Source organism: Wenjunlia tyrosinilytica, from assembly GCF_014646055.1.
GTDB lineage: Bacteria > Actinomycetota > Actinomycetes > Streptomycetales > Streptomycetaceae > Wenjunlia > Wenjunlia tyrosinilytica.
In genome coordinates, this window is the sequence record NZ_BMMS01000022.1 from 1 (window position 1) to 57,671 (window position 57,671).

Here is a 57,671-nt window from a genome sequence, read left to right on the forward strand (position 1 = left end):
CCGGCGGGGGAGACGGCCGAGATGTGGGTGTCGGAGACGATTGTGAAGGATGTCGCGGTTGTGGTGCCGAAGCGGACGGCGGTCGCGCTGGTGAAGCCGGTGCCGGTGAGGGTGATGGTGGTGCCGCCAGTGGTGGGGCCGGTGGTGGGGGTGATGGTGGTGAGGGTGGGTACTGGGGTGGTGGTGTAGGTGTAGGGCTGGCCGTTGGTGGTGCCGCCGGGGGTGGTGACGGTGACTTGGACGGTGCCGGTTCCGGCGGGGGNGAAGCCGGTGCCGGTGAGGGTCACGCCGGTGCCCCCTGCGGCGGGGCCGGAGGCGGGACTGACGGTGCTCAGGGTGGGCACGGGCGCGCTGACATAGGTGTAGATCGCAAATTGCGAGCTGGTGCCTCCCGGCCCGGTGACGGTGACCTGCACCGTGCCCGTTCCCGCGGGGGAGACGGCCGTGATCTGCGTGTTGGAGTTGACCGTGAACGAGGGCGCCGACGTGGCGCCGAACCGCACATTGGTGGCACCGCTGAATCCGGTGCCGAAGACGGTGACGGCGGTGCCGCCCGCGGCGGACCCCGAGGTGGGCGAGACCGAGGTCACGGTGGGCGCGGCGACGAGCAGTGGCTGCTTCGCGGATTCGGTCGGCGAGTTGGCGGAATGGCTCACGGCCAGATCCCTTCGAAGGGTGTGCTCCCGGACGCCCACGAGGCAGGGGCGGGGGCTCGTCGGAACGTGGGAGAACCCGCCCGGGCGGGAGAGGGGGGGCCGCCCCCGCCCGGGCAGGCCGTCCGCGGCCCGGTCGCGTGACCCTGGTCGGGCTCCGGACCAGGCCGTCAGTGGCCCGGACGGCCGGTCAGATGCCAGATCCGGCCACATAGGTGAAGGCACCGGCGGCGGTGGCGCTGCCGCCGTCGGTGGTGACGGTGACATCCACGGCCCCCGCGGCTCCCGGAGGGGTGACCGCGGAGATACTGGTGTCCGAGATGACGGAGAACGGCGCCGGTGTCCCGTCGAATGTCACCGACTGGGTGGTGGTGAGGCCGGTGCCGGGAATGGTCACCGCGGTACCGCCGGAGGTCGGACCGGACGCGGGCACCGGAGTGCCGACCGTGGGGACGTCGACATATGCGTAGGAAAGGCCGTTGTTCGTGCCGCCGGTCGTGGTCACGCTGACGCCCACGGCGCCGGCGGCGGCACCCGCCGGCACCGTGACCGTCAACTGGCTGTCGCTCACCACGGTCGGCGTCGCGGTGGCCGCGCCGAAGTGCACCGCGGTGGCGGTGGACAGGCCGCTTCCGCTGATGGAGATGGTGTTGCCGCCCGCGAGGGGCCCGGAGGCCTGGCTCAGGCCGGACTTGAACGGCGCGCCGATGTAGAAGAACGGCACGGGGTTGCTCGTGCCGCCGGGGGTCGTCACCGTGACTCCGACCGTGCCGGTGCCGGAAGGCGAGGTCACGGTGACCGACGTCGGGGTGTTGGCGGTAATGGTGGCGAGTTTGGAACCGAAGTGCACGGCGGGGGCCCCGCGAGGTTGGTGCCGGTGATGGTGACGGTGTTCCCACCGCCGGTCGACCCCGAATTCGGGCTGATGGGCATGGCTGTCTCCTTGAGGTGAAGTCTCGTCGAGCAGGTGGTGGGCAAGGGCGACCGCGGCCGGACGGCCGCCGTCGCCGCCGTGGTGCCGAGCAGGGCTCGCGACGGGCGCGAGCCCGGCCCCGGGCGGCCGGGGGTTGTCAGCCGGTGCAGCCGGGCACGCTGCCGGACGGGGCGCGGTGGTCCGGGGAGTTGGCGGTGTCGCCACTGGCCGGCAGCGTCACCGCGCCGGAGTTGTCGGAGATGTCGCCGCCTGCGGCGCCGGTCCTGGGCGTGGCCCGTGGAATCCGGAAGCCGGGGGCCTGCCCCGCGCGGCGGCGGGAACCGCGGACGGCTTCCCGGCCGGTGCCGGGCCCGGTCCCACGGCGAGGGCGCGGGTGCCGATCGTGGACCACTGGATGCGGACGAGTGCCATGGCGCCCCCGGACGAGATCGCGAGAGCCGCCTCACCAGTCGGTGCCGATGAGCGGCACCGGCCGGTCGGAGTCCGCTGCCGCGGGAGTACCCGTCGAGCACCGCGGCCGCAGCGCCGCCTGATGGACCATCGGGCCGGCGATGGGTAGGCCGACTGCCACTCCCCCGGAGAGGATGGGCGGCCTACCGGATTGGTTGAGACCAGTAATCCACTAAAGTGGCATGGTCGGCAATGGGATTGACGGCGTATCACTCGATTGGAAGAGCGCGCGCGAAGAGTGGTTGCGCGGTGCATACCACCGCCCGCACCACCTCGCGAGACCTCGCGCCCGGGGGTGAAGCCCGCCCACCGCCTCCCGACAGCATTGGGTCGCCCCACATACTTGACCTGTACATGCCCTGCCCCGAGAGTTGCTCGCGGTCCCGGGATCCCTGGACCGCGAACCCGCAACCCTGGAGGAAGCGATGGGGCAGAGCATGCGCCGCTCGCGACGGACAGCGCGCCGCCGCGCGGCACTTGGCACTCTCGCCGTCATGGTCTTCGGCATCGCCGGCGCCGCTGCCGGATCGGCGTCCGCCGCCGACAACTGGGCGGAGACCGGCTCCGACCGGGTCAGACCGCTGACGGAAAGTCAGGGGCTGGCGTCGGTCGAGGTGCCCGCCAACAGCCCGAACCGGTACACCGGAGTCGGCACCATCCCCTCCGGTGTCAGCAGCCGGGGCTGGAACCACGTCGGAGACCCGGACGCCTCCTACAACGGCTACTACATCGAGCCGTACCAGCGCGACGACGGCGGCTCCAAGATGTTCCGCGTGCAGGCGCCCGACGGCAGTTGGGCCGAGTACACCCACAGGCTGGAGTCCTGGGAGGACAAGGAGAACTCCTTCGACACCATCACCCCCGACGGGCAGTGGATGGTCTCCGGCGAGTTCGGCACCAAGAGCCGCCTGCTGGTCTACCCGACCCCCGGGGTCAACTCCGCCACCTCGCCCTCCGCCAACCTGCCGTACGCCTCCACGATCAACCTCGACCACCCCGTCCGGGACGTCCAGGGCTGCGACTTCTCCAGCGCGACCACTTTGCTGTGCTCCTCCGACGACCCCGAGGGCAGCCTGTTCGGGATCACCAAGCCCCTCCTGCAGATCGACCTGTCCTCCGCGCTGTCCGGCTCCGACGTCACCGGGCATGTCACCGCGCTTCGGCAACTGCCGCTCAGGAGCGGCTGCTCGGGGTCCTTCGAGGCGGAGGGCATCGACTACGACCGCCGCAGCGGTACATTGCGGGTCATAGTCGTGTCGCCGAGCATCTGCGCGGCGTTCGACAGCAAGACCTGGCGCTTCACCCGACGCTGACCCCCGAGGCGAGGAGGACGAGCGGTGCCCCGTCCGCTGCTGCTCCTCGACGTCGACGGAGTCCTCAACCCGTTCGCGGCCCCGCCCGAGCGGCGCCCGGAAGGGTACGCCACCCACCGGATGCGGCCCAACGGCTGGGACGCGCCGGGGCTGAAGCCGCTGCGTGTGTGGCTCAACCCCGCCCATGGCCCCCTCCTGCTCGCCCTGCCGTACGAGCTGGTGTGGGCCACGACGTGGATGGATGAGGCGAACCGGTGGATCAGCCCGCAGCTCGGCCTGCCCGAGCTGCCGTTCATCGCGTGGCCGGAGATGTTCGCGGTCGACGAGAACGGGGTCCACTGGAAGACCAGGCACCTGGTCGAGTACGCCGCCGGCCGCCCATTCGCCTGGGTGGACGACGAGCTCGGCGACCCGGACCGGGCATGGGTCGCCGGGCACCACGGCGGTGAGGCGCTGCTGCACCGGGTGGATCCCCGCATCGGCCTGACCGATGCGGACTTCGAGGCGCTGGACACCTGGGCGCGGGGACGGGAGCCGGGCGGGGACGGCTCGCGACCGTGACCGCCGGCCCCACGGGCTACGGTGCTGCCATGACAACTGCCCTCATCACCGGCGCCACCGCCGGGATCGGTGCCGCCTTCGCCCGCCGCCTCGCCTCCGACGGCCATGCCCTGGTCCTCGTCGCCCGGCAGTCCCCACGCCTGGACGAGACGGCTCGGCGGCTGCGCGAGGAGTTCGGCGTCGACGTCGAGGCCCTGCCCGCCGACCTGGCCGGCGAGGAGGGCATCGCGGCCGTCGAGGCGCGCCTGGCCGACCGGGAGGCGCCGGTCGACCTGCTGGTCAACAACGCGGGCTTCGGGCAGCGCGGAGGGTTCCTCAAGGTGCCGGTCGAGGACGAGCTGGCGATGCTGCGCGTCCATGTCGAGGCCGTGCTCCGGCTCACCTCGGCCGCCGCGGTGAGCATGCGCGAACGAGGCCGCGGCGGCATCGTCAATGTCGCCTCGGTGGCGGCGTTCTTCGCCCGCGGCACCTACGGCGCGAGCAAGGCCTGGGTGGTGAGCTTCAGCCGGGGTGTCGCCCAGGACCTGGCCGGCTCCGGTGTGCGGATCACCGCTGTGTGCCCCGGCTTCACCCGCACCGAGTTCCACGAGCGCGCGGGCATGGACGTCTCAGGGGTCGGCCGGCCGCTGTGGCTGTCGGCGCAGGAGGTCGTGGACACCGCCCTGCGGGACGTGGCGCGAGGCAGGGTGGTGAGCATCCCCGGCTGGCAGTACCGGACTCTGGTCGGCCTCGGCCGGCTGACCCCGAGCCGCCTGGCGGAGCGCATCTCGAGTCGCAGCGGCCGCAAGTACCGCGACTGAGCGGGAGGGTCGGGCCGCGCCGCGGGAGGGTGAGGCCGCGCGGCCGTCCATGGCGCCGGGTGCCCGGCGCCGGGCACAGGGCTCAGGGCTGGGCAGCCATGTGCGCGTCCCAGTCGCCGCGGGGAACGAGGGGCATCTGCCGGACCCGCGGCTCGACGGCGGCGCTCGCCACGTACACCAGGGCGCGCACATTCATGCCGTCGTCCGTCAGCACCGTGCACATCAGGCGCTCGTAGTCGTTCGCCGGATCCTTCGGGCCGATGTACCCCTCGAGTTCGTCCAGCGCGGCCAGCGCCGTCCGGTGGATGTCCGCCCGCAGATGGACCAGCTCACCGCGGACCGACGCGGCGGCGCCGAGCAGCACATACGGGTACGGGCCCGCGTCGTACATGGCGGCCCCGGGGAGCACCGCGGGCTCCACGGATTCGACGGCGCTCTCCACCAGCGCGTGGTTCCCGTGTCCGTGCATGAGCGTCCCGTAGGCGAACAGCGGGACACGGTCGGCGGCGGGTGCGGCGTGCGGTGTCATCGGTCGTCGGCCCTCTTCCTGCGTGTCCTCGCACACGCGTGGCGGCTGTTTGAAACGATATGAAAACCCTGAGGCTCCCTGACGTCCACCCCGAAAGGACCGACCCACATGAGCTATGCCGTCCTCGGCACCGGCATGGTCGGCCAGACCCTCGCAGGCAAGCTCGACGCCCTCGGGCAGCCGGTCGCCGTGGGCACCCGCGACCCCGGGGCCACGCTCGCCCGCACCGAGCCCGACGCCATGGGCAACCCGCCCTTCGCACGGTGGCACGAACAGCACCCCGAGGTGAGCCTGCTGCCCTTCGCAGAGGCGGCCGCCTTCGGCGAGAGGGTCATCAACGCGACCAGCGGCATCGCCGCGCTCCAGGCGCTGGAGGCGGCCGGGGCGGAGCATCTGGCGGGCAAGGTCCTCCTGGACGTGTCCAATCCGCTCGACTTCTCCCACGGCATGCCGCCCTCGCTGGATCCCGTGAACACGGACAGCCTCGGCGAGCAGATCCAGCGCGCCTTCCCCGCCGCCAAGGTCGTCAAGACCCTCAACACGATGAACTGCCTGGTCATGGTGGATCCGGCCAGAATCCCGGGTGAGCACGACGTCTTCGTCTGCGGGAACGACGCCGGGGCCAGGGAAGCCGCCGTCGAGATGCTGCTGTCGTTCGGCTGGCCGCGGCAGGCGATCATCGACCTGGGGGACATCACCGGCGCGCGTGGCACCGAGATGGTGCTGCCGCTGTGGCTGCGCCTCATGGGTGTCCACGGCCACGCGGACTTCAACTTCCACATCGATCGCGCCCGCTGAGGACCCCCCGTGCGCGTCTTGCCCGGCGCCGCTCGTCACGCGGCTCCGCAGTCGGGGCAGATGCCCCAGAACATCACGGCCGCCTCGTCCACCAGATAGGACGGCGGCAGACTGGCCTGCATACAGGGGGCCTCTCCGACCACGCAGTCGGTGTCGACGATCGTGCCGCACTCACGGCACACGAAGTGGTGGTGGTTGTCGCCCCGCTCGATCTCGAAGCGGGCGGGGTGGCCGGGAAACTGCGTGCAGCGCACGAGACCCGCGTCGGCGAGCACCCGCAGCACGTTGTACGTCGCCTGCAGAGAGAGGCGGCCGGTCACCCGCTGTCCCCACGAGCGGACCGCGTCCGCGTCGCAGTGGCCGGGCAGCGACTCGACGGCCATGAGGACGGCCATGCGCTGCGCGGTGACCCTCAGGCCCGCCTGGCGCAGCGTCGAGGCCGCTCGTGCCATCGGCTCGGTGGCGGTCGGGTGGCCGTACTCGGCGGCGTCCGACAGGCGTCGGTGCGACCGCGGGCCCGTCTGCTTGTCGGTGTTGGCGGCGGTGGTGTTGGTGCCGGTGGTGTCTGTGCGGGTGGTGTCGGCGGTGCTGGCGGTGTCTGTTCCGGTGGTGCTGGTGGCGGCTCGGGTGTCCGCGTCGGTTTCAAGGGCGTCTGTCACCAGGGCTGACCTCCAGTTCGAACCACGTCGTCTTGCCGTGGGTGCTCGGGTAGCTGCCCCAGCGATGGGACAGCTCGTCGACCAGGGCGAGGCCCCGGCCGCACTCGTCCTGCCCACCGGAGGAGCGCATCTTCGGCAGCACGGCGGAGCCGTCCTCCACCGAGCAGCGGATCATCCGCGTTTGCACGACGGACAGGGACAGGGGAGCCGCGGCGTGGCGTACGGCGTTGGCGACCAGCTCGCTGACCAGCAGTTCCGCGGTTCCCATCAGTTCGGCGGGCACCCCGGAGGACGACAGTTCCAGCCGTATCGCCCGCCGGGCCTGGCAGGCGGCCTCGGGGGCCCAGCTCAAGGGCCAGGACTTCGACCGGCGACCGCCGAGATCCACCTCCGCTTCCCGCGGGGAGCGGCTGCCTGAGTTGCCGTAGTGCCGGTCGTCTGGGCCGACGGAGTACATCATGATCCTTACCTCCGCCCCGAAAGGCCACACCATGTGCCCACTTCCAACGTTATGCCCATTTTGGAGTGAGTCAAGAGAATGGATCGATTTCTTCTATTTTAGTGGTTCTCGTCGCCCCTTCCGACGCTCACCGGGGCCACCCGCCCAGGCCCGGCACCTGATCGAGGGAACCCCGAGCCTCACACGCGCCCGCCTCGGACGTGACCGGCGGCACCCCCCGCGCTCTGGTGGGGGGCAAACGCTCCGGACTAGCTTGGTGGCCGCGAGTCGGATCCGCCGCTGCCGGAGGAGGACGATGAAGGCCCACGACGGGATGTACATCGAGGGGGAATGGCGGCCGTCGTCCGGGCAGGACACGACCGCGGTGGTCAACCCGGCGGACGAGGAGGTCATCGCCCATGTCCCGGCCGGGACCGCCGAGGACGTGGACGCCGCCGTACGAGCGGCGCGAAACGCCTTCCGCGGCTGGGCGTCGACACCGTCCGCCGAGCGTGCGGCCAGGGTCGCGGCCCTGCGCGACGCACTCGCCGCCCGCCGCGAGGAGTTCACCGAGACCATCACCTCCGAACTCGGCGCCCCAACGGCCTTCGCCCGCAAGGTGCAGACGGACCTGCCGACGGCGGTGGCGGGCACCTACGCCGCACTGCTGGAGACCTACCCGTTCGAGGAGAAGGTCGGCAACTCCACGGTCGTCCAGGAACCGGTGGGCGTCGTCGGCGCCATCACCCCGTGGAACTACCCGCTGCACCAGATCGTCGCGAAGGCCGCCCCCGCCCTGGCCGCCGGGTGCTCGGTCGTCCTCAAGCCGGCCGAGAACACCCCGCTCACCGCACAGCTGTTCGCCGAGGCCGTGCACGAAGCGGCCTTCCCGGCGGGGGTGTTCAACCTCGTCACCGGCCTGGGACCGGTCGCGGGCCAGGCCCTGGTCGAACACGAGGGAGTGGACCTGCTCTCCTTCACCGGCTCGACCGCCGTCGGCAAGCGGATCGGCGCGATCGCGGGCGGTTCGGTGAAACGGGTCGCGCTGGAACTGGGCGGAAAGTCGGCGAACGTCGTGCTGCCCGGCGCCGACCTGGCCAAGGCGGTCAACGTGGGCGTCGCCAATGTCTTCGCCAACTCCGGCCAGACGTGCAGCGCCTGGACCCGCATGCTCATCGACGCCGACCGCTACGACGAGGCCGTGGACCTCGCGGCCGCCGCGGCCGCCAAGTACGTCCCCGGTGACCCGCGCGATCCGGACACCCGGGTCGGGCCCCTGGTCAGCGAGGCCCAGCGCGACCGCGTACGCGGCTACATCACCAGGGGCGTCGAGGAGGGCGCCCGCGTCGTCGCGGGCGGCCCGCGGGCCCCGGGCGGCCTGGACCGCGGCTACTACGTGAGCCCCACCGTCTTCGCCGATGTCACCCCCGAGATGGTGATCGCCCAGGAGGAGATCTTCGGACCCGTCCTGTCCGTCATCAAGTACGAGGACGAGGACGACGCGCTGCGCATCGCCAACGGGACCGTCTACGGCCTCGCGGGCGCGGTGTGGGCGAGGGAGGAGGGCGAGGCGGTGGCCTTCGCCCGCCGGATGGAGACCGGCCAGGTCGACATCAACGGCGGCCGCTTCAACCCGCTGGCCCCTTTCGGCGGCTACAAGCAGTCGGGCATCGGGAGGGAGTTGGGCTCGCACGGCCTGGCCGAGTACCTCCAGACCAAGTCCCTGCAGTTCTGAACGTACCGGCCTCCCGCCGCAGCTACCCGCCGCAACAACCCGCCGCACAAGGAGAATCCGTGGTCCGCGCCGCCGTCCTGCCCGCCGTCGGAGCCCCGTTGGAGATCGCGGAGATCGACCTCCCGGAGCCCGGCCCCGGGCAGGTGGGAGTCCGCCTCGCCGCAGCAGGCGTGTGCCACTCCGATCTCTCGTTGTCCAATGGCACCCTGCGCCAGCCGGTGCCCGCCGTCCTCGGCCACGAAGGCGCGGGCACGGTGACCTCCGTGGGGGAGGGGGTCACCGGGATCGCCGCCGGCGACGCCGTGGTCCTCAACTGGGCGCCTTCCTGCGGGGACTGCCACTTCTGCGCCCTGGACGAGCCATGGCTGTGCGCCAACGCCCTGGCCGGAGCCGCCGAACCCTATGCCCGCTCCAAGGACGGCCGGGAGCTGTACCCCGGACTCGGCACCGCGGTGTTCGCCGAGGAGACCGTCGTCTCCGCCCACTCGGTACTGCCCCTGCCGGACGGTGTCCCGCTCACCGACGGCGCCCTGCTCGGCTGCGCGGTCCTCACCGGCTACGGCGCCGTCCACCACGCCGCCCGGGTGCTGCCCGGCGAGTCGGTCGTGGTCCTCGGGGTGGGCGGGGTCGGCCTCTCCGTCGTCCAGGCGGCCCGGATCGCGGGTGCGGGCGCCGTGATAGCCGTGGATGTCTCCGACGGCAAGGAGGAACTGGCACGGGCCGCGGGCGCCACCGACTTCGTGACCGCCGGGGAGGACACGGCCAAGCGGATCCGCAAGCTCACCGACGGGCATGGAGCGGACGCCGCCGTGGAGTGCGTCGGCCGCGCCGGGACCATCCGCACCGCCTGGGACTCCACCCGGCGTGGCGGCCGCACCATCGTCGTGGGCATCGGCGGCAAGGACCAGCAGGTGTCGTTCACCGCGCTGGAACTGTTCCACTACGGCCGCACGCTCTCCGGATGCGTCTACGGCAACTGCGATCCGGCGCGCGACCTGCCCGTGCTCGCCGAGCATGTGCGGGCCGGGCGGCTGGACCTGAGCGGCATGGTCACCGAGCGGATCACCCTCGACCGCATCCCCGCCGCCTTCGAGCAGATGCTCGCCGGGCGCGGCGGCCGCTCGCTGGTCGTGTTCTAGACGGCGGTGCCTTCCGGGGTGTCGTTCTTCCGGGGTGTCGTCTGCTGGGCCGCCGTCCCCGGGCCCGCCGCCTTCCGGCTCGTTCTCGAAGGACGGCCGCGACCCGGGGAACCTCCCGGCGCCGGACGAGTGGACGGCGGACCTCGGCCGTATCCCGCTGCCGCACCAGCAGGGTGACGCCTGGCTGCACACCACCTGCTCCGACCTCCAGGGCGTGCTGATCACCCGGCCGAGGTCCCGCCGACGTCTAGCCGGCGACGCCCAGCAGGTGGTCCATCGCCAACTGGTCGAGGCGTTCGAAGGCCATGCCCCGCGCGGCCGCCGCATCGATGTCGAACTCCTCGAACGCGGAGGTGTCGGCGAGCAGTACGGCGGCGGTCTCCCCGGCATGCAGGGTGGGCCGTGCCAGCTGGTCCAGACGGGAGGCCAGCAGCGCCTCCTGGACCCGAGGGTCGGCGCGGAACGCGGCGGCCTTGCGCTTGAGCACCAGGTAGTTGCGCATGCAGCCCGCCGCCGAGGCCCACACGCCGTCGAAGTCCTCGGTGCGCGGCGGCTTGAAGTCGAAGTGGCGCGGACCGGTGTACCCGGCGGACTCCAGCAGGTCCACGAGCCAGAACGCCTGCCGTAGATCACCGGCGCCGAAGCGCAGGTCCTGGTCGTACTTGATGCCCGACTGGCCGTTGAGGTCGATGTGGAAGAGCTTTCCCGACCACAGGGCCTGTGCGATGCCATGGGGGAAGTTCAGCCCGGCCATCTGCTCGTGTCCGACCTCGGGGTTGACGCCGAACAGTTCGGGACGCTCCAGGCGCTCGATGAAGGCCAGGGCATGGCCGACGGTCGGCAGCAGGATGTCGCCTCGGGGCTCGTTGGGCTTCGGTTCGATGGCGAACCGCAGGTCGTAGCCCTGGCCGGTCACATGGTCGGCGAGGAGGTCGAAGGCTTCCTTGAGGCGGTCCAGCGCGTGGCGGACGTCCTTGGCGGCGCCCGACTCGCTGCCTTCGCGGCCACCCCAGGCGACGTAGATCCGGGCGCCCATCTCGGCCGCCAGGTCGATGTTGCGCATGGTCTTGCGCAGGGCGTAGCGGCGGACGTCGCGGTCGTTGGCGGTGAAGGCGCCGTCCTTGAAGACGGGGTGGGTGAAGAGGTTGGTGGTGGCCATCGGGACGGACATGCCCGTCTCGATGAGGGCCCGCCGGAAGCGCTCGATGTGCTTGGCGCGCTCGCTGTCGGTGCTGCCGAACGGGACGAGGTCGTCGTCGTGGAAGGTCACACCGTGGGCGCCCAGCTCGGCCAGGCGGTGGACGGCCTCCACCGGGTCGAGCGCCGGCCTGGTCGCCTCACCGAAGGGGTCGCGCGCCTGCCAGCCGACGGTCCACAGGCCGAAGGTGAAGCGGTCGTCGGGGGTCGGGGTCAGGCCGTCGGCACCTGCGAGGCCGGTGGGGGCGCGGTGGACGGCCGGGCCGAGGGGATCTGTCACGGGGTGACTCCGAGGGGGCTTCGAGGGGGCGGCTTCGAGGGGGCGTCGAAGGGGCTTCGAGCGGCGATCAAGGGGATGGCTTCGAAGGAGGCGCGGTCGAGGGGATGGCGCCGGGGAATGGGACGGGGCTGCCGGGGCTATTCGTAAACGCGAAAAACAAATTAGTATGCGGCGAGTGGGAGGGGAAGCCCACCCGCCGAGCGCAGGAGGCAGGCATGGCCGTTGAACGGGTGGTCATCGGCGTCGACAGCTCCACCCAGGCGACGAAGGCCGTCGCCGTGGGCCTGGAAAGCGGCGAGGTGCTGGGTGAGGGCCGCGCCGCTCACGCCGTGAGCACCGGCGGCGGCAAGGAGAGCGACCCCCGGCGGTGGTGGCGGGCCCTCGGTGAGGCGGTGGCCGCGACCGGCCATGCCGACCGCGCCGAGGCGGTCTCCGTGGCCGGACAGCAGCACGGCCTGGTCGCGCTCGACGCCGACGGCGCTCCGGTGCGTCCCGCGCTGCTGTGGAACGACATCCGTTCCGCGCCCCAGGCCGCCGCCCTGGTCGAGTGGCTGGGGGCGGGGGAGTGGGCGCGGCGCACCGGCAGCGTTCCCACCGCCGCCTTCACCGCCGCCAAATGGTGCTGGCTGCGCGAGCGGGAGCCCGAGGCGGCGGCCCGGGTGGCCGCGATCCGGCTGCCCCACGACTATCTGACCGAGCGGCTGACCGGCGCCGCGGCCACCGATCGGGGAGATGCCTCCGGTACCGGATGGTGGACCCCGCAGGGGTACGACTCCGAGATCCTGCGCCATGTGCAACTCGACCCGGCCTGGCTGCCGCGAGTGGTGGAGCCGGGAACGGCGGCGGGCACCGTGCGCGGTCATGGGCCTCTGCGCGAGGGCATCCCGGTGGCGGCGGGCACCGGCGACAACATGGCGGCCGCCCTGGGCCTCGGTCTGGCGCGGGGTGTGCCGGTCCTGAGCCTGGGCACCTCGGGCACGGTCTACACCGTCGCCAGGAGCCGCCCGCAGGACCCCTCCGGCACCGTGGCCGGTTTCGCGGACGCGCTCGGCGGCTGGCTGCCGCTGGCCTGCACGCTCAATTGCACCGTGGCCGTGGACCGCATCGCCTCGACTCTGGGCCGTGACCGGGAGGCCGTGGAGGCGGGCGGCAGCGCCGTGGTCCTGCCGTACCTCGACGGCGAGCGCACCCCCAACCTCCCCTGTGCCTCGGGGCTGATGCACGGCCTGCGCCACGACACGACCGCGGGCCATCTCCTCCAGGCCGCCTACGACGGGGCGGCGTACTCGCTGCTCGTGGCACTGGACGACGTGCTCACGGCCGGTGGGGAGAGCGCCGACGCCGATACCCCGCTCGTGCTCATCGGCGGCGGCGCCCGGGGCGCCGCGTGGCAGCGGACCGTACGGCGGCTGTCCGGGCGGCCGGTGCGGGTGCCCGCCGCCGGGGAACTGGTGGCGCTCGGAGCCGCGGCGCAGGCCGCCGGGCTGGTCACCGGCGAGCGCGCGGACGAAGTGGCCCGCCGCTGGGGGACCGCGCGGGGGCCGCTGCTCGAAGCACTGCCGAAGGACAGCGAGGCGCTGGAGCGGATCGCCGACGCGCTCGAGCGTGCCGGGGGCCTGCTCCGCACCGCTCCCGGCCTCCCCGGCCGAGACTGAACCATGGCCGACCAGGACGGGCCCGCCCCGGCCGCGAAACCGCGCCGTCCCGCCGAGTACCGGCCCGGTGGCCGGACCGCTCCCGCCTCCCAACGCGGTATGCGGCAGCAGAACCTGTCCCTGGTGCTGCGCACGGTCGCCGACCAAGGACCGCTCTCCCGGGCACGGGTGGCGGCTCACACCGGGCTGACCCGCGCCGCCGTCTCCAGCCTGGTCGAGGAACTCCGGGGTGCGGACCTGCTCGTCGAGTCCGGGCCCGAGCCCGGCGGCCGGGTCGGCCGTCCCGGCAGCGCGCTGGCGGTCAGCGACCGGGGTGCCGCGGGGCTGGGCCTCGAGGTCGGAGTGGAGCATCTGGGCGCGTGCGTGGTCGATCTGCGGGGCGAGGCCAGGGTGTGGTCGCGGACGGCGGCGGCCAACCGGGGGCGGGCCGCCGCCCAAGTCCTGGCCGATCTCGCCGCGGTGGCCGACGAGGTGGTGCGGCAGGCGTCGGGTCAGGGCCTGCGGCCGGTGGCGGCCGTGCTGGCCGTGCCGGGTCTGGTCGGCAGCGCGCCGGGGACGGTCGAGCATGCCCCCAACCTCGGCTGGCGTCACGAAGCCGTCGTCCCCCTGTGGCCGGGGACGCTCCCCGTCGAAGTGGAGAACGAGGCCAATCTGGGGGCGCTGGCCGAACTGTGGAGCCGGTCGGTGGGCCCCGACTTCGTCCATGTCTCGGCGGAGGCCGGAATCGGCGCCGCCCTCGTCATCGACGGCCGCCTCTTCCGGGGGGCGCGTGGCTTCGCGGGGGAGCTGGGGCATGTGCCGGTGCGTCCGGACGGACCCCCTTGCGCCTGCGGTGCCCGGGGCTGCCTGGAGACCTACGCGGGCGAGGCCGCGGTCCTTCGGCGGGCCGGGCTGGAAGGAGTGGCCATGGACCCGGTCGGCGCACTCGGGGAACGGGCCCGGGCCGGGGACGCCCGAGTGGTGGCAGCGCTGGAGCGGGCCGCGACGGCCATGGGCACCGCTCTCGCCGGAGCCGTCAACCTGGTCGACCCGGCAGCCGTGGTGCTCGGCGGCGCTTACGCCGAACTGGGCGAGTGGCTGATGCCCGGGATACGGCGCGAACTGGAGCGGCGGGTCACCGTCCGCCCCTGGCAGGCCGACGCGCTCAGGGTGTCGGCCCACGGGCGGCGCGGTCCGCTGCTCGGAGCCGGGCTGACGACCGTCCGGCGGATCCTCGACAACCCGGGCCGCTTCACGCTGCCGTGAAACGGGTGACATACATGTCCCGCTTCGGGGTAGAGCCCGCAAGATGAATGGCACGGTGATAGGGCAGGAAGCGGGAGCACGATGACGGGTCCGCCGGTCACACGGTCGCGCACAGCCCCCGCTTCCGGGTTGCACATGTACGCGAACTACAGCGGAGAGCCCGGCAGCATCGCCTCCGCCCGCGACCTCGCCAGGGACTTCCTCGCCCGTCTGGAACGACGCGACGGCGCCCCCGTCCCCGAGCGCGTGGCGCACACCCTGCCGCTCGTGGTGAGTGAACTGGTCACCAACGCCGGACGGCATGCCCCCGGCCCCTGCCTGCTGGACCTGCGCGATCTCGGGCACGCCATCGAGATCACCGTCTGGGACACCAGCTGCGTCCTGCCGCACGCGTTCCGCACCGATCCCCACAGGATCGGCGGCCATGGCATGGAGATCGTCGCCCGCCTGTGCTCGGACGTCCGGGTCGAACGAGCGGCCGGAGGCAAGCGGGTGCGGACCCTGCTGGATCTGGCCTAGCGCCCCGCTCACCTCCGGCCCGTCCAGCCGGTGTCAGTGCCTGGCGATGCCCGGTGCGACGTCCTCGTGCACGGTCGCCCCGCGGCTCACCGGCTTCGCCGGCGCGGTGCCGCAGAACGCCGCCTCGAGGCTGTCGGCCAACGTATTGATCACAGCCCCGTTGAGCAGGTCCGCGCTGACCGGCCACGGGAGCAAGCGTGCGGATCGGGCGTGCGTTCCACGCCGGTCCGCACCCCGAACCGGAGTGGAGTTGTCGCCACCGCCGACGGCGGGGCTTCCCCCCGCGGCAGCGCTGCCGCGTACTCCCTCGGTATTCCGCACGTCATTCATTCGTTGAGGCACCTGAATCGAGTGTTAGACACTCCACAGGCGCTCGATTCATGTGTATGGTCGCTGGCATTCGGCTCGCACTGGAGGGTGCCCCATGGACCGTGCCCGGCTGCGGCGACTGCTCGACTCGGAGATCGAGGAGAGCGCTCGACGCAATCCGCGTTCCCGGTCCGCCTACGAGCGCGCCGGGCATCTGTTCGGCAAGGTCCCGATGACCTGGATGAACAAGAACGCGGGCACCTTCCCCCTCTACCTCGACGGCGCTCACGGGGCCCGGGTGTCCGACATCGACGGGCACGAGTACATCGACTTCTGCCTGGGCGACACCGGCGCCATGGCCGGGCACTCCCCGGCTCCCGTCGTCGAGGCCGTCGAGCGCCGGTACCGGGACCGGGGCGGGGCCACCGCGATGCTCCCGACCGAGGACGCCGAGTGGGTGGGGGCGGAGCTCGCCCGACGCTTCGGGCTGCCGCGCTGGTCGTTCTCGCTCACCGCGACGGACGCCAACCGCTGGGCGGTCCGCCTGGCCCGTGCGGTCACCGGACGGCGGAAGATCCTTTTCAACAGCTACTGCTACCACGGCAGCGTGGACGAGTCGCTGATCGTGGTCGGCGAGGACGGGCGCGGGGCCATGCGCCCCGGCAATGTGGGAGCGCCCTGCGATGTGGCGCTGACCAGCAGGGTCGCGGAGTTCAACGACCTCGCGGGCCTGGAGCGTGAGCTGGCCGAGGGGGATGTCGCGGCCGTGCTGATGGAGCCGGCGCTGACCAACATCGGCATCGTGCTGCCCGAGCCGGGCTATCTCGAGGGGGTCCGTGAGCTGACCCGGCGTCACCGTGTGCTCCTGATCAACGACGAGACGCACACCTTCTCCGCCGGGCCCGGGGGCTGTACCGGCGCCTGGGACCTGGAGCCGGACATGCTCACCATCGGCAAGGCCATCGGCGGTGGCATTCCCTCCGGCGGATACGGACTGTCGGCCGAGCTGGCCGACCGCCTCCTCGGGCGCGCCGACCTCGATCTGGTCGACATGGGAGGCGTCGGGGGCACGCTGGCCGGCAACGCGCTGTCCGTGGCCGCGATGCGGGCCACCTTGGAGCACGTGCTCACCGACGAGGCGTTCTTCCATATGTCGGCCCTGTCCCAGCGGTTCGAGGAGGGCGTCCGCAAGGGCATCGAGTCCTCCGGCCTGCCCTGGTCCGTCAGCCGACTCGGCGCCCGCACCGAGTACCGCTTCGCCTCGCCCGCCCCGCGCACCGGCACCGAGTCGGCGGCCGTCGCCGACGCCGAGCTGGAGGACTTCCTGCATCTGTGGATGGCCAACCGCGGTGTGCTGATGACCCCCTTCCACAACATGGCGCTGATGTGCCCGGACACCACCGACGCCGACGTGGACACCCATACCGCCCTGTTCGCCGACGCCCTCGCCGAACTGGCCGGCTGAGGGGCACCCGACGTGGACGACATCGACCGGGCCATCCTGCGGGAACTCCAGACCGACGGCCGTATCCCGTACGCCGACCTCGGACCCAAGGTGGGCCTTTCCCCGTCCGCCGCGCGCCAGCGCCTCCAGCGGCTGATCGACAGCAAGGTGGTGCAGGTCGTCGGCGTCACCGACCCGATGGCCATGGGCGGCCAGGCCATGGCGCTCCTCGGGATCGTGGTCGACGGCGATCCCCGTGCGGTGGCGGACGAGCTCTCCCGCCGTGACGAGGTCGTCTACGCCGTCCTCACCTCGGGCACCTTCGACCTGTTCGCCGAGGTGGTCTGCCACCGCCCGCCCGATTTGCTGGACTTCATCAATGACGTGGTCCGGCCCACCGAGGGCGTGGCCGGGGTGGAGAGTTTCCCGTACTTCGGGATCCACACCCACCGATTCCTGTGGGACGTGGGCTGACGGGGGGCGAGCCGCATCACCGCCGCACCCGCCTTCCTCACAGGGTGGACCAGGTGGCGGCGGACTTCGGTATTTCCGTCCGCGGCCTCCAGCGGCTCTTCGCCGAATACGTGGGCGCCGCGCCCGAGTGGGTACATGCGGCCACAGTCCCTTCATCGATTTGTCGACCGCACGGCGCGGCCCGTGCGGCGCGAGGCCGGCGCCGGATCGTCCACATCGGGACCGGGGTCGTCAGGGAGGGTCGGCCGACCCGACTCGTGGGCGCGCGGCGATGCCGTTGTCCGACCGGCGCGTCGTCCACGGTCCAGGTGATCTCCCACGGCCCCGGTGGTGCGGGCGGCGCCCGTTCGAACGGTTGGCCCGAGACCATGCTGTAGCGCGCTCGTTGCCGTTTGCGAGTGCGTGACCGGCGGTTTCCGGTCATCATGAGGGGTCGGCAGACGTCCGGGGCGTCATGCCCGTGGACCAGGGGCGGGGAGCCGATGGTGGAAGCGTTGGAGGCCGGTGACCCACGGCGGGTGGGGCCGTACCGGATCATGGGTCGCCTCGGCGCGGGCGGTATGGGCCAGGTGTACCTGGGGCGTTCGCCGGGCGGCCGGGCCGTGGCCGTGAAGGTGATACGGCCGGAGCTCGCCGGAGACCCCCTCTTCCGTGAGAGGTTCGCCCGGGAGGCGGCCGCGGCGCAGGCCGTCAGCGGAGCGTTCACCGCGGCGGTGGTCGGGGCCGACCCCCATGGTGACCCGCCGTGGCTGGCCACCGTGTACGTGCCCGGAGTGTCACTGTCGGACGCGATCACCCAGTACGGGCCGCTGCCCGAGTCGTCGGTGCTGGCACTGGGCGCGGGGCTGGCCGAGGCGTTGCAGGCGATCCACAGCGCCGGACTGGTGCACCGGGACCTCAAGCCGTCCAATGTGCTGCTGGCCCCCGACGGGCCCAAGGTGATCGACTTCGGGATCGCGGTGACCGCCGAGTCCAGTGCGCTGACCCACAGCGGCGTGGTCGTGGGTACGCCCGGCTTCATGTCGCCCGAGCAGTTGACGGGGCGGCCGGTGGGCGCCCTCACGGATGTGTTCGCGCTGGGCTCCGTGCTCGCCTTCGCCGCCACCGGACAGGGGCCGTTCGGCGCGGGCTCGGTGCACGCCCTCGGCTACCGCATCGTGCACGAGGAGCCCGATCTGTCGCCCGTACCACCGGGTGTGCGCCCGCTCGTGGCACGGTGCCTGTCCAAGGAGCCCGCGGCGAGGCCTCCGATCTTCGCGGTTCTGGCCGAACTGGCCGAGCGGATCGCCCCGCGCTACCAGGCGGACGACCGGGACACGGTCACCCTGGCGCTCAGGGGCGGAGGCTGGCTGCCCGCCCGCGTCGCCGACGCGGTCGGGGACGCCGCCGCCGACCCCGGCCCGGGGCTCGTCCCCGGCCAGTCGCAGGCGCCGCTCACCGACGCCACCGTCACCGTTTCCCACGGGCCGGACGCAAGCTCGCAGCCGCCCGGAGGGACACCCGGTGGCCCCAACCCGTCGAGGCGCCGCCTTCTGATCGCCCTTGCCGGCACCACCACGGTGGCGGCAGCCGGACTCGCCGGTATGGGGCTGTTCGGGAACGACGGCGGGTCCGGCTCACCCTCGGGCAGCGCTTCCAGCAGCCCGCCTGCCACCCGGCTGCGCTGGAAGTTCGCCACCGGGGGAGCGGTTGCCCCCGCCATGGTCGCGGCGGGCGGTGTGGTGTACGCGGGCAGCAAGGACGGCAGTCTCTACGCGCTCGACGCGGCCTCCGGCGAACAGCGCTGGCAGTTCACCGCGGGCAACGGTGTCTACTCCTCCCCGGCCGTCGCGGCGGACCGGGTGTACATCGGCAGCGCGGACTACAACCTGTACGCCGTGGACACGTCCTCGGGCCGCAAACGGTGGCAGTTCACCACCGGCGACGAGGTCAACTCCTCACCGGCGGTGAACGGGGCCGTGGTGTACTTCGGCAGCGACGACCGTCACCTGTACGCCGTGGACACCCGTACCCACACGAGGAAGTGGCGGTTCGCCACCGGCGGCTGGGTGCGGTCCTCACCGGTCGTCGCCTGGGGCACGGTCTACGTCGGCAGCAAGGACGGCAGCCTGTACGCGGTGGACGCCGCCTCGGGAGCGCAGCGGTGGCGGTTCAGGACCGAAGGGGATGTGAAATCGTCCCCCGCGGTCGCGGACCGGGTGGTCTACGTCGGCAGCTACGACGGCCACCTGTACGCCGTGGACTGCATGACCGGGGCCCGGCGCTGGAAGTTCGCCACGAAGGGCGGAGTCGGCTCGTCCCCCGCCGTCTCCGGCGGCATGGTCTACATCGGCAGCGACGACGGGAACCTCTACGCGGTCGACACCGCCACGGGCGCGCTGAGGTGGAAGTACACCGTCGGCGACATCGTCTACTCCTCCCCGGTGGTGGCCGACGGCGCCGTGTACGTCGGCGCCAAGGACGGGAACCTGTACGCGGTCGACGCCGCGACGGGCAAGCGCCGCTGGCGGTACACCACCGGAAACGACGTACGGTCGTCCCCCGCGGTCGCGGCCGGTGCGGTGTACGTGGGCAACGACGACGGGAATGTCTTCGCCGTACGCCGCTGAAGGGGGCCCGCCGCGCCGGGAACCGTCCGGCGTGTGCCGGGAGTTGCCTGAGCGCCTGCGTGCGGCCGTCGGCGCCGCCCGGGACGGCGTCAAACCCGGCCGGGAGGCGCCCATCCAGCGCCGCCTCCGCCGCACCCCTGACGCCGAGTTCCCGCCGCACCCCTGCGCCGGATCCCTGCCGCTACCGGGTCGTGAACGCACCGCCGTTGTCGATCGCCTCGGGGTTGGCGCAGTGGGAGAGCGGTTCCCCGCGGATGAATCTGCCCACTTCGGCGGCGGTGATGAACGCGGCCTGATGGGCGGTCTGGCGGCTCGCCCCGGCCAGATGCGGGGTCATGACGATGTTGGGAGTGCGCAGGAGCCGGGAGCCCGGGGGAACGGGCTCGGCCGGGAAGACATCGAAGGCCGCGGCGAACAGGTGACCGCGGTCCAGGGCGTCGCACACCGCGTCGTAGTCGAGCAGGGCGCCCCGGGCGCAGTTGACCAGGACCGAGTCCGGCGGCATGGCCGCGATCTGCGCCGCACCGATCATGCCGGTGGTCTCAGGGGTGACCCGGGCGTGCAGGGACACCACCCGGGAGCGGCTCAGGAGCTCCGGAAGGCCGACGTGTTCGGCGACTCCTTCCACCGCGGCCTTGTCCGTGTAGGGGTCGTGAACGAGGACGTGGGCGCCGAAGCCGTTCATGATGCGGGCGACGCGGCTTCCGATGGCGCCGAAGCCGACCAGGCCGACGGTGGTCTCCCGAAGCTCCAGCCCCACCTGGTCGTAGCGGTAGTAGTCGCCGCGCCAGGTCGCCGAGCGCAGTTCGGAGTGGGTCTGGGGGACGCGGCGCATGGCGGCGAGCGTCAAGGCGACGGTGTGCTCGGCCGTCGCGGTCGCGTTGCGGCCCGGCGCGAAGGTGACCGCCACACCGTGCTCGCTCGCCGCGGGGAGGTTGGCGTTGACCGGGCCGCCGCGGCCGACCGCGAACAGCCGCAGGTCCGGGCAGTTCTCCAGGACCCGCCGGGTGAGCGGTGCCATCTGGGTCACACAGATCGCCACGCCCTGGAGCGCCTCGATGAGCTCTTCTTCGCTCCCCGACGCCTCATGGACCTCGGCGACGTCACCGAATGGCACGTCGGGCCAGGGCAGGGTCAGTTCGCTGATCGGCACATGGCTGCCGAGTTCCTCGCGCAGCGCGTCGCGGATGGTTGAGTTGAGGACGAAGTGGTCGCCTGCGGCGAGGATGCACATGATGGGCGTTCGACTCCTTCCGGTGCCGGGGCGGCGGTCAGTCCACCGGGCTGTCGACGGGTGTGTTGAACTCCAGCAGCGACACCGACCGGTCGCCGTCCCACCGGACCTCGGTGATCCCGCAGTTGCGGACGGCGGGGAACAGCTGCCGGTAGCGCGAGAGCGGTACCTCGAGGAAGTGGCAGAGCAGAAGGCGCCCCAGGGTGCTGTGTCCCACGACCAGCACCCGCCCGTCGGGGTGGCTCTCGGTGATCTCCCTCAGACAGGGCAGCGCCCTGGCCACCGCGTCGGCCGGATGCTCCCCACCGGGCAGGTGGTGGGCGACGGGATCACGCAGAAAGGCCGCTCTGGCTTCGGGGAAGCGCTCCCGCATCTGCGCCGCCGTGAGCCCTTCGCCCGCACCGAAGTCGATCTCCCGCAGCCGGTCGTCGACATGCGGCTCGAGACCGGTGGAACGGGCGGCCGGTGCGGCCGTGCTCCGGGCCCTGGACAGCGGCGAGGTCCAGATGGCGGCCAGCCGTGCCCCCTTGGCCCGGTCGCCCAGCCGCTCGGCCTGCGCCAGCCCTTCCCGGGTCAGGGCCACGTCGCTGCGGCCGGTGTAGCGGTTCTCGGCGTGCCAGACCGTTTCACCGTGGCGCACCAGGATCAAGGTGGTCACGGGCGGCTCCTCTCCCTCGAGTGCTGGGCAAGCGCTTTCGGCAGCCAGCCTCGCGCTTCCAGCTCGGTGACCAGCCGCAGATGCGCTTCCAGCAGGCGGGGCGTCAGCTCCGGCCGGGGATCGAGGACCTCGCGCAGCCGCACCATCGACCGGGCCGTGTCGGCGAGGTCCCTGCCCCGGGAGCGGGCCAGGATCGCCATGCCCAGCGCCGCCTCGGCGTTCTCGGGGACGGACACCGGCCGCCCCAGGACATCGGCACGCAGTTGGCACCAGTAGGGGCTGCGGCTGCCGCCCCCGGTCAGGGTGAGCGGCCCGCCGGTCGGCGCTCCGAGCAGATCGAGGTAGTCGAAGCAGAGCCGCTCGGCGAACGCGACGCCCTGGAGGAGGCAAGCATGGCGCTCCGCATCGTCCCGCGGGCGGCCGAGAGTGAAAGCCTCCGCCTGCGGGGCGACGAACGGGAACCGCTCCCCGCGCGAGACCAGTGGGTAGGAGACGGCGTCGGCGGGCTCGTGGGCGCGGGCCCGGGCATCCAGTTCCGCCAGGTCCCGCCCCGTGAACGCCTGGGAGACAGCGCCTGCTCCGACGCTGGAAGCGCCTCCTGGCAGCCAGGTCCCCTCCGGCGCGCGGTGGCAGTAGAGCACCCCGAGCGGGTCGCGCGGACGATGTGCGGTCACTCCTTTGAGCACGAGAGTGGTGCCCAGGACCGAGTTCCAGGCGCCGACCTCCAGCGCGCCCGCGCCGATCTGGGCGGCGCAGCCGTCGGTCATCCCCGCGACCACCGCGGTTCCCGCCGGAACGCCCGTGGCCTCCGCGGCGGCGCCGGACACCGTGCCCAGCACACTGCCGGGAGGCACCACCTCGGGCAGTAGCACAAGCGGTACACCCACGGCCTCCAGCACCTCGGTCGGCCATGTGCCGTGGTCCGGGTCGTAGCCGGTCTTGAGGGCGTGGCTCCAGTCGGCCGCGGTGTCGTGTCCCGTCAGCTGCCGGGTGAGGCAGTCGGCCTGGTGCAGCAGTCGGGCTCCCGGCGGAAGGACGGGGCCGTTGGCCAGGAGCCACATCAGCTTGGGCAGCGCCCAGGACGGCTGGGTGCGGTAGCCCAACCGCTCCCACAGCGCGGCCCCGGCCTCGTTGACCCGCCGCGACTGCTCGGCGGCGCGGGCGTCGTCGTACATCAGGGCAGGGGTGAGGGGCTGCCCGGTCCGGTCCGCGAGCAGGACCGTGCCCGAGGTGGCGCAGACGGCGGCACCCTTCACCGAGGCGGGAGCGATCCCCGACAGGGCGTGCCGGGCCGCCGCCTGGAAGGCGGTCCACCACTGCCGGGGATCCTGTTCGTGGCGCGGCCCGTCACGGTGGCTGGTGAGCGGCTGCGAGCCCTGCCCGGCGACCTGACCCGAGGCGGTGACGGCGAGGACCCTGACGCTCTGGGTGCCCAGGTCGATGCCCAGCCAGACGTCGCCGGGCAGGGACACGCCGTCAGACACGGCCGTCCTCGACGGGTCTCACGGTCTGCGGGAGCGCTTTCCCCGGTGGTTCCGCAGCCGCGGCGAGCCGCTGCCAGCCGGGGCTCGACACCTCCCTGATGTTCAGGAAGTCCTCGTACAGGGCGTCGTAGAACGCGGACAGCTCGCGATCCGGCTCGCTCGCCGAGCGCACCCGCACATACCGCTCGGCCGCCGAGGCGACATCGGGCTCGGCGCCGGTGGCCACCAGCCCGCACAGGAAGGCTCCCTTGGCGCCCACCTCGGCATCGGTGGAACGCGCCGTCGGCACGCCCGTGACATCCGCGATGAGCCCGCTCCAGACGTCGCTGCTCGCGCCGCCGCCGCACAGCCGCAGCTCATCGGTGTCGGCGCCCGAGGCCACGAGGCAGTCCCGGATCACCAGGCTCAGGCCGTCGAGGACGGCGCGGGCGACATCGGCCGCGGAGTGCTCCGACGTCAGCCCCCACAGGGTCCCGCGGGCGTGGGGGTCCAGGAACGGGGCCCTTTCACCGGCGGGGGACAGATACGGCAGGAACATCAGCCCCCGTGCTCCCGCCGGGCTCTGCCGGGCGAGTTCGCCCAGGTGCTCCGGTGCGCTCAGGCCCAGCAGCCTCATCGCCCAGGTGATCACCTCGGTGCCGGCCAGGGTGGGGAAGGCGCGCAGCACATGGTCCCCGGTGTCCAGGGCGATGGTCAGTCCGCACGGCTCCCCCGAGGTGTCGGCGCCGTCGCGTACCACCTCGGTGCACAGCGTGGTGCCCAGGATGGTGCAGGCCTGCCCCGGAGAAGTGGCGCCGACCCCCAGCGCGGTGGCCGCGACGTCGTAGGGAGCGATGACGACGGGCAGCCCGGTGGGCAGACCGAGTTCGGCGGCCGCCTCGGCCGTCAGCTCGCCGAGGCGGCGACCGTCGCCGAGCACCTCGGGCAGGAACCGTTTCGCCCAGTCGAGGCCGAACAGGGAAGGGATCGCGGGAGCGTAGCCGCGGGTGCCCAGGTCGAGGAAGGGTGCGGAGGCGTCCGAGGCGTCGACCGCGACCCGGCCGGTCAGGCGGAGGAACGCCCAGCCGTCGCAGTACAGGGCGGTGGCGGAGCGCTCCAGCCGGTCGGGGTCGTGCTCGGCGAGCCAGGCCAAAATGGCGTTGGGCAGGCCGGGAAAGGTCAGGGAGCCATTGACACGGAAGGCCTCTTCGAGGACGCCGTCGCGGCGCCAGCGTTCCACGATGTCCGCCGCGCGCCCGTCCGACCACAGAACCGCCGGGCCCGTGGGGCGCCCCTGACGGTCGACCAGCCAGCAGCCGTCGCCCTGCCCGGTCAGGGCCAGGAACCGCACCGGACCGCTCACCCGGGTGCGGGCCTCGCGGATGGTCGCGACGATGGCGTTCCAGACCGCGTCCATGTCCTGCTCGGCCCAGCCCGGGTGAGGGCGGCGCACTTCGGTGGCCACGCGGGAGAGGGCGGCCTCCCTCCCGTCGTCGTCGAAGACGACGGTCTTGATCAGCGACGTGCCGATGTCTACTGCCAGGGCGGACATCCGCTGGTCCCTTCTCGAGTGTCGGGCCAGGGGCGACGAGCGCTGACTTCCGAGCTCGGCCACCTGGCCCGATCGTTCGGCATGGGGCGGTACCGGGGGAGGCGCCTCGCCGCTGCCGGGCCGCCGCTCGGTGGACCGGGCCGGTCCTGGGCCCGCTCACGCCGACTCCGGCCGAATCCGGTCGCAGCGAGGACGGCGATCGCCGAGAGGCTTGCGATCGCTGAAGGAGTCTCGCCGATATCCCGGCCGGCGGCCAGAGGCCCGGCTCGGCCAACGGCGGCGGTGGAGGAGTGACGCGAGGGACGTTTCGCCCGGGGCGCCCGTGCCGACGGGCCGGTGGACCCGGGAGCGGGGAGGGGGAAAGGCGGCCGGCCGGTCACCCGGTCAGTCGGTCACCCGGTCAGTCGGCCGAGGCCGCCGTACCAGGACACATCGGCGTGCGGGGGGCGGGCGTGCGGGGGCACGTCGGAGCGCCAGTCGGTGATCACCTGTATCCCTGGATCGACGATCTCCAACCCGGCGAAGAACTTCTCGAACTCCGACCGGCTGCGCAGGGTCAGCGGCACACCCTGGGCCTGGTAGGTCGCCTGGACGCCCAGGGCGGTCTCCGGGGAAATGTCGGCGGTGGCGTGGGAGAGCACGATGTGGCTGTCCGGTGGGACGGACTCGCGCAGGGTGTCGATGATCCCGGAGGGGTTCTCGGCGTCGGGGACGAAGTGCAGCAGGGCGACCGCGAGGACCGCCACCGGCCGGGTGAAGTCGATGAGCTCGTTGGCGCGGCAGTGCTCGATGATGCGGTCGGGCGTGCGGGCGTCGGCCTGGATGACGGTGGTCCGGTCGTTCTCGGCGAGCAGGGCGCGGCCGTGGGCGAGCACGATCGGGTCGTTGTCGACATAGACGACGCGCGCGTCGGGGTCGTCGCGCTGGGCGACCTGGTGGACGTTCTCGGCGGTGGGCAGTCCCGAGCCTATGTCGAGGAACTGGCGGATCGGCGTCTCGCGCACGAGGTGGCGCACCACCCGCCCCAGGAAGTTGCGGTTCTCCCTGGCGGCGGTGCGCAGCGTCGGGAAGGACGCCACGGCCTTCTCCGCGGCCTCGCGGTCGGCCGCGTAGTTGTCCTTGCCGCCGAGCAGGTAGTCGTACATGCGGGCGGCGTGCGGCCGGTCGGTGTGCAGTTCAGTGGGCGGGTGGTACGCGTCCTCGGTCACCGTCCATTTGTCCTCACCCGTGTTCGCCATGTGCTCCGCCTTCGGCCCGCCGATCGAGTGGCCGCGCGGGGCGCGTGGCCCTCACGATCATCACCCGGTGCCGACTCTAGGGCAACCATGCCTCTCATTGGCCCAACTCCCCCTGGCCAGAAGGCATTTAGCCAGGCTGGACGCCGTGCTCACCCCCGACTTCCGCACCGGATCCGCCGACGGGCACCAGTGGCACGGCGCCGAAGGGCTGAGGGAGTTCCTTCGGGCCCGCTCGGAGTCCTTCGACGAGAACCATGAGGTCGGGCGGATCTCCGACGCGCGTCCGAGGGCACCTGGGCACCTGGGCACCTGTCAGCGGCGAAGGGCGGTTCCCGGACCGTGAGGCTCCGCGGTGGGCACAGACACCGCTGTCGGCACGCCGGCGGGGGAGGGCGGTCGCGCGGTGGGACCGCGGCGCACTCGTGCGGTCCGCGCTGCCGGGCCATAGCCTGGGCCCCTTGGTTCCCCCGCCGCGCGGCGGGGGACCGCGGAGCCCCAGCAGCCTGTTGGTTCGGGAGAAGAGAAGACGATGACCGACCGGAAAACCACCGCCTCGGCCCCGGCCGACACCGCGCAGGATTCCTCGGACGCGCAGGATTCCTCGGAGGCGAAGGCCGCCGGTGACGCGCGGGCCGCCGGTGACGCCGTCTTCGACGTCATCGTGGTCGGAGGCGGCCCCACCGGGGAGAACGTCGCCGACCGGGTGGTCAAGGCCGGGCTGAGCGCCGCCCTCGTCGAGGGCGAACTCGTGGGCGGCGAGTGCTCCTACTGGGCCTGCGTCCCCAGCAAGGCGCTTTTGAGGCCGCCCGCCGCACTCGCCGAGGCCAGGGCCGTGGACGGGGCGCGGCAGGCGGTGAACGGTGGCCCCGACGCGGCCGCGGTGCTCGCCCGCCGCGACCACTTCGTCTCCGACTGGACCGACGACGGCCAGGTGGGATGGCTCAAGAGCGCGGGCATCGAGTTCGTCCGCGGCTGGGGACGGCTCGCCGGTGAGCGGAAGGTGGAGGTCCGCGACGGCCACGGAAGTGCGCGCACGCTCACCGCACGCCACGCGGTGGCGCTGTGCACGGGCTCGGCCGCCGCGCTCCCGCCGATCGACGGTCTGGACGGCATCGGCGTGTGGACCAGCCGTGAGGCCACCGCGGCGGCCGGCGTTCCACGCCGGCTCGCCGTCGTGGGCGGCGGCGTGGTCGGATGCGAAATGGCGGCGGCGTGGAACGCGTTGGGCGCCCAGGTCACCATGCTGGTGCGCGGCGACCGGCTCCTCCCGGCGTGGGAGGACTTCGCCGCGCAGGCCGTGGCCGACGGCCTCAGGGCCGACGGCGTCGATCTGCGCACCGGGACGCGGGCCACCGCCGTGTCGCGGGGCGACGACGGTGTGGTGACCGCGACGCTGAACGACGCAACCCTGCTCGAGTGCGACGAGTTCCTGGTGGCGGCGGGCCGCAGGCCGCGCACCGACGGGCTCGGCCTGGAGACCGTGGGCCTCGAGCCAGGCGGGTGGATCGACGTGGACGACACCTGCCGCGTCACCGCGGTCGAGGGCGGCTGGCTCTACGCGGCCGGGGATGTCAACCACCGCGCACTGCTGACGCACATGGGCAAGTACCAGGGCCGGGCCTGCGCCGCCGCCATCGCGGCTCGCGCGGCGGGAGAACCGTCCGTGGACGGTCGCTGGAAGCCCTGGACGGCGACCGCAGACCACGCGGCCGTCCCGCAGATCGTCTTCACCCGTCCCGAGGTCGCCGCCGTCGGTTTGACGGAGCGTCAGGCACAGCGGGCCGGGCTGCGGGTACGCGTGGTGGAGTACCCCATCGGCAATGTCTCGGGCGCCTCGTTGTTCGCCGACGACTACACCGGCCGCGCCCGGATGCTCGTGGACGAGGACCGCTCGGTCGTCGTCGGCTGCACCCTGGCGGGCCCGGGTGTCGGGGAACTGATCCACGCCGCCACCGTCGCGGTGGTCGGCGAGGTGCCCCTGGACCGCCTGTGGCACGCCGTCCCGTCGTTCCCCTCCATCAGCGAGATCTGGCTTCGCCTGCTGGAGGAGTACGGGCTCTAGCCGCGAGAGCGTCGTGCGGCTTGCGCGGCGGCTCCACCGCGTCGCCGGTGGAGCCGCCTTCCTCCCGCCGCCGAGGCGTCAGTGACGGTGCCCCGGACGGCGGCCCGGAGGCTGCTGCGGCTCGGGACGGGCCGCCACGGGAGGTACCTGCCGCGTCACGGGGCCCTTGTCCGTCACGGTGAACGCCTCGCCGTAGTGCCGGATCTCGATCGGCGCCCCCTGGTCCAAGGTGTAGGTGGCGACCGAGTCGGTGATCTCCACACACAGCCGCCGCCGCAGCACCGACACCCTGAACGCGAGGCGGGAGAGCTTCTCCGGCAGCTTGGGGGCGAAGTCCAGCGTGCCGTTGCGGTGGCGCATACCGCCGAACCCCGCGACCAGCGCGACCCACGTCCCCGCCAGCGAGGCCATGTGCAGGCCGTCGCGGGTGTTGTTCTCCAGGTCCTTGAGGTCCATCAGGGCCGCCTCGCCCAAGTAGTCGTAGGCCAGGCGCAGATGGCCGACCTCCGCGGCGATGACCGCCTGGCAGCACGCCGACAGGGACGAGTCCCGGACGGTCAGCGCCTCGTAGTAGGCGAAGTTGCGCGCCTTCTGCTCCTCGTCGAAGGCATCGCTTCGCAGGAACATCGCCAGTACCAGATCGGCCTGCTTGACCACCTGCTTGCGGTACAGGTCGAAGTAGGGGAAATGCAGCATCAGCGGGTACTGGTCGGGGCGGGTGCCCGCGAAGTCCCAGACCTGGTGGCCGGTGAAGCCGGACGACTGCTCGTGCACCCCCAGGGTGTCGTTGAACGGGATGGACATCGCGTCTGCGGCGTCCCGCCAGGCGGCGGTCTCCTCGTCGTCCACGCCCAAAGTGGCGGCCACGTCGGGATGGCGCTCGCTGACGTTGGCGGCGGCTCGCAGGTTCGACTGCGCCATGAGGTTGGTGTAGACGTTGTCGTCCCCGATCGCGCTGTACTCGTCCGGCCCGGTGACCCCGTCGATGTGGAAGCGCCCCCGGTGGTCGTGGTGGCCGAGCGAGCGCCACAGCCTGGCCGTTTCCACCAGCAGCTCCACGGCGGTCTCGCGTTCGAACTCCTCGTCCCCCGTGCAGGAGACGTAGCGCACCGCCGCGTCGGAGACATCCGCGTTGACGTGGAAGGCGGCGGTCCCGGCGGGCCAGTAGGCGGAGCACTCCGAGCCGTCGATGGTCCGCCAGGGGAACGCGGCTCCCTTCTGGCCGAGCTGGCGGGCCCGGTCGCGGGCGGCGGGCAGGGTGGACTGGCGCCACCGCAGGGCCTCGGCGACGGACTCCGGCGAGGTGTAGGTCAGCAGCGGGAGGACAAAGGTCTCGGTGTCCCAGAAGGAGTGGCCGTCGTACCCGGAGCCGGTGAGCCCCTTGGCGGGAATGGCCCGGCGCTCGGCACGGGCACCGGCCTGGAGGACATGGAAGAGGGCGAACCGGACCGCCTGCTGGATCTCCGCGTCGCCGTCCACCTCCACATCGGCCCGGGTCCAGAAGTCGTCCAGGTACTCGCGTTGCTGGTCCACCAGCCCCGACCAGCCGGTGCTCACCGCACCCGCCAGCGCCGCGTCCACCTGGTCGCGCACGGCGGGCAGGGAACGGACCGCCGACCAGCCGTAGGAGACCAGCTTCTCCAGGCGCAGCGCCTGCCCCGGCTCCAGCACCGAGGTGATGGTGAGCCGGCTGACGTCCGGGCTGCTCTCGCTGGAGGTCTGGATCCCCTTGGGCCCGTGCACGGTGTGGTCGGCGGCGGCCGCCACCCGAAGGTCGCTCTCCTTGGTCACGTGGATCAGACGGAGCCGGGTGCCCTCGGCATAGTCCTCCTCGGGCAGCAGCGGGGACTCCAGGGCCGCGGCGACCCGAGGGTCACCGGCCAGATGGGGCAACTGCTCGTTGGTGACGAGCTCGGACTGCACGACCACCCGGATCTTCGCGTCGAGCGGCTCCACCTCATAGGCGATCCCGGCCACGGCGCGCTGGGGGAAGGAGACCAGGCGGGTGGAGCGCACCCGGATGGTCCGTCCCGCCGGGGAGGTCCATTCGCAGGTGCGGTGGAGCACCCCCGCGCGCAGGTCGAGTAGCCGCTCGTGGAACCGCAGCCGCCCGTAGCGCAGGTCGAACGGCTCGTCGTCGACGAGGAGGCGGATGACCTTGCCGTTGGTGACGTTGATGACGGTCTGACCGGACTCGGGGTAGCCGTAGCCCGCCTCGGCGTAGGGCAGGGGGCGCAGCTCGTGCACTCCGTTGAGGTAGGAGCCGGGCAGGCCGTGCGGTTCGCCCTCGTCGAGGTTGCCGCGCCAGCCGACGTGGCCGTTCGACAGCGCGAACATCGATTCGCTCTGCGGCAGGACATCGAGGTTGAGCTCGGTCTCGCGCAGGCACCAGGGCTCGACGGCGTAGGAGGTGTGGGTGATCACGCGGCATCACCCTCCAGCAACTCCGCTAGGTCCCCGACCACGATGTCCGCACCGTGTTTGCGCAAGCCCTCGGCCTGCCCCACCCGGTCGACACCGACGACGTGGCCGAAGCCGCCCGCCCGGCCCGCCTCCATTCCCGCGAGAGCGTCCTCGAAGACGGCCGCCTCACCGGCGCCGACGCGGAGTTCGCGCGCGGCCTCCAGGAAGGTGTCGGGGTGGGGCTTGCCGGGGAGCTCGCGCTCGGCCGCGACGACGCCGTCGATGCGGACCTCGAAAAGGTGCTCGATGCCCGCGGCGATCAGGACGTCGCGGCAGTTGGCGCTCGAGGAGACCACGGCGGTTCTCAGCCCGGCCGCCCGCACCGCCTCGACGAAGCGGACGGATCCGGGGTAGACCGCGACCCCCTGCTCGCGGATCTTCTCCAGGACGAGGGCGTTCTTGCGGTTGCCGAGGCCGTGCACGGTGTCCTTCTCGGGCGGGTCGTCCTCCGCTCCCTCGGGAAGCTCGATGCCGCGCGAGGCGAGGAAGGAGCGCACCCCGTCGGCCCGGGGGAGCCCGTCCACGTACTCGTCGTAGTCGTGCGCGGAGTCGAACGGGCGGAAGCCGTCGCCGTCACGGCGCCGCAGGAATGCGTCGAACGTCTCCTTCCACGCGGCCGCGTGCACGACCGCCGTCCTGGTCAGGACGCCGTCGAGGTCGAACAGGCAGGCCCGAACAACGTCCGGGAGCTTGAGCTTCGTCATGGGTCGCTTGTCCCCGCCGGGCACGGGGTGCATGCCTGCGCGCCGCCGCATCTCGCTCGTGCGGCGGCCGGGTGGCGGTCATGTCCCGCACGAGGAGGCCGGTTCGCGGCCCTCGCCCGGCGCAACGGCGGGCCGCGGGGCGAGCCGGGCCCGCCCGGCGGCGCGGGGAGCGAAACGAGCGGGGCGTTCGCTGGTGTTTCGCGGTACTTCGCGTCCGTGGGTTTGCCCAATGCCCTTGTGCGGAGCAGATCCATCTGGGCTACTTGTGGGGTTGCCCGCCGGAAAGCGTAGGCGGAAGGCCGAGGAACGCAGCGGAAGGATCTGCCCGATGCCCGCGCGAGGACGTCACCGTCGCCCCCAGCAGCCCAGTCAGTTATCACGGATGTCCGTCGCGGTCACCGCGTCGTCGGCGGGCATAGCCGTGCCGTTGCTCGGCGCCACCGGCGCGAGCGCGGCGGCACCCGACGTCTGGGACAAGGTCGCCAAGTGCGAGAGCAGCGGCAACTGGGAGAGCAACACCGGCAATGGCTACTTCGGCGGCCTCCAGTTCACCCCGAGCACCTGGAAGGCGTACGGCGGCACCGTGTACGCCCGGCGGGCGGACCTGGCGACCAAGCGGCAACAGATTGCCGTCGCGGAGAAGGTCCTGGAAGGAAGCGGTCCCTCGGCCTGGCCGGTCTGCTCGCAGCGGGCCGGGCTGACCCGTGCCTCGGGCGCGGCGAGCCATGGTCAGGGCGCGAGCGCGTCCTCGTCCGCGGGAAGCGCTTCCGGACACGGGAGCGCTTCCGGTCATGAAAGCGCCTCGGATCATGAACGCGCCTCCGGTCACGACCACCAGGACCATGAGCGGGAGGCGGCGAAGGCGCGCCGCTCGACGGGGAACACGGCCGGCTCGTACAAGGTCGTCGGCGGGGACACGCTCAGCGGTATCGCCGACGAGCACCGCGTGGCGGGCGGGTGGGAGCGGCTGTACGCCGCCAACCGCCAGGTCGTCGGAACCGACCCCGACCTGATCCACCCCGGCCAGGAACTCGCTCTTCCCCGCGGCTACCGTCCCGCCCGGCCCGCACCGCACCCGCACCCGGCCAAGCCGAAGCCCAGGCCCTCGGCGCCGAAGCCGAAGCACCACACCCCGGCGCACCCGTCGACGCAGACGCACGCCGCCTTTGTGAGCCCCGTTCAGCACTACTCCCTGAGCACCGGCTACGGCGTCCCGGGGCCCCTGTGGGCGAGCGGGCACCACACCGGCCAGGACTTCGCCGTGCCGATCGGCACCTCCGTCAAGGCCGTCACCTCGGGCACCGTGGTGGCCGCGGGATGGGGCGGCGCCTACGGCTACCAGGTCGTCATCCGCCATCACGACGGCATGTACAGCCAGTACGCCCATCTGTCCTCGGTGACCGTGCGGGTCGGCCGGGCCGTCTCCGGGGGAGTGCAGATCGGCAGGTCGGGGGCGACCGGGAATGTGACCGGACCCCATCTGCACTTCGAGGTGCGCACCGGCCCCGGCTATGGCTCCGACGTCAGCCCCGCCGCCTATCTGCGGCGCCACGGCGTGCGCATCTGACGCACCCGGCACACCCGATCCGGCACACCCGATCCGGCACACCCGATCCGGCACACCCGATCCGGCACATCCGGTCCGGTACATCCGGGGACCGGTACATCCGGGGACCGGCACATCCGGTCCGGTACATCCGGGGACCGGCACATCCGGTCCGGTACATCCGGGGACCGGCACATCCGGTACATCCGGCACATCCGGTACGGAGCAAACCGCTCCCCGCGCGCCCCGAACGGGCGCCCGGACGTGTGTGCCGCGCGTCCCTCCCGCCGTGCCGTTGCCCTGTCCCTGCGGCGGACCCGCCCCGGCCGTCTCCGCCGTTCCCCGGGAGCGGTTCACCGGTGGGATTCGCCGGTGGGATTCGCTGTGGGAGAAACAGCCCTTCGTCCGGGCTCTCACACCCTCCTGCGGACGTAAGCTCGATTACATGATTACAGAACAGGAGAAGGAGGCCCTGCGAGGCTGGTTCGCCGGGCGGCTCCCCGAAGGATTGTTCAGCGAGCTTCAGGATGTGACCGTCGATCGTGAGGAGATCACCGTCGTCGGCCGGACCCCGGAGCCCGACGTCGGCTCGGACGCGTCCGAGCCGGCTCGTGCGGCCGCGGTCGACGGCCGGATCTCCGAGTTCCGCGAGCGCACACGCGAGGACCGGATGCATGTCGCCCGCGAGGCCGAGCGCCGTTTCGGCCGCAAGGTCTCCTGGGGTGTGGAATGCGGGGACAAGCGGGTGCTCTTCACCAATGTCTCCGCCCCCGTGATGACCCGGCTGCGGCAGCCCGAGCGCCAGGTGCTCGACACGCTCATCGCCGCGGGTGTCGCCCGCAGCCGCAGCGAGGCCCTCGCCTGGTGCGTCCGCCTCGTGCGCCGCAACGCGGACACCTGGCTCGATGACCTGCGCGAATCCCTCGAACACGTCCAGAAGGTGCGTGCCGAGGGGCCGGACGCCGACTGAGCCCGAGGGGGCGCGACGCGGGCCGGACCGCCCCCGCGGGGGTGGGTGCGATACACGTAAGCCTGCGGACCCGACGGCCCGCGGAGCACACTGAGTAGGTGACCGATGACTCCGAGGAAGTTCCCGAGTACCTGCTGATCAAGGTGGCGAGCGGAGACGACCCCGTGTCGGCCGTCACCGAGGCGGACGCGTGGAGGGGGCGGGCGCAGTACCCCGATGTGGCGGGTGCAGGGCCGATGTTCGGCTGCGCGGAACAGGTCGAGGGCCGCTGGCAGATCCTCGGCCTGGGTGAGAGTGCCCCCCAGATCGCCCGCGACGCCATGGGCGGCCACTTCCGCGCTCTCGCGAAGGAGGCCGAGGAGGCGGGCGACGTCACAGGGCAGCGCGAGTTCATGGCGGCGGCCGTGCGGATGGACTGGGAGGTGGTCGATGAACTGACCGTCCACGGCCGCGACTTCCGGATCATCCGCGCGGAGCAGTTCATCAGGACCGGGCCGGACGGCCCCGAGCCGCCGCGTCCCACCGACCCGGATCCGGCGCCGGTGGGCAAGGGGCACCGGGAGCGGCGCCGCACCAAGGGGTTCGTCATCAATCCGGCCGCCGCCACGGGACTGTCCGACGGAGTGCTCAGACTGGAGCTCCTGCCGCTGGTGTACAAGGCGGGCATCGTCCCGGACGAGGTGCGCGCCGACGCCGCCCGAGCGCTGGAGACGCACCCGGGCGGAGTGCTGCTGCCCGCCGAGTTCGCCATCGCCGAGAAGGTCGACGGGGCATGGGAGCCGATGGCCGGCTCCTGCACCACCCCGCAGACCGCCCGTGACACCCTCTCCTTCTACTTCCGTGAGATGGCTCCGCGGCTGCTGGACCTGGACAACGCCGAGTGCGCCGAGTACGCGCGGGCCGCGGACCGGCTCGACTCCAGTCGCGCCGACGAGATCTCGGTGGACGAGCGCTTCTTCCGGGTGGTGCGGGTCGAGCAACTGATCCGCGTCGGACCCGACGGCCCGGAAACGCCCCGGCCGTCCGACTACGACCCGTATCCGCCCACGGAGGTGCAGGCGAGGCAACTGCGCGAGGAAGAGGAGTCGGGCTCCGACGAGAATGACAAGGAGTCCGGCTCGGGGGAGGAGTGACGTGGAGTCCGGCACCGGGGAGGAGTTGGAGCCGGTCCGAGTCGAGCGGTGGCGCGGAGCCGGACCCCGACGAGGCGTCAGGCCTCAACTGACGGGCCTCAACCGCGTCAGGCCTCAACTGATCGCTACCCGCCAGTAGTTTGGCCGACGGCCGCCTCGTCATCGTGATCGCTCCCGCCTACGCTCCGATCACCGTTCCCGCCGTGGCGCCGCCGAGGTGCCACGGCTGAGCCTTGATGGAGCCTCAGTGACGCGATCTGCGCACCCCCATGGACTCAGCCCCGGACTCAGTCCCGGACTCAGCCGCGGACACACCCTTGGCCGCCGCGGCCGACGTCGCCCGGTCAGTGCCCTGCTCGCCATGGCACTTGTCGTCGTCGCCGCCTGTCTCGCGGCTCCCGCCTCGGCCTCGCCCGGCTCCCCGCCCGCGGCCGCGCGGCAGGCCGCCACGGCACACACGCTCCACTCGGTGTCCTTCCGCACGCTCGGGATACCGATGAAGGACGGCGTCGTCCTGAAGGCGAATGTCTTCACCCCCGCCCCGGGCACACGGGGCGCCGACGCGCACGGCCGCTATCCCGTGGTGGTCCAGCCCGCGAGCTGGGGGCAGAACGACCTGGAGTACATCGTCCAGGGCAGGCAACTCGCCGCGGACGGGTACGTCGTCGTCACCTACACCGCGCGCGGATTCTGGCTCTCCGGCGGCAAGGTCGACGTCGCGGGCCCCAAGGACACCGGTGACATCTCCTCGGTGATCGACTGGACGCTGGCCAACACGCCGGCGGACCGGCACCGCATCGGCATGACGGGCCTGTCCCTGGGCGCGGGGCTGACGCTCATGGGTGCCGCTTCGGACCCCAGGATCAAGGCCGTCGCCGCCATGAGCGGCTGGGGGGATCTGGTCGACTCCCTCTACAGCGGTGAGACCCGGCATCTGCAGGCCGCCGCGGCGCTCACCGCCGTCCAGTTCCCCACCGGCCGTCAGAGCCCCGAGATGGAGAAGGCGCTGGCCGACCTCTTCAACGACCGCGATGTGCCCGACCTCCTCAAGTGGGCGAAGGACAGATCGCCCAGCACCCACGTGGACCGGATCAACGCCCATGGCACCGCTGTCTTCCTGGCCGGCGCCTGGGGCGACAGCGTCTTCAACTCCAGCCAGATCACGACGCTCTACCGGAAGCTGACCGGTCCCAAGCGGCTCGAGCTGCGCCCCGGCGACCATGCGACGCAGGAGTTCACCAGCCTGCTCGGGGTCGACAACGCGACCTGGTCCGCCGCCCGCCGCTGGCTCGACCGCTACGTCAAGGGAGCGGACGGGGGAGCCGACCGCCGCGACCCCGTTGAGCTGGAGGTACGCCCCAACGGAAGCCATGAGGGCTACCCGTCGTGGGAGGCGGTCGGATCACGCACCGAGCGGCTTGCGCTGGGACCGCGCGACTTCTTCGGCACGGGCGGGCTCGGCGGCGACGGCGCCACCGGATGGCGCACCTCGATCACCGGTGGGACGGACTCCGGTGCGGACGGCGGCATCGTCGAACTGTCCGGGCTGGTCGACCAGTTCGCCAAGGTACCGCCGATCGTCGAGGTTCCCCTCCTGCCCCGCCGGGCCGGCGCCGTCTGGCAGTCGGCGCCCTACGCCTTCGCCCAGCACATCCGAGGTGCGGCCACGGTGCACATCAATGTCACCTCCTCCTCGTCCGAAGGAACCGTCTTCGCCTACCTGTACGACGTCAACGCGCTCGGCGTGGGCAAGCTGATCTCCCACGCGCCGCAGAGCTGGTCCGGCCGGACACCCGGTCAGGCGTTCCCGCTCGACGCGGCGATGTTCGCGACCGCCTACGACGTGCCCGAAGGCCACCGGCTGGCGCTCGTCCTGGACACCGCCGACCCGCTCTACGCAAGCCGTTCCCCGCTGTTCAGCCAGGTCTCCTTCGGCTCGCCGGAGCACGATCCGTCCATGCTGTCGCTGCCCCTGCGGTGACTGCGCGTCACACTGCCGGGCGCCCCCGACGCGTGGGGACCGCCCGGCAGCACGCACTTGTGAGACCCGCCACTCGGGCTGCGCAGGATGGGGCAAGGCGCCCCAAACGAATGTAAGCTCCCCGTTCGGCTCGGAGAGCCTGGGTCGCAGGCCCTGAGATGCCGAGCCCTCGGTGCCGTGAGACCTTGGCACGACCAGGCTCGAGCGTCTGCTGTCGGCGGACCACTCGCTCGCCGCCGCGGGAACGACGGGGAGCCGGAGCGGCACGGCCGGCGGGCGCTTCCGCCCACCCGAGGAGCCGAAACGCGGCTCACGAGGAGCCGACGAATCGCGGCTCACACGCGACGGAGGATGAGACACGTGCGTCCGACCCCTGCCTGCCCCGACAGCGTCGAGGCACCCGGCGCCCCACCCGGCGCGGGGCCGACCGAGGCATGGAGGGCCGCATGACCGTCGTCGACGAGTTCGAGACCCTGCTCGGCCCCCTGCGGGAGGCGGCAGAGGCATCCCTCGCGGCGCCGGCCGTCTTCTCGGCGGGCGCGCCCGCGGCCGAGCGCACCCTGCTCGACATCCTGCGCGAGACCGCCCGCCGCCACCCCAACGCCCCGGCCGTCGACGACGGCGGCACGGTGCTCACCTACCGCGCCCTGCTCGCCGAGGTCGACGCGCTGCGGAGCGAACTGGCCGCGCGGGGGATCGGCGTCGGCGACCGCGTGGGCGTCCGGGTGCCTTCGGGCACGGTCGACCTCCATGTCTGCGTCCTCGCCGCGCTGGCGGCAGGGGCGGCCTATGTCCCGGTCGACGCCGAGGACCCGGACGAGCGCGCCGACCTGGTCTTCTCCGAGGCCGCGGTGAGCGCCGTCCTCGGCGCCCACCGCGAGCTCGAACTGTGCGGAACACCCTCGGGAACGGCCGGTGAGCCCGGCCCCGGCGACGACGCCTGGATCATCTTCACCTCCGGGTCGACCGGCAGGCCCAAAGGCGTGGCTGTCACCCACCGCAGCGCCGCGGCCTTCGTCGACGCCGAGGCCCGGCTGTTCCTGACGGAGGAGCCCATCGGCCCCGGCGACCGGGTCCTCGCCGGCCTGTCCGTCGCCTTCGACGCCTCGTGCGAGGAGATGTGGCTGGCCTGGCGGCACGGCGCCTGCCTCGTGCCCGCACCCCGCTCGCTGGTGCGCACCGGCCTCGACCTCGGCCCCTGGCTGGTCCAGCAGGGGATCACCGTCGTCTCCACGGTGCCGACCCTGGCGTCCCTGTGGCCGGCCCAGGCCCTGGACGACGTGCGGCTGCTGATCTTCGGCGGTGAGGCCTGCCCGCCGGAGCTGGCCGAGCGGATGGCCGTCGAGGGACGCGAGGTCTGGAACACCTACGGCCCGACCGAGGCGACCGTTGTCGCCTGCGCCGCCCAGTTGACCGGTGAGGGCCCGGTCCGCATCGGGCTGCCCCTCGACGGCTGGGAGCTGGCGGTGGTGGACCCCCGGGGCGAGGTCGTGCCCATGGGGGAGACCGGTGAGCTGGTCATCGGCGGCGTGGGACTGGCCAGGTACCTCGATCGGAGCAAGGACCGCGAGAAGTACGCTCCCCTGCCGGTGCTCGGCTGGGACCGGGCGTACCGCAGCGGCGACCTGGTGCGGGCCGAGGAGGCCGGTCTGCTGTTCGTCGGCCGGGCGGACGAGCAGGTCAAGCTGGGTGGACGCCGGATCGAGCTCGGCGAGGTGGATGCAGCGCTTCAGGCGCTGCCGGATGTCGCGGGGGCGGCCGCCGCGGTGCGGACGACCAGGAGCGGCCACCAGGTCCTCGTCGGCTACGTGGTCGGCGCCGCCGACGGCGGTTTCGACCCCGCGCAGGCGCTGGACCGGCTGCGGGAAGCGCTGCCCGCCGCGCTGGTACCGCTTCTCGCGCAGGTGGACGACCTGCCCACCCGCACCTCCGGCAAGGTCGACCGCGCCGCGCTGCCCTGGCCGCTGCCCTCGGCGGACAAGGCCGAGCGGGCCGTCCGGCTCGACGGCACGCAGGCATGGCTGGCCGAGCAGTGGACCGAGGTGCTGGGCACCTCGGTGGGCTCGGCCGACGCCGACTTCTTCGCCCACGGCGGTGGCAGCCTCGCCGCGGCGCAGCTCGTCACCTTGATCAGGAAGCGCTACCCGAGCGCGTCCGTCGGCGATGTCTACCAGACCCGCACGCTCGCGGCCCTGGCCGCGGCACTCGACGCCTTCGACGGCGAGGAGGCGACCTCCCGCCAGGTGCGGCCCACGCCACGCGGCGCCGGGGTCGTCCAGGCGCTGCTGATGCTGCCGCTGATGACGGTGACCGCCCTGCGCTGGAGTGTGGCGCTCGCCGCGATGAACAACGTTCTCGCCCTGACCGGCTCCTACCCGTGGGCCCCCGCCGTGTCGTGGTGGTGGGTCCTGCTCGGCTGGCTGGTCTTCTTCAGCCCCGCCGGCCGGGTGGGCATCGCCGCCGGAGGCGCCCGGCTCCTGCTCAGGGGGCTCAGGCCCGGTACATATCCGCGCGGAGGCGGCGTCCACCTGCGACTGTGGGCCGCGGAGCGCCTGGCCGCGATCAGCGGCGCGACGAGTCTGACCGGCTCCTGGCTCACCCACTACGCCAGGGCGCTCGGAGCCAAGGTCGGCGAGGGCGTGGACCTGCACTCCCTGCCGCCGGTCACCGGCATGCTCAAACTCGGCCGCGGCAGCGCCGTCGAGCCCGAGGTCGACCTGTCCGGGCACTGGCTGGACGGTGACCTCCTGCACATCGGCAGGATCAGGATCGGCGCGGGCGCCAGGGTGGGCGCACGCGGCACGCTCCTGCCCGGCGCGCGGATCGGCAAGCGCGCCACCGTCGCACCCGGCTCCGCGGTGACCGGCTCGGTGCCCGCGGGCCGCCACTGGGCGGGGGTCCCGGCCACCCGCTCCGGCAAGGCGGGCCACCGCCGGCCGCAGGAGCGCCCGGCACGTTCACGCCTGTGGTCGTTCCTGTACGGCCTCACCTCGCTCGCGCTCGTCCTCCTGCCGGTCGCCGCGGCCCTGCCAGGCATCCTGGTGGCGGGGCTGTTCCTGCGCGGCGCGAGCACGCCGGGATCGGCGCTCGCCGGCGCCCTGCTCGCGGTGCCGGCGGCCACGGCGGTCTCGCTGCTGGCGTACGCGGCTCTCGTGCTGGGCGGCGTACGGGTGCTCGGTGTGGGCATGTGCGAGGGCCACCACCCCGTTCATGGGCGTGTCGCCCTGCAGGCGTGGGCGACCGAGCGGCTGATGAGCAACGCCAGGGTGGTGCTCTTCCCCCTGTACGCCAGCTTGTTCACCCCGGTGTGGCTGCGCGCTCTCGGCATGAGGGTCGGGCGCGGTGTGGAGGCGTCGACGGTGCTCGCGCTGCCCTCGATGACCACGGTCGGCGACGGTGCTTTCCTCGCCGACGACACCATGGTCGCCTCCTACGAACTCGGCGGCGGCTGGATGCGGATCGCCGAGGCCCGGATCGGCAAGAAAGCGTTCCTCGGCAACTCGGGCATGACCGCGCCCGGCCGCTCGGTGCCCAACCGCGGCCTGGTCGGTGTGCTGTCCGCGACGCCCAAGCGTGCCAAGGCGGGCAGCTCATGGCTGGGCATGCCCCCCATGAAACTGCCCCGGTCGGCGCACAAGGGCGATCGCAGCCGAACCTTCGCGCCGTCCCGTCGGCTGAAGGCGGCGCGCGCCGCCGTCGAGCTGTGCCGGATCGTTCCGGTGATGTGCGCCGTCGCGCTCGCCGTGCTGGTACTCGCCGCCTTCGAGGCGCTCACGGCCCGGATCGGCCCGGGCCTCGGGGCCCTGTGCGGCTCGGTGGTTCTGCTCGCCGCCGGCGTGGCGGCCTGCGCTGTCGCCATTGGCGCCAAATGGCTGCTGGTGGGCCGGTTCCGGGCGATCGAGCGCCCACTGTGGAGCTCCTTCGTCTGGCGCAACGAGCTTGCCGACACCTTCGTCGAGACGCTCGCGGTGCCCTGGCTGATCGCGGCCGTGGACGGCACCCCGCTGATGAATCTGTGGCTGCGCGGCCTCGGCGCCCGGATCGGGCGGGGCGTATGGTGCGAGAGCCACTGGCTGCCCGAGGCCGACCTGGTCAGGATCGGTGACGGGGCCAGTGTCAACCGCGGCTGTGTGGTGCAGACGCACCTGTTCCACGATCGGATCATGCGTATGGACGAGGTCACCCTCGAGGAAGGGGCGACGCTGGGCCCGCACGCGATCGTTCTGCCCGGCGCGACCATCGGCGAGCGGACTACGGTCGGTCCCGCGTCGCTGGTGATGGGCGGCGAGAGCGTGCCCGCGGGCACCCGCTGGCTCGGCAATCCCATCGCCGCCTGGCAGACGGAGGGGACCCGGCAGACGGAAGGGGCCCGGCGAGGGTGAGCGGTGTGAAGAACGGGCGCGCACGGACCGGTGCGCGCCCCGGCGCCGATACCTCCACCGACCCCTACTTCCCGCGCCACGGCAACGGCGGCTACCGCGTGGCCCACTACGATCTCGAGCTCGACTACCGGCCCAGCAGCGGCAGGCTCTCCGGCAGGGCGAAGATCTCGGCCACCGCCGAGCACGCGCTGTCGGGGTTCAGCCTCGACCTCGGTGAATTCCGCCTGGACCGGGTGCTGGTGAACGGCAGACGGCCCGCCCGCTACACCCACCGGGCGGGCAAACTCAGGGTCCGGCCCGCCGATCCGCTGCCCGCCGGGGCTCCGTTCACCGTGGAAGTGCGCTATGTCGGCACCCCGCGGCCTATCCGCAGCAAGCACTGGGGCGATCTCGGCTGGGAGGAGCTCGAGGACGGCGCCATCGTGGCCGCCCAGCCGACCGGCGCGCCCTCGTGGTTCCCGTGCAACGACCACCCGGCCGACAAGGCCGCCTACCGGATCTCGGTGACCGCGCCCTCGCCGTACACCGTGGTCGCCAACGGGGTCCTGGAGTCGCGCACGACAGGCGCGGGCACGACCACCTGGGTCTACGGGCAGCCCGCCCCTACGTCCACCTATCTCGCCACGGTGCAGATAGGGCCGTACGAGATGCTGGACGTGGCCGCCGGGTCCCTTTCCCAACCCGTTTCCCAACCCGCTGCCGTTCCGGCGCGCCTGCTCGCCGACTTCGCCCACGACTTCGCCCGCCAGCCGGAGATGATGAGCGCGTTCGAGGGCTTCTTCGGCCCCTATCCGTTCCAGGACTACGCGGTGGTCGTGGTGGACGAGGAGCTCGAGGTCCCGGTCGAGGCCCAGGCCCTGTCGATCTTCGGCGCCAACCACGTCGACGGCCGCCGCGGCTTCGAACGGCTGGTCGCACACGAGTTGGCCCACCAGTGGTTCGGCAACAGCCTGACCGTCGCCGACTGGCGGTACATCTGGCTCAACGAGGGATTCGCCAAATACGCGGAGTGGCTGTGGTCGCAGGCCTCGGGGGGCCGCTCGGCGGACGAACTGGCGGCCCGTTCCTGGGCCACCGTGGCCGCCATGCCCCAGGATCTGAGGATCGGCGACCCCGGCGCACGGCACTTGTTCGACGACCGTGTGTACGAGCGGGGCGCGCTGACCCTGCATGCCCTGCGGGCGGTGCTCGGTGACGACGCCTTCTTCACCGTCCTGCGGGAGTGGACGGCCCAGCACCGGCACCGCACGGTGACCACCGCGGAGTTCACCGCCCTGGCACAGCGCCACACCTCGCGGCCGCTGGGGGATCTGTTCCGGTCCTGGCTGCAGGAGACCCGGCTTCCGGAGCAGCCCCGCCTCGGAGCCCGCTGACCGCGACCGGGTCCGCTCATCCGAGGGCGGCCCTGAGCGCGAGACGGGTGTTGGACTGGGCGACCCCCGCCTCGCGTTTGAGGCGGCGCAGCAGGGCGTCCAGGGCGGGCGCGTCGGCGGCGCGGGCCCGCAGGAGGTAGTCGTGCTCGCCGGTGACGTGCACGACCTCGGTGATGCCCGGCAGCCGCAGCACCGCCTTCTCGAACTGCTCTCCGGTCGTGTCGAGCCGCAGGGTCACGTCGATGAAGACCACCAGCCCGGAGCGGCTGTCGGCGGCGGGGTCGACCAGCGTGGTGAAGCCGCGGATCACCCCGGTGCGGCGCATCTTGCGCACCCGGTCGGCGGCGGCGTTGGCGCTGAGCCCGACCCGCACGCCGAGGTCCCGGAAGGAGATCCGCGCATCCTCCTGGAGATGACTGAGGATTTCCCTGTCCAGCTCGTCCATGCCGCGATTGTCGCAGTCGGCGCCGTAATTCGGCCACAGTAGCGACAGGACCCCGGCCACGGTGGGCGGATGAGTGATTCCTTGACGGCGACGGCCATGGCGGGAGCGGCGGCCGGGCTGGGCGTGGCGGTGCCGATAGGGGCCGTGGGTGTCCTCCTGGTCCAGGAGGGGATGCGCGGCTGGCGCCGCGCCGCCGCGGCGGCAGCGGCCGTGGCGACGGTCGACATGGCCTACGCGGCCGTCGCGACCGCCCTCGGTCCGCTGGTCGCCGATGCGCTGTCGGGGGTGGAGGCATGGGTGCGGCTGGTGTCGGCCGCCGTCCTGGTGGCGATCGCCGCGCGAGGCCTGGTGGCGTCCCGCCGTTCCACGGACGCGCGGGAGAGGGCCGCGGTGGGTGGGGGCGCCGTACGTACCTTCGGCCGCTTCGCCGCGCTCACGCTCATCAACCCCACCACCGCCCTGTACTTCGCGGCCCTCACCACCGCGCAGGGAGGCAGCCTCGGGCACGGCGGGGCGGGGGTGGTCTTTGTGGCCGGAGTCTTCCTCGCGTCGCTGCTGTGGCAGCAGTTCATCGTCGCCGCGGGCGCCTTCGCGGGCACGAGGATCACCGGCGCCGCCCGGGTGTGGACCTTCCGCGTCGGCTACGGCCTGATCATCGGCTACGCGGCGCTCCTCGCGGTGCCCCTGCCTTGACGTCGCTGCCTTGACGTCCCCGCCTTGACGTCCCCGCCCTGACGTCCCCGCCCTGACGTCCCCGCCCTTGACGCCCCCGCCCACCTGCCGGGCGCCCTTCCGGCCCGATTGTGCACGGGCCGCCCCGAGCGCGCCCGGTCGAGCGCTGTCCCCCGGCCTCCCCCGGCCTCGCCCGGCCTCCCCCGGCCTCGCCCGGCCTCGCCCGGCCTCCCCCGGCCTCGCCCCGGCGACGACATGCCGACGGGACGTCTTCGCGGGACGATGGTTCATGCCGCCGTGCCCGGCCGGGGCTTCGCTCCGGCGGCGGCGGACCTGGCTTCTCGGGAGCGCGAGGGAGGTGCGGGTGGAGCAGACGTCGCTGCTCTGCGTCCTGTTCGCGTTGCTGGCGGCCGCCAGCAACGCGCTGGGGACCGTACTGCAGCGGCGTGCCGCGCTCACCGTGCCGCTGTCCCACGGGTTCCATCTGCGGCTGATCACCGAACTGCTCCACCGGCCCATTTGGCTCGGTGGGATGGCGGGGGTTCTCGCCGCCGCCTGCTTCCAGGCACTGGCCCTGGCGAACGGACCGCTGTCGGTCGTGCAGCCGATCTTTGTGCTCGAACTGCCGTTCGCCCTGCTCATGGCGGGCGTGGTGCTCGGCCGCAAGCTTCCGCGGGCGGGCTGGGTCGCCGTCGGCTGCATCGTGGTCGGACTGGCCACCGCCCTGGCCGCGGCCTCGCCCACCCCGGGGCGGTCCCAGGCACCGATGGACCGGTGGACCCTGGCGCTGCTGTGCTGCGGGGCAGCGGTCGCCGCGCTGATCGCGGTGGCGATGCGCCGCCCCGTCGGCGCCACGCGTGCGGCCTGCCTCGGCACCGCGACCGCCATCGGCTACGCGCTGACCGCCGCCCTGCTGAAGTCCGCCACCTACGAGTGGCAGAGCGACGGGATAACCGGCTTCTTCCTGGCCTGGCAGACCTATGCCTTCGCCGCGACCGGAGCGGGCTCGCTCTTCCTCATGGAGAACACCATGCAGTCGGGGCCGCTGGCCGCGTCCCAGCCCGCCCTCACCCTCGGTGACGCCACGGTGAGCCTCACCCTCGGAGTGACGCTGTACGGGGAGCGGATCCGTCTCGGCTGGTGGCTCGTCCTGGAACTGCTGGGGGCGGCCCTGATCCTCGTCGGGGCGATCATGCTGGGCAAGGTGCCGCTGACGACCTCGCTCATGGCCCCCTCGGAGGCTCGGGAGAGCGACGAGGCGGGGGAGCCGGCCCGCCGGCGGTGACCGGTCGCGGCGCCCCGGTGCGTCACCCGGGAGGGCCGTCGACCCGCAGCGGGATCCGCTCGGCCGGCTGTGACAGGCTCTCGTCGAGCGCCCCTCGATCACCTCGCCGGGAGGCGTGTGGCCCTCGTCGCACGGAACGCCGGGCAGTTGGGGAATCGGCCGTGTCCGGCGGCATGGGCCCGGCGCCTCGTCGGGCTCGGGCAGTCGCGGGCGCGGTCGACTCAAGCGAAGGGGAATGGCCGGTCCGGTACATCGGAAGCATCCAATCTCGCCGGTGATATGCCCCATTGCCCATCCCCGTGGGCGTTTCGGCGGCCCGGACCGAAGCTCCATCCACCGTTGAAGCGTGTTCGGCGAAAATGACGCGGTGACCACACAATCTTCCGGACCCGACAGCGCCGCTCCCCACACCCCGGGCGGCTCGACCGGGCCGGTCTCCGTCCCCTCCACACCGTCCCCGCCCTCCGGGCCCGGAGCGGACGGACGGCCGGGCGGACGACCGGGCGGACGGCCGGTAGGACGGCTGCGCCGGACGGCCCGGCTCGCCCTCGCCGACATCACCCCGTTGCGGACGAGTCCCCACTACCGCCGTGTGTGGTTCGGCCAGACCGTCTCCTCCATAGGCCAGCAGATGACCGCCGTGGCGGTGTCGGTGCAGGTCTACGCGCTGACGGATTCGCCCTTCGCCACGGGCCTGGTCGGTCTCTTCTCCTTTGTCCCGCTCGTCGTCTTCGGCCTCTACGGCGGGGCCGTCGCCGACACCGTGGACCGCCGCAAGCTCGGGCTCTGGGGCGCCGCGGGACTGTCGCTGCTGTCCGCCGCGCTCGCCGCGCAGGCCTTGCTCGGTACGGGCCAGGTCGCGGTGCTGTACGCCGTGGTGTCACTGCAGGCCGTGTGCTTCTCGGTGAGCTCGCCCGCCCGGTCCTCGATGATCCCCAAACTGGTGACCGCGCAACAGCTCCCGGCCGCCAACGCCCTGGCCACCGTCAGCATGAACCTCGGTCTGACCGTCGGACCCCTGCTCGGTGGGGTCCTCATCGGAGCCGGTGGCTACCAGGCGGCCTACCTCGTCGACACCGTCGCCTTCGCCGCCACCCTGTACGCCATGTGGCGGCTGCCCTCCATGCGCCCCGACGGGGTGCGCAAGGGGCGGGCCTCGGTCCTGGAGGGGCTGCGCTTCCTTCGCGACCGTCCCAATCTGAGGATGAGCTTCCTCGCGGACCTCGCGGCCATGATCTTCGGTATGCCCCGGGCGCTCTTTCCCGCCATCGCCGTCGGCTTCTACGGCGGGGACGCGCGAACCGTCGGCCTGCTCGTCGCCGCGCCCGCCGTCGGGGCCCTGCTCGGAGCCCTCTTCTCCGGCTGGGTCGGCCGGGTGCACCGCCACGGCCTGGCGGTCGTCTTCGCCGTACTGGCCTGGGGGACGGCCATCGCCGGCTTCGGACTGGTGCGGCATCTGTGGCTGGGGCTGGCCCTGCTCGCCGCGGCCGGATGCGCGGACACCGTCAGCATGATCTTCCGTAACACCATCATGCAGGCCGCGGCCCCCGACGACATGCGCGGAAGGCTCCAGGGGGTCTTCATCGTCGTTGTCGCCGGAGGGCCCAGGCTGGGCGACTTCGAGTCGGGATCGGTCGCCCAGCTCACCTCGCCGGCCTTCTCCGCCGTCAGCGGCGGGCTGGCCTGCGTGGTGGCGATGCTCCTGCTCACCGCCCGCCGGCCGGGCTTCGTCCGGTACGACGCCAGGCATCCGACGCCCTGATCCTCGGACCGTGGCGGGCACCGGGAGGCAGAAGGGGTGCCCCGCCGGGTCGAGCAGAACCCGCCAGGGCGCCGGCCCGTGGGGGTGCGGACCGGCGCCGGGCCGGTGCACGGGCACGGCCGCCGACTGCTCGGGTCCCCCCCCACGCGAGTGAGCCCTCCCGTCATCGACGGGAGGGCGCACGGCGGCCCGGCGATCGGGGGCCTGCGGCCTACGGCTGCAGGCCGACCGCGTCGCAGGCGTCCTTGTACTTGGCGGTGCAGATCTCCTGGACCGTGTAGAGGCCGTTGGAGACCACACTCGCGATGTTCTTCTTCGTCAGCTCCACCGGGGTGATGATCACCGCCGGAATGCTCTGGTTCGTCCCGCTGTCGACGAGGTCCGTCGCCACGTCCTCGAGCTTCTCGCCGCGAGCCGCCGTCACCGCCATCTCGGCGGCGGCGTCGGCCTCCGGCTTGTAGGGCTTGAAGACGCTCATGTACTGGTCGCCGGTGATGATGCGCTGCACACCCGCGAGCTCGGCGTCCTGGCCGGTGACCGGGGGGAGCTTGGAGTAGCCGGCCGCCTTGAGGGCGGTGATGATGCCGCCGGCCATGCCGTCGTTGGCCGAGTAGAAGCCGACGATGTTGTTCTTGCCGAGGGAGGAGATGGCGCCCTTGGCGTTCTTGTTGGCCTCGTCCGGGGCCCAGCCGACGGTGTCGTACTCCTTGCCGATCTCGACCTTGCCGTCGAGCTCGGAGTGCGCGCCGCGCTTGAAGAAGGCGGCGTTGGGGTCGCCCTTGTCGCCGTTCATCATGACGATCTTGCCCTTGGACGCCTTGCCGCCGAGCGCGTCGAGCAGGGCCTTGCCCTGGACCTTGCCGACGTACTCGTTGTCGTAGCTGGTGTAGCCCTTGATCGGACCCTCGGCCAGGCGGTCGTACGCGATGACCGGGATGCCCGCGGCGTCGGCCTTCTTCACGGAGCCGGCGATGGACTTGAAGTCCACCGAGTCCAGGATCAGGGCGTTGACCTTCTTGGTGATCATGGTGTCGACCTGCTGCTGCTGGGCCGAGGCGTCCTGCTTGGCGTTGGCGTACAGGACCTTGCAGTCCGGACACAGCGACTTGACCTTCTTCTCGATCAGCGGCCGGTCGAACTTCTCGTAGCGCGCGGTCTGGTTCTCCGGGAGCAGCAGGCCGATGGTCAGTGCGCCGTCCTCGCCGCCCGACCCGGAACCGGTGCTGTCACCGGACTGCTTGGCGCTGCCGCAGGCGGCGAGACCGGTGGCAAGGGAGACGGCTGCGGCAAAAAGCGCGGCACGGCGCATATAGGTGTTCACGAACGGGGACCTCCTGCCAGGCCGCACCCTGCGGCGGGGGTGCGGCGCAGTCAACTCCGCCCGTGATCGTGGCGTCAAGAAGTTGAAACTTAACGAGTTGGAAACGGGACCAATTGTTATCCAGTGAAGGATCGCGCCGTCATCGCTGCACACCGAGGAGGCCCTGCCGCCCAGCGAGAGCCGCTGATCAGGCCCGAGTTGGCCGGATCGGCGCCGTCCTGCGGCACCGGTTCTTGGCGTCGCTTCTTGAAGTCTTCTTGAGGCCGACCGCCCCCCGTGCACCCCAACGGCACTCCAGGGAACGGCCGTTACTGCATCGCGGCGACCTGCTCGCCGACGTCCCGGCGCAGCGCTTCCACCTTCCGCAGTGCCGTCTCGCTGTCCAGTACGGCCTCGAATGCCCGCTTCAGTACGGTGCTGCCGACTTCGGCCGGTTCCGGTCGCAGTTCATTGAGCATGCCGAGGATGAGCTGCACCCCGTCGAGGCGTCCCCAGAGGTAGTCGTTCTCGCGCCACTCCTGATGGAAGAAGGCGGCGAAGTGCGACAGCCCCGTGCCCTTCAGCTTCTCCCCGGAGGTGACGGCGAGCCGGGTCGCGTCCAGGGGACTGAACCGGCGCACTTGGACGGGGCTGAACTGGGGGACCCCGCTCAGCGCGACGATCGGGAAGATCAGCGTGTCCCAGACGGGGAAGCCCGCGTAGCGGGTGGCGAGCGGCGTCCACTGCTCGGCGGTCCATGTCTCGGTGTACTTGAGGAACCGCTCCCACAGGGCGGCGCCGCTGTCCTGGGTGAACGCCGACAGCTCGCCTCGGTACGCGTGGACGAGGGCGCTCAGCTCCCGTCCGTGTTCCGCGGCCCAGTCGGCCGGATCCGCGTGGAGGGCCGCATCCGACAGGGACCGCGGCGCGATGACGGCGGCGATGTCGGACGGGACCTTCCCGGCCGCCGAGGCCGGCATGGCGCCGAGCCCGTCGATTATGTCCCACACCGCTCGCTTGACCCGGTCGATCTCGTGGCGGGACGGGGAACCGGCCATGCCGTAGAGGCGGTTGACTCCCTGCACTATGAAGCGCATACGGCGTTCGCGGTATCCGAGGTCGAGGGAGCCGAGGAAGTCCTGCAGTGCCTGATCGGTGAACTCGCGGTAGGCGGGCTGCTGTTTCGCCCAGGCGATGAGGACGGTGTGGACGAAGGCGGCCTGGCTCGAGTCCGGGGGGTAGGCGAAGGCCGCCGCCATCCGGTCGGCGAGTATGGTGATGGCGTCCTCGATCTTCAGTCGCGCATAGGTGCCGTAGGCGAGACCGGTCGCCTCCCGCGCCTTCCCGTGCAGCACGGCGACCGCTTCCTTGAGCCATTCGCGGTCCGCGACCCGGGTCATGGACGCCGTCGGGCCATTGCCGGGCGCCGGCGGCACCGTGCCGTTCGTCGGCGCGACCTGGCGCATCGCCTCCTCGACGAGCCGTTCGACGGTCGCCATCTGGTGGTCGGCCACGGCATCGACGTCCCGGATCCTTGCGTTGAGATCGCGCAGCGCCAGCAATTGGTTGAGCAGGGGCTGGTGCCAGGGGATCGTGGTCCTCACGCGCCACAGCGTGGAGAGCCATCCGGGAGCGCCCACCGGATCGAGGGGCGCGGACGGCTCGGCGTCGGCCGTCCCCGCCGGGGGTGTGGGAGGAGGGTCGGGTTCGATGTAGACGAGGTGCCTGATGACCTCGGTCTCGGCGCGCTGGCGGCTGATCGCCGCGACCGCGTGGTCGAACGGCGCGTTGTCCAGCACCCCTCCGTCGACGAAGGCCGTGGACCACGCCTGTTCCGGCGCGGTGAGGTACTGCGGGAAGAACCGGCGCACGATGGCGTCGAGGTCGCAGGCGCGGCCCGCGGGCGGCGCCTTCACCTGGAGGTCCTCGGCGAACTCCTTGAGCCGCACGGGCGGGAAGGCCCCGGGGAAGCTGGAGGTGCAGCGCGCGGCCAGGGCGAGCGCCGCCGTGCTGCCCGGCCCGAAGTCGCTGTCTCCACCGCGGTCATGACGGAACACCAGGGCGTGGTGGTAGGAGCGGTCGTGATGGGCGGCGCCGCCCGTGCCGAAGTCCACGACACGTTCCACACCGGTGAGGTCGGTGGTGGTCACATAGAGGTGCAGGCGATTGCCCGCCGGTACCAGTCCCGACACCGACGCGGCGGTCATCGCCTTGTCCGGCCGGTCCATCGTGCTGATGGCGTCGTGCAGCCACCGTGCCATGTCGTCACCGCGCAGCGGGGTGAACCGCCCCGCGGGACGCATCGCCACCCGGCCCACGACCGCGCCGATACGGGCCCAAAGAGGCAGCCCCCGGGGCGCGTTGAGCAGACCACCGATGTCGCCGCGGGAGAGCCACAGATCCCTGAGGGCGTCGTCGGAGCCGTCGTTGGCGAGCGCCTTGGCCAGGCACACGCCATTGATGCCGCCGGCGGAAGTGCCGCTGATGATGTCGATGACCACACGCACGGACGGGCCGTCCTCGGCGAGTACGGCGAGCTGTTCGAAGTAGGCGTACTCGGACTGGTCCGTCGTGAAAGGGTTGGTGTCCGGGGCCTGTTCGAAGGCCCGCGAGGCGACGACGAGCTTGCGCAGCTCCTTCGTCAGCCCGTGCATGTACACGGCGAGCGAGACCCCGCCGTAGCAGACAAGTGCGATCCGCAGCTCACGCACACCGCGGTCGGCGCCGTTGTGTCGCTCGTTCATGGGCAACTCCTTCGGGCCACCACTATGAGGCAGGGGGAGCCGATCGGACGACGCCCGGGCAAGAGGCAATCGGGTGAATGTCCATCAGATGCCCCACCTGCCGGTTCTCTTGCCTCCTCGGGTGATGAGTTCATGCCCCGTCCGACATGATGGGGGCGCGAGTCCGAAGGGCCCCGCGGCAGGGGTTGTACGCAGACGAAACGGATGAGGGAGCACGCGTGAGCGACAAGCAGGAGATGCCCGGCCTCGACGGACTCGACCGGGGCACCGCGCACAACGCCAGGGTGTGGAACCACTGGCTGGGCGGCAAGGACAACTACAGCGTCGACCGCGCCGTCGGCGACCACATCTTCGGCATGTTCCCCAATATCGTCCATGTCGCCCGGGCCGACCGGGCATTCCTCGGCCGGGTCGTACGCTTCCTGGCCGAGGAGTGCGGGGTCCGCCAGTTCCTGGACATCGGCACGGGACTGCCGACCGTGGACAACACCCACGAGGTGGCCCAGAGGGTCGCTCCGGAGAGCCGGATCGTCTACGTCGACAACGACCCCCTGGTGCTGATGCACGCGCGGGCCCTTCTCACCAGTACACCGGAGGGTGCCACCGACTACATCGACGCCGACGCGCGCGAACCCGGGACGATCCTGGAGGCCGCGTCGGACACCTTGGACTTCGACCGCCCCGTCGCCGTCATGATGCTCGGCATCCTGAACTTCGTCATCGACGACGACCAGGCGCGGGCGACGGTGGCCCGGCTGATGGACGCCGTGCCCTCCGGAAGCTATCTGGTGCTGACCCATCCCACACTGGAACTCGGGGGCGAGGGCAATGTGGAGGCCATGAAGTTCTGGAACGAGAACGCCACCCCTCCCATCACCTCGCGCACCGGCCGGGAGATCGCCCGGTTCCTCGACGGCCTGGACCTGCTGGAGCCGGGCCTGGTCTCGTGCGCCCACTGGCGGCCGGAATTCGCCGAGCTCGACGGAACCCCGGCCCAGGTCTCCCAGTACGGGGCAGTGGGAAGGAAGCCCTGACCCCGGTCGGCGGGCCGCGGGCCGCAGGCCGCCGACCGGGGCTACATCTCCTTCAGGATGCGGTGGAGAACCGCCGCGGTCGCCGTCGGCGGTTCGGCCTTGATGCCCAGAACGTTCATCACATGCCAGTAGTGCTCCACGTCCGACGGTTTGTCGAGGTAGAGAGCACCGGTGAGCTGCTCGAGGTAGACCACGTCGGGAAGCGTTTGCTGGGGCAACCGCAGGATGGTGAAGGACCCGCACTCGGCGGCGTGGCCCCCGGAGCGGAACGGGATCACCTGGAGCGTGACGTGACCGAGTTCGGTGGCCTCCATCAGGTGCCGGACCTGGGCGCGCATCGTCTCCGGGCAGCCGAACGGCCTGCGCAGCACCGCCTCGTCCAGCACGGCCCACAGCTTGGGCGCCTGAGGCCCCCGCAGCACCCGCTGGCGGTCCATCCGCAGCCGCACCCGGCGTTCGATCTCGTCGTCGTGGGCGCGCTCATGGCCCTGCCGGATGACCGCCCGGGCGTACTCCGGTGTCTGGAGCAGGCCGGGAACGAACTGGACCTCGTACACGCGGATGACGTGCGCCGCCCCCTCCAACCCGAGGTACGCCTCGAACCAGCAGGGGAGGACATCCTTGTAGGGCTGCCACCAGCCGGGGGTGTTGGCCTGCTCGGCCAGAGCGAGCAGTGTCGCCCGCTCTCCGTCGTCCCTCACGCCGTAGAGGCTGAGGAGGTCGCCGACGTCCCGCTGCTTGAACCCGATCCGCCCCAGCTCCAGGCGGCTGATCTTGGACTCGGAGGCCCGGATGACGTACCCGGCGTCCTCCCGCGTGATGCCCCTGGCCTCACGCAGCCGGCGCAGCTGTGCACCCACCAGCATGCGGGACACCGTCGGTCCCGCCTGCTGGAGATCGAGGACATGCGCGTCGGGCAACTCGCCCGCCGCACGCGCGGTCACCATGGCTTCCTCCCAACTCGCTTACACTGTAAGAGCGTTTGATCCCACCCTAACGACTCCGGGAAGGGTCCGCGGTGGCGCGTCGATGCACGCCCGAGTGGCGGGCGTGCGCCTGTCAGAGCTTGCGCGCGACACCTGCGAAGCAAGCGGCTTCGATGTCGGTCACATTGGCGGCGTCGTCGGGGTCGTCGGGCCGCCATTTGCTGGACGGGACGATGCCGGGCTCGATGAGCTCCCAGCCGTCGAAGAAACGGGATATCTCCTCGCGTGAGCGGAAGTGCAGCCGTGTCCCGGCGGAGCGGTAGACCTCCGCGACCCTCTCCATGGCCTCCGGCGCGAACTCCCAGGTGGCATGGCTGATCGCCAGGGTGCTTCCGGAGGCGAGCGCGCCCTTGAGGTGCTCCACGATCTTGTGGGCGCCCTGGTCGTCGCCCACGAAGTGCAGCAGGGCGTTCAGGCTCAGGGCCACGGGCCGGTCCAGATCGAGTGTGTCGCGCAGTGCCGCGGTGCTCAGGACGGCTTCGGGGTCGGTGACATCGCCCTCGGCGTAGGCGGTGCGGCCCGACGCGTGACTGCACAGGAGCGCCTGGGCATGGGCGAGCACGATGGGGTCGTTGTCGGTGTACACGACCCGGCACTCGGGCGCGACGCGCTGCGCCACCTCGTGGAGGTTGGGCGAGGTGGGAATGCCCGTGCCGATGTCCAGGAACTGCCGCATGCCGCTGCCCGCGAGGAACCGGGTGGCGCGGTGCATGAACTCACGGTTGGCCCGCGCCGCAACGAGCGCGGCGGGGAAGACGGCCATGACCCGGCCCACCGCTTCCCGGTCGGCGGTGAAGTTCGTCCTGCCGCCGAGGTAGTAGTCGTACATTCGGGCCGAGTGGGCACGGTCCAACTGGAGATCCATCACAGCGTCCACCGCGGTCTCGTCCTCGCTCATCCTTGCTCTCCTTCGACGGTCGTCCGTGGCGTCCGATCCCGAACCGCCCGTGCGGAAGCGCTGGTTCAGCAATGCCCGCACCGAGTGTCCAAGATTGAGTTGCCACACGAGTAATCACATCATTACGCTCTGACGTACTCCGCGTCGCCTCCAGTAGATGCCGTGGGTCGCGGCGTACGGCACCGGCCTGCGAAGAGACAGGACACTTGTGACGATCGAAGTGCGGACCCCTGCGGATCCACGGGACGCCCTGCGCGTGTTATGGGCCCGTACCGCGCCGCCCTGCCGGGCGACGGGGGGCGAGCGGTGAACGAGGAGGGCCACGGCTCCGGGAGCAGGACCTCGCCGCCGCCTCTGCGCAGCAGAAGACTGGCGCTGACCTTCGAGGCCTTCCACGACACCTACCACCGAGGGTGGTTACGGTTCGCGCACCTTCAGGTGGGCGACGCGGACGCGGCCAGGACCGTCGTCGACCTGCTCTGCGCCCAGCTCGCGGGTGGCTGGTCGCACGCCCTGAAGCAGGGCAATGTCCAGTTCTACGCCTGGGCCCTGCTCAAGGAGCACATCGCCGCCCGGCTCGAGGAGCGCAACCACCGCGTGGCGCTGGTGGAGACCGCCGCCTTCGCCTCCGCCGTCACCCGCATGCTCGATGTGACCGAGGACCGCTTCGCCGTGCTCGAGTGCGGGATATGCCTGTACGGAGCCATCGCCCGCCTGCCGGAGCGCCAGTACGACGCGGTCGTGCTGCGGTTCGTGCTGGGATACCCGGAGGCGGAGGCCGCCGCCCTTCTCGGTGTGAAGGCATCGACGGTCCGGTCCACCGTGAGTTTCGCCAAGCGCAGAATGGCCAAGGATCTGGACATCGCTTGGGAAACACAGATCGGAGGCTAGGACGTGCACGGTACCGACGAGGGCGAGAGAGCCATTGACGCCCTCCTCGACCAGGCGGAAGTCCTCACCCGCACTTTTGACGACTACGATCCGCAGGCCGCCCGCGAGCGCGCGGTCCTCGCCGCCGACGACCCTCCGGGTCCCCGCACCCGGCTGGCCGCCCCGGCGCGCTCGGCGTCGGAACACGAGCAGGCCCAGCACGAGCTCGCCCTGGCGTGCGCCCTGATCATCAACGCCCCGCAGGCCGCCGAGTACCTCGCCCGCCTCGCCGACCGCCGCTACACCGAACCCGAGGGCGCGCTCGTCTTCGCCTGCCTGCTGCAGCTGAGCGGACGCGACGACGCCGCCCAGTTCTGGTGGCAGTTCGCCGCCGGAGGGGGCAGCCACACCGCCGCCTACTGCCTGTATCTGAACCACCGCCGCTACGCGGAGTTCCGTGACGCGCGGTACTGGCGCGAGCAGGCCGCACTGCTGTCGGTCCGCCCAGCCCGCCGCGCCGAACGGCCGGAGCGCCGTGACAGCACCCTGCTGCCCGAGGACGTCTGCAGGGATCTGCTCGCCCGATGCCACCAGGGCCTGCGGCCCACCCTGCCGCCTCAGCTCGAAGCGGTCATCGACCGCCTCCACGTCGACGCGGACGACGAGGACTTCGGGGCGATCCCCCGCCCGTCCCGCCACCTGGCAGCCGATCTGGCCGCCCGTGCCTCCGAGGGAGCCGGCTCGCCTCGGCAGCGCCGCCTCGGCCGCTCGGCGACCGCGGGTGCCGCCGGATATTCGAGCGACGAGACATCGGGCTGATTGCTAGCTTCCGGTTCCATGGACCCTCTCGCCGAGAAAGACATACGCGACTGCTTCGTCAACTGCTCCAAGGGCGAGGCGCGCCGTCTCGACCTGCCCAGGGGACTGGCCGAAGTGCCCTGGGAGGACCTGGACTTCCTGGGCTGGCGGGATCCGGGCGCCCCGGAGCGGGCCTACCTGGTCGCCGAGCGGGACGGGGCGCCGGTCGGAGTGACTCTGCGTGTGCCGCCGGGCGTGCGCAGGAGTCTGGTCAGGACCACGGTGTGCTCGATCTGCCTCACCGGCCATGTGGCGTCCGGGGTCTGCCTCCTGACCGCGCGCAGGGCCGGGGCCGCGGGCCGCCGGGGCAACACGGTCGGCTCGTACATGTGCGCCGATCTCGCCTGCTCCCTCTATGTGCGCGGCAGGAAGAAGTCGAAGCTCGTCGTCAGGGCGGACGAGACCCTGAGCCCGGCGGAGCAGGCCGCCCGCCTGCGGTCGAACCTGGCGTTGTTCCTGGACCGTGTGCTCGACGAGAACGAGTCCGCCGCCTCCGGGTGACCCCGCCGTTCAGCCGTTCACCCGTATCACTCGTGCGGGTGAACCGAGGCCGCCGCCGGCCGCTCGTCCCCGGCACCGCAGGCCTGGCGTCATGGCGTGAACGGGGCGCTCGAGGGAGGTGGCACGAAGCCGGAGGTGTTCGATCGGGGCAATGGGGGCCGTTAGCGTACGGCCCTCGTTGCACGGCGAACGGTGGAGAGAGATCCGGCATGCGCGCTTTGGTGATGACCGCTCCGTCACGCGGCTGCGACCGCACGCAGGTCCAGGACGTCCCGGAACCCCGCCCGGGGGCGGGGGAGGTGACGATCGACGTCACCCACGCCGGCATCAACTTCCTCGACGTGATGGCCCGGCGCGGTGACGAGGGATACGCCCGCGCGTGGCCCCATGTGCCGGGACTCGAGGTCGCCGGCACCGTGCGCGAGGTGGGCGACGATGTCACCGGCCTCACGGTCGGGCAGCGGGTGGCCGCGTTCAGCCCGGGCGGCGGCCTGGCGGAGGTAGCGCTTGCTCGTGCCGCGCTCACGGTTGCCGTGCCGGACCGGGTCCCCTCGCGCATCGCCGCGGCGGCTCCCGTGATGCTCGCGAGCGCGCTCCTGCTGCTGACCGACGCGGCCAGATTCCGGCAGGGGGAGAGCGTGCTGGTGCATTCGGCGAGCGGCGGTGTCGGCAGCGCCCTGGCACAGCTGGTACCCGCGCTCGGCGGAGGGCTGCGCATCGGTACGGTCGGCCGTCCCGAGAAGGTCCTGTCCGCGCGGAACAGCGGGTACGACGTGGCCATCGCGCGCGGCGGCGACCTGGCCGGGGAGGTCCGAGCGGCGGCGGACGGCGGAGTGGACGTGGTGCTGGACCCCCTGGGCACGAGCATGCTGGACGTCGACCTGGCGGTCACCGCGCCCGGCGGGCGCATCGTGCTGTTCGGCAACGCCGACGGAGGACGGGAGACCCCGCCCCTGCCCCTCGAACGGCTGATCGGCGGGAACATCGCCATCAGCGGCTTCAGCATCAGCCGCCTGTCCGCCACGGTGCCAGGACGCGCGGCCGGAGCGCTGCGCCAGGTCCTGGACCTGATCGCCACCGGCCGGCTCGACATCGCGGTGACGGAGGTCGACTCGCTCGACCGGGTGCCCGAGGTGCACCAACTGCTCGCCGAGGGCCGCGGCAACGGCAAGTACGTCGCACGAACGGGTGCCGAGCGAACGGGAGCCGAGCGAACGGGAGCCGAGCGAACGGGAGCCGAGCGAACGGGTGCCGAGCGGTCATGACCGTGCCGGGCCGCCGCGGCGCGCCGCGGTCCACGTGGACCGTGCCGCGGTGCGCCGCGGTCCACGTGAACCGAATGGCGTCGGCGCGCACGGCCCGCACCGTCGGACCGGCCGGCGGGGCGGAGACCCCGACCGGGGTGCGTACCTCGGTCTGGACCGGCGGACCGTCCTGCGTGGCGGCCGTGCTCCTGCTCACCGCCGCCCTCCCGAAGCTGCTGTCGTACGACGCCCGCACCGACGAGCACGCCGAGCGCCTGCGCGCGTTCCGGGCCGCGGACACGGATCGCACCGGATGATCGAGGGCGCTTGACCATGACACGGTGTGAGGCCGTGGACTGGGAGGCGTCATGTTCAACATCGGAGACTTCGCCAAGCACGGCCGGGTGTCGGTGCGCATGCTGCGCCACTACGACGCCATCGGTCTGCTGCGCCCCGCCCATGTCGATCCGGTCAGCGGCTACCGCTTCTACGAAGCGGGCCAGCTCGCCCGGCTCAACCGCGTCATCGCCCTCAAGGACCTCGGCTTCACCCTCGAACAGGTGCAGACGAT

General features: G+C 72.1%; 46 protein-coding genes and 1 pseudogene (1 of these 47 running past the window's edge). 29 read left to right on the forward strand and 18 right to left on the reverse strand.

Features of this window, described 5'->3' with window-relative positions:
- Positions 1 to 920 (reverse strand): IPT/TIG domain-containing protein (locus IEY86_RS23560; protein ID WP_189133829.1); only part of this gene is annotated, 920 nt, incomplete at its 3' end.
- Positions 844 to 1,586 (reverse strand): annotated as a pseudogene (locus IEY86_RS23565) (IPT/TIG domain-containing protein). The pseudogene IEY86_RS23565 and the gene IEY86_RS23560, both read right to left, overlap by 77 nt.
- 876 nt (positions 1,587 to 2,462) lie before the next feature.
- Between IEY86_RS23565 and IEY86_RS23570 the strand changes: the two are divergent.
- The 3 genes from IEY86_RS23570 to IEY86_RS23580 are packed head-to-tail and all read left to right on the forward strand — an operon-like array spanning position 2,463 to position 4,711.
- Positions 2,463 to 3,350, forward strand: a complete 888-nt coding sequence (locus tag IEY86_RS23570; RefSeq protein WP_373287082.1) for a hypothetical protein — start codon at positions 2,463 to 2,465, stop codon at positions 3,348 to 3,350.
- A gap of 24 nt (positions 3,351 to 3,374) precedes the next feature.
- Positions 3,375 to 3,911, forward strand: coding sequence for an HAD domain-containing protein (locus tag IEY86_RS23575; RefSeq protein WP_189133830.1), 537 nt, complete (start codon positions 3,375 to 3,377; stop codon positions 3,909 to 3,911).
- A gap of 29 nt (positions 3,912 to 3,940) precedes the next feature.
- Positions 3,941 to 4,711: an SDR family NAD(P)-dependent oxidoreductase gene (locus tag IEY86_RS23580; protein ID WP_189133831.1), complete on the forward strand. Its 771-nt coding sequence runs from the start codon at positions 3,941 to 3,943 to the stop codon at positions 4,709 to 4,711.
- An 82-nt stretch (positions 4,712 to 4,793) separates the two neighbouring features.
- Here the strand turns inward: IEY86_RS23580 and IEY86_RS23585 are convergent, their stop codons facing one another.
- On the reverse strand, positions 4,794 to 5,240 hold the full coding sequence (locus tag IEY86_RS23585) for a gamma-glutamylcyclotransferase family protein (RefSeq protein ID WP_189133832.1): 447 nt from the start codon (positions 5,238 to 5,240) through the stop codon (positions 4,794 to 4,796).
- Positions 5,241 to 5,348: 108 nt separating this feature from the next.
- Between IEY86_RS23585 and IEY86_RS23590 the strand changes: the two genes are divergently transcribed.
- A complete protein-coding gene (locus IEY86_RS23590; protein ID WP_189133833.1) occupies positions 5,349 to 6,038 on the forward strand; it encodes an NADPH-dependent F420 reductase in 690 nt (229 codons plus the stop codon).
- 35 nt (positions 6,039 to 6,073) lie between these two features.
- Here IEY86_RS23590 and IEY86_RS23595 read toward each other — a convergent pair whose 3' ends face one another.
- Positions 6,074 to 6,697 (reverse strand): Fur family transcriptional regulator, encoded by a 624-nt coding sequence (locus IEY86_RS23595; RefSeq protein ID WP_308425165.1) that lies wholly within the window; start codon positions 6,695 to 6,697, stop codon positions 6,074 to 6,076.
- Positions 6,681 to 7,157, reverse strand: coding sequence for an ATP-binding protein (locus tag IEY86_RS23600; RefSeq protein ID WP_189133834.1), 477 nt, complete (start codon positions 7,155 to 7,157; stop codon positions 6,681 to 6,683). Before IEY86_RS23600 ends, IEY86_RS23595 begins: the two co-directional genes overlap by 17 nt.
- A 295-nt stretch (positions 7,158 to 7,452) precedes the next feature.
- On the opposite strand from IEY86_RS23600, the gene IEY86_RS23605 reads away from it, so the two are divergent.
- Together IEY86_RS23605 and IEY86_RS23610 are read left to right on the forward strand one after the other, a co-directional pair.
- Entirely contained in the window at positions 7,453 to 8,871 is a 1,419-nt protein-coding gene (locus IEY86_RS23605; RefSeq protein WP_189133835.1) for an aldehyde dehydrogenase family protein, read from the forward strand.
- Between the two features lie 59 nt (positions 8,872 to 8,930).
- Positions 8,931 to 10,010: a Zn-dependent alcohol dehydrogenase gene (locus IEY86_RS23610; protein WP_189133836.1), complete on the forward strand. Its 1,080-nt coding sequence runs from the start codon at positions 8,931 to 8,933 to the stop codon at positions 10,008 to 10,010.
- A gap of 247 nt (positions 10,011 to 10,257) precedes the next feature.
- Here IEY86_RS23610 and xylA read toward each other — a convergent pair whose 3' ends face one another.
- Positions 10,258 to 11,424: a xylose isomerase gene (gene xylA / locus IEY86_RS23615; protein WP_189133938.1), complete on the reverse strand. Its 1,167-nt coding sequence runs from the start codon at positions 11,422 to 11,424 to the stop codon at positions 10,258 to 10,260.
- A gap of 278 nt (positions 11,425 to 11,702) precedes the next feature.
- On the opposite strand from xylA, the gene xylB reads away from it, so the two are divergent.
- The 6 genes from xylB (at position 11,703) to IEY86_RS23645 (ending at position 19,742) form a co-directional block, all read left to right on the forward strand.
- Positions 11,703 to 13,142 (forward strand): xylulokinase, encoded by a 1,440-nt coding sequence (xylB, locus tag IEY86_RS23620; RefSeq protein WP_189133837.1) that lies wholly within the window; start codon positions 11,703 to 11,705, stop codon positions 13,140 to 13,142.
- A 3-nt stretch (positions 13,143 to 13,145) separates the two neighbouring features.
- Positions 13,146 to 14,387: an ROK family transcriptional regulator gene (locus IEY86_RS23625; RefSeq protein WP_189133838.1), complete on the forward strand. Its 1,242-nt coding sequence runs from the start codon at positions 13,146 to 13,148 to the stop codon at positions 14,385 to 14,387.
- A gap of 135 nt (positions 14,388 to 14,522) precedes the next feature.
- Positions 14,523 to 14,906: an ATP-binding protein gene (locus tag IEY86_RS23630; protein WP_229698694.1), complete on the forward strand. Its 384-nt coding sequence runs from the start codon at positions 14,523 to 14,525 to the stop codon at positions 14,904 to 14,906.
- A gap of 424 nt (positions 14,907 to 15,330) precedes the next feature.
- The gene (locus tag IEY86_RS23635; RefSeq protein ID WP_189133840.1) at positions 15,331 to 16,680 is read left to right on the forward strand and encodes a transaminase; all 1,350 of its coding nucleotides are present in this window, start codon (positions 15,331 to 15,333) and stop codon (positions 16,678 to 16,680) included.
- A gap of 12 nt (positions 16,681 to 16,692) precedes the next feature.
- Complete coding sequence (locus IEY86_RS23640; RefSeq protein ID WP_189133841.1) at positions 16,693 to 17,133, forward strand: Lrp/AsnC family transcriptional regulator; 441 nt, start codon at positions 16,693 to 16,695, stop codon at positions 17,131 to 17,133.
- A gap of 482 nt (positions 17,134 to 17,615) precedes the next feature.
- A complete protein-coding gene (locus IEY86_RS23645; protein ID WP_189133842.1) occupies positions 17,616 to 19,742 on the forward strand; it encodes a serine/threonine-protein kinase in 2,127 nt (708 codons plus the stop codon).
- 181 nt (positions 19,743 to 19,923) lie between these two features.
- On the opposite strand, the gene IEY86_RS23650 is transcribed toward IEY86_RS23645, so the two are convergent.
- The 5 genes from IEY86_RS23650 to IEY86_RS23670 form a co-directional block, all read right to left on the reverse strand.
- Positions 19,924 to 20,976 (reverse strand): 2-hydroxyacid dehydrogenase, encoded by a 1,053-nt coding sequence (locus IEY86_RS23650; protein WP_189133843.1) that lies wholly within the window; start codon positions 20,974 to 20,976, stop codon positions 19,924 to 19,926.
- 37 nt (positions 20,977 to 21,013) lie between these two features.
- A complete protein-coding gene (locus tag IEY86_RS23655) occupies positions 21,014 to 21,634 on the reverse strand; it encodes a histidine phosphatase family protein (protein WP_189133844.1) in 621 nt (206 codons plus the stop codon).
- Positions 21,631 to 23,118, reverse strand: a complete 1,488-nt coding sequence (locus IEY86_RS23660) for an FGGY-family carbohydrate kinase (RefSeq protein WP_189133845.1) — start codon at positions 23,116 to 23,118, stop codon at positions 21,631 to 21,633. The genes IEY86_RS23655 and IEY86_RS23660 overlap by 4 nt, the downstream gene beginning before the upstream one ends.
- Positions 23,111 to 24,649: an FGGY-family carbohydrate kinase gene (locus IEY86_RS23665; RefSeq protein ID WP_189133846.1), complete on the reverse strand. Its 1,539-nt coding sequence runs from the start codon at positions 24,647 to 24,649 to the stop codon at positions 23,111 to 23,113. Before IEY86_RS23665 ends, IEY86_RS23660 begins: the two co-directional genes overlap by 8 nt.
- 392 nt (positions 24,650 to 25,041) lie before the next feature.
- The gene (locus tag IEY86_RS23670; protein WP_189133847.1) at positions 25,042 to 25,887 is read right to left on the reverse strand and encodes an SAM-dependent methyltransferase; all 846 of its coding nucleotides are present in this window, start codon (positions 25,885 to 25,887) and stop codon (positions 25,042 to 25,044) included.
- Between the two features lie 529 nt (positions 25,888 to 26,416).
- Here IEY86_RS23670 and IEY86_RS23675 point away from each other — a divergent pair.
- The gene (locus IEY86_RS23675) at positions 26,417 to 27,949 is read left to right on the forward strand and encodes a dihydrolipoyl dehydrogenase family protein (RefSeq protein WP_189133848.1); all 1,533 of its coding nucleotides are present in this window, start codon (positions 26,417 to 26,419) and stop codon (positions 27,947 to 27,949) included.
- 78 nt (positions 27,950 to 28,027) lie between these two features.
- Here IEY86_RS23675 and IEY86_RS23680 read toward each other — a convergent pair whose 3' ends face one another.
- Both IEY86_RS23680 and IEY86_RS23685 read right to left on the reverse strand, forming a co-directional pair.
- Entirely contained in the window at positions 28,028 to 30,373 is a 2,346-nt protein-coding gene (locus IEY86_RS23680; protein WP_189133849.1) for a glycoside hydrolase family 65 protein, read from the reverse strand.
- On the reverse strand, positions 30,370 to 31,116 hold the full coding sequence (locus IEY86_RS23685) for an HAD family hydrolase (protein WP_189133850.1): 747 nt from the start codon (positions 31,114 to 31,116) through the stop codon (positions 30,370 to 30,372). The genes IEY86_RS23680 and IEY86_RS23685 overlap by 4 nt, the downstream gene beginning before the upstream one ends.
- A gap of 328 nt (positions 31,117 to 31,444) precedes the next feature.
- Here IEY86_RS23685 and IEY86_RS23690 point away from each other — a divergent pair, with 328 nt between their 5' ends.
- From IEY86_RS23690 to IEY86_RS23715, 6 genes are all read left to right on the forward strand, one after another.
- The gene (locus IEY86_RS23690) at positions 31,445 to 32,683 is read left to right on the forward strand and encodes a transglycosylase family protein (RefSeq protein ID WP_189133851.1); all 1,239 of its coding nucleotides are present in this window, start codon (positions 31,445 to 31,447) and stop codon (positions 32,681 to 32,683) included.
- Positions 32,684 to 33,107: 424 nt separating this feature from the next.
- Positions 33,108 to 33,632 (forward strand): ATP-binding transcription factor AbmR, encoded by a 525-nt coding sequence (gene abmR / locus IEY86_RS23695; RefSeq protein ID WP_189133852.1) that lies wholly within the window; start codon positions 33,108 to 33,110, stop codon positions 33,630 to 33,632.
- A gap of 98 nt (positions 33,633 to 33,730) precedes the next feature.
- Positions 33,731 to 34,765: a DUF5954 family protein gene (locus tag IEY86_RS23700; RefSeq protein WP_189133853.1), complete on the forward strand. Its 1,035-nt coding sequence runs from the start codon at positions 33,731 to 33,733 to the stop codon at positions 34,763 to 34,765.
- 361 nt (positions 34,766 to 35,126) lie between these two features.
- Positions 35,127 to 36,746 carry a CocE/NonD family hydrolase gene (locus IEY86_RS23705; protein ID WP_189133854.1) on the forward strand — a complete coding sequence of 540 codons (1,620 nt, stop codon included), beginning with the start codon at positions 35,127 to 35,129 and terminating at the stop codon, positions 36,744 to 36,746.
- A gap of 446 nt (positions 36,747 to 37,192) precedes the next feature.
- The gene (locus tag IEY86_RS23710) at positions 37,193 to 41,128 is read left to right on the forward strand and encodes a Pls/PosA family non-ribosomal peptide synthetase (protein WP_189133855.1); all 3,936 of its coding nucleotides are present in this window, start codon (positions 37,193 to 37,195) and stop codon (positions 41,126 to 41,128) included.
- Positions 41,125 to 42,501: a M1 family metallopeptidase gene (locus IEY86_RS23715; protein ID WP_189133856.1), complete on the forward strand. Its 1,377-nt coding sequence runs from the start codon at positions 41,125 to 41,127 to the stop codon at positions 42,499 to 42,501. Before IEY86_RS23710 ends, IEY86_RS23715 begins: the two co-directional genes overlap by 4 nt.
- 16 nt (positions 42,502 to 42,517) lie before the next feature.
- Here the strand turns inward: IEY86_RS23715 and IEY86_RS23720 are convergent, their stop codons facing one another.
- Positions 42,518 to 42,946 carry an Lrp/AsnC family transcriptional regulator gene (locus tag IEY86_RS23720; protein WP_189133857.1) on the reverse strand — a complete coding sequence of 143 codons (429 nt, stop codon included), beginning with the start codon at positions 42,944 to 42,946 and terminating at the stop codon, positions 42,518 to 42,520.
- A 69-nt stretch (positions 42,947 to 43,015) separates the two neighbouring features.
- Between IEY86_RS23720 and IEY86_RS23725 the strand changes: the two genes are divergently transcribed.
- From IEY86_RS23725 to IEY86_RS23735, 3 genes are all read left to right on the forward strand, one after another.
- Positions 43,016 to 43,639 (forward strand): LysE family transporter, encoded by a 624-nt coding sequence (locus IEY86_RS23725; RefSeq protein ID WP_189133858.1) that lies wholly within the window; start codon positions 43,016 to 43,018, stop codon positions 43,637 to 43,639.
- Between the two features lie 343 nt (positions 43,640 to 43,982).
- Positions 43,983 to 44,903, forward strand: a complete 921-nt coding sequence (locus tag IEY86_RS23730) for a DMT family transporter (RefSeq protein WP_229698695.1) — start codon at positions 43,983 to 43,985, stop codon at positions 44,901 to 44,903.
- Positions 44,904 to 45,426: 523 nt separating this feature from the next.
- A complete protein-coding gene (locus IEY86_RS23735) occupies positions 45,427 to 46,665 on the forward strand; it encodes an MFS transporter (RefSeq protein WP_189133939.1) in 1,239 nt (412 codons plus the stop codon).
- 211 nt (positions 46,666 to 46,876) lie between these two features.
- Here IEY86_RS23735 and IEY86_RS23740 read toward each other — a convergent pair whose 3' ends face one another.
- Together IEY86_RS23740 and IEY86_RS23745 are read right to left on the reverse strand one after the other, a co-directional pair.
- On the reverse strand, positions 46,877 to 47,986 hold the full coding sequence (locus IEY86_RS23740) for a substrate-binding domain-containing protein (RefSeq protein ID WP_229698696.1): 1,110 nt from the start codon (positions 47,984 to 47,986) through the stop codon (positions 46,877 to 46,879).
- Positions 47,987 to 48,294: 308 nt separating this feature from the next.
- Positions 48,295 to 50,709 (reverse strand): patatin-like protein, encoded by a 2,415-nt coding sequence (locus tag IEY86_RS23745; protein WP_189133860.1) that lies wholly within the window; start codon positions 50,707 to 50,709, stop codon positions 48,295 to 48,297.
- Positions 50,710 to 50,945: 236 nt separating this feature from the next.
- Between IEY86_RS23745 and IEY86_RS23750 the strand changes: the two genes are divergently transcribed.
- Positions 50,946 to 51,743 carry an SAM-dependent methyltransferase gene (locus tag IEY86_RS23750; RefSeq protein ID WP_189133941.1) on the forward strand — a complete coding sequence of 266 codons (798 nt, stop codon included), beginning with the start codon at positions 50,946 to 50,948 and terminating at the stop codon, positions 51,741 to 51,743.
- 41 nt (positions 51,744 to 51,784) lie between these two features.
- On the opposite strand, the gene IEY86_RS23755 is transcribed toward IEY86_RS23750, so the two are convergent.
- A complete protein-coding gene (locus IEY86_RS23755; RefSeq protein ID WP_189133861.1) occupies positions 51,785 to 52,690 on the reverse strand; it encodes a Sco1979 family transcriptional regulator in 906 nt (301 codons plus the stop codon).
- 112 nt (positions 52,691 to 52,802) lie between these two features.
- Positions 52,803 to 53,627 carry an SAM-dependent methyltransferase gene (locus IEY86_RS23760; protein WP_189133862.1) on the reverse strand — a complete coding sequence of 275 codons (825 nt, stop codon included), beginning with the start codon at positions 53,625 to 53,627 and terminating at the stop codon, positions 52,803 to 52,805.
- A 306-nt stretch (positions 53,628 to 53,933) separates the two neighbouring features.
- Here IEY86_RS23760 and IEY86_RS23765 point away from each other — a divergent pair, with 306 nt between their 5' ends.
- The 6 genes from IEY86_RS23765 to IEY86_RS23790 form a co-directional block, all read left to right on the forward strand.
- On the forward strand, positions 53,934 to 54,518 hold the full coding sequence (locus IEY86_RS23765; protein ID WP_189133863.1) for an RNA polymerase sigma factor: 585 nt from the start codon (positions 53,934 to 53,936) through the stop codon (positions 54,516 to 54,518).
- A 3-nt stretch (positions 54,519 to 54,521) separates the two neighbouring features.
- Complete coding sequence (locus IEY86_RS23770; protein ID WP_189133864.1) at positions 54,522 to 55,316, forward strand: hypothetical protein; 795 nt, start codon at positions 54,522 to 54,524, stop codon at positions 55,314 to 55,316.
- A gap of 18 nt (positions 55,317 to 55,334) precedes the next feature.
- A complete protein-coding gene (locus tag IEY86_RS23775; protein WP_189133865.1) occupies positions 55,335 to 55,856 on the forward strand; it encodes an FBP domain-containing protein in 522 nt (173 codons plus the stop codon).
- Between the two features lie 209 nt (positions 55,857 to 56,065).
- Positions 56,066 to 57,121, forward strand: coding sequence for a quinone oxidoreductase family protein (locus tag IEY86_RS23780; protein WP_189133866.1), 1,056 nt, complete (start codon positions 56,066 to 56,068; stop codon positions 57,119 to 57,121).
- Positions 57,122 to 57,195: 74 nt separating this feature from the next.
- On the forward strand, positions 57,196 to 57,417 hold the full coding sequence (locus tag IEY86_RS23785; protein ID WP_373287083.1) for a hypothetical protein: 222 nt from the start codon (positions 57,196 to 57,198) through the stop codon (positions 57,415 to 57,417).
- Between the two features lie 51 nt (positions 57,418 to 57,468).
- Positions 57,469 to 57,671: the start of a MerR family transcriptional regulator gene (locus IEY86_RS23790; RefSeq protein ID WP_189133867.1), read on the forward strand. 622 nt of this gene lie beyond the right edge of the window; 203 of the gene's 825 nt are visible here — the first part of the coding sequence; the start codon lies at positions 57,469 to 57,471; its stop codon lies beyond the right edge, outside the window.

Coding starts and splice junctions, on each gene's coding strand:
- IEY86_RS23570 (WP_373287082.1), top strand. CDS start 2,463: ATGGGGCAGAGCATGCGCCGCTCGCGACGGACAGCGCGCCGCCGCGCG.
- IEY86_RS23580 (WP_189133831.1), top strand. CDS start 3,941: ATGACAACTGCCCTCATCACCGGCGCCACCGCCGGGATCGGTGCCGCC.
- IEY86_RS23585 (WP_189133832.1), bottom strand. CDS start 5,240: ATGACACCGCACGCCGCACCCGCCGCCGACCGTGTCCCGCTGTTCGCC.
- IEY86_RS23590 (WP_189133833.1), top strand. CDS start 5,349: ATGAGCTATGCCGTCCTCGGCACCGGCATGGTCGGCCAGACCCTCGCA.
- IEY86_RS23600 (WP_189133834.1), bottom strand. CDS start 7,157: ATGATGTACTCCGTCGGCCCAGACGACCGGCACTACGGCAACTCAGGC.
- IEY86_RS23605 (WP_189133835.1), top strand. CDS start 7,453: ATGAAGGCCCACGACGGGATGTACATCGAGGGGGAATGGCGGCCGTCG.
- xylB (WP_189133837.1), top strand. CDS start 11,703: ATGGCCGTTGAACGGGTGGTCATCGGCGTCGACAGCTCCACCCAGGCG.
- IEY86_RS23625 (WP_189133838.1), top strand. CDS start 13,146: ATGGCCGACCAGGACGGGCCCGCCCCGGCCGCGAAACCGCGCCGTCCC.
- IEY86_RS23630 (WP_229698694.1), top strand. CDS start 14,523: ATGTACGCGAACTACAGCGGAGAGCCCGGCAGCATCGCCTCCGCCCGC.
- IEY86_RS23635 (WP_189133840.1), top strand. CDS start 15,331: ATGGACCGTGCCCGGCTGCGGCGACTGCTCGACTCGGAGATCGAGGAG.
- IEY86_RS23645 (WP_189133842.1), top strand. CDS start 17,616: ATGGTGGAAGCGTTGGAGGCCGGTGACCCACGGCGGGTGGGGCCGTAC.
- IEY86_RS23650 (WP_189133843.1), bottom strand. CDS start 20,976: ATGTGCATCCTCGCCGCAGGCGACCACTTCGTCCTCAACTCAACCATC.
- IEY86_RS23665 (WP_189133846.1), bottom strand. CDS start 24,649: ATGTCCGCCCTGGCAGTAGACATCGGCACGTCGCTGATCAAGACCGTC.
- IEY86_RS23670 (WP_189133847.1), bottom strand. CDS start 25,887: ATGGCGAACACGGGTGAGGACAAATGGACGGTGACCGAGGACGCGTAC.
- IEY86_RS23675 (WP_189133848.1), top strand. CDS start 26,417: ATGACCGACCGGAAAACCACCGCCTCGGCCCCGGCCGACACCGCGCAG.
- IEY86_RS23685 (WP_189133850.1), bottom strand. CDS start 31,116: ATGACGAAGCTCAAGCTCCCGGACGTTGTTCGGGCCTGCCTGTTCGAC.
- IEY86_RS23690 (WP_189133851.1), top strand. CDS start 31,445: ATGCCCGCGCGAGGACGTCACCGTCGCCCCCAGCAGCCCAGTCAGTTA.
- abmR (WP_189133852.1), top strand. CDS start 33,108: ATGATTACAGAACAGGAGAAGGAGGCCCTGCGAGGCTGGTTCGCCGGG.
- IEY86_RS23705 (WP_189133854.1), top strand. CDS start 35,127: ATGGCACTTGTCGTCGTCGCCGCCTGTCTCGCGGCTCCCGCCTCGGCC.
- IEY86_RS23710 (WP_189133855.1), top strand. CDS start 37,193: ATGACCGTCGTCGACGAGTTCGAGACCCTGCTCGGCCCCCTGCGGGAG.
- IEY86_RS23720 (WP_189133857.1), bottom strand. CDS start 42,946: ATGGACGAGCTGGACAGGGAAATCCTCAGTCATCTCCAGGAGGATGCG.
- IEY86_RS23725 (WP_189133858.1), top strand. CDS start 43,016: ATGAGTGATTCCTTGACGGCGACGGCCATGGCGGGAGCGGCGGCCGGG.
- IEY86_RS23745 (WP_189133860.1), bottom strand. CDS start 50,709: ATGAACGAGCGACACAACGGCGCCGACCGCGGTGTGCGTGAGCTGCGG.
- IEY86_RS23750 (WP_189133941.1), top strand. CDS start 50,946: ATGCCCGGCCTCGACGGACTCGACCGGGGCACCGCGCACAACGCCAGG.
- IEY86_RS23755 (WP_189133861.1), bottom strand. CDS start 52,690: ATGGTGACCGCGCGTGCGGCGGGCGAGTTGCCCGACGCGCATGTCCTC.
- IEY86_RS23760 (WP_189133862.1), bottom strand. CDS start 53,627: ATGAGCGAGGACGAGACCGCGGTGGACGCTGTGATGGATCTCCAGTTG.
- IEY86_RS23775 (WP_189133865.1), top strand. CDS start 55,335: ATGGACCCTCTCGCCGAGAAAGACATACGCGACTGCTTCGTCAACTGC.
- IEY86_RS23780 (WP_189133866.1), top strand. CDS start 56,066: ATGCGCGCTTTGGTGATGACCGCTCCGTCACGCGGCTGCGACCGCACG.
- IEY86_RS23785 (WP_373287083.1), top strand. CDS start 57,196: ATGGCGTCGGCGCGCACGGCCCGCACCGTCGGACCGGCCGGCGGGGCG.